This window comes from Baekduia sp., assembly GCF_035996765.1.
GTDB lineage: Bacteria > Actinomycetota > Thermoleophilia > Solirubrobacterales > Solirubrobacteraceae > Baekduia.
In genome coordinates this window covers 1-56,877 of record NZ_DASYJG010000036.1, presented here as the reverse complement: position 1 = coordinate 56,877, position 56,877 = coordinate 1, and the positions used below count along the sequence as shown (strand labels likewise).

The following is a 56,877-nucleotide window of genomic DNA, read 5'->3' as shown; positions in this document are numbered from 1 at the left end:
GACCGGCGCGTGGGAGTGGTCGGCGCAGATGATCACCGCGTGGGTGTCAAGGAAGCGCTCCAGCCCGCCCGCGGCCTCGGCAACGCGCACGATCTGGGCATCGGCCGCCGCGATCGACGTCGGCTGCGCGTGCGGCCCGTTCTTATGGGAGTAGGTGTCGTTGTCGGGCAGCGACAACAACAGGAAGTCATAGAGGTCGCGTGCGGCGAGCCAGGCGCCGACGCAGCCGGAGTGCTGGTCGCGGATGCCCGGAAGGCCCATCTGGCTGCGACAACCGGTCTCGCGGCTGGCGAAGATGTCGGCGTAGAAGAGCTCGCGCGGGCCCATCACCGGCTTGCGAAAGAGCGTGCCGGCAAGGCGCGTCAGCGCCGTCTCGCGCGAGATCGGGTGCTCGTGGCGCCCGCGGTAGACGAGGTAGGTGGTACCTGCGGTCCGCACGCCGACGTCGTCGAGCGACTCGTAGATCGTCTCGATGTCTGCGGCCATGTGCGAGCCGTTGAGGTTGTACACCGTGTCGGTCAGCTGCTTGGCGATGCCGAGCTTGCGCGCTGCCCGAAAGGACGAGCCGTACTCGACATAGCGCCGCTCGGCGCGCGACCACCAGTTCATCGCCGCGATGTGGTGGCGGTCCTGCAGGACGCCGGTCGCGATCGAGGTCGCACAGACCGGCGTGACCGACGGGAACGCGGCGCAGAGCTCGGGCACGAAGGCACCGCGCTCCAAGACCGCGGCGATCGCCGGCGCCTCCCCGCGCTCCACGGCGCGTTCCAACATGGAGGGCTTGCACCCGTCGATGACGGCCAGGAGCAGGCGCTTCATGCGATCAGCGCAGGATGCGCAGCCCGGCGTACTTCTGCTCGCCGCGGCGGCGGCCGGTGATCAGCAAGGCGATCAGGAAGCCGACCGCCACGAGCGCCAACGGCGGGAAGAGGATGCTCGCGCCCGCGACGACGAGGCCCGCCGCCTCACCGTAGAACGGCAGCGCCGCGGCGGCCTGGCTGTCGCCGGCGGAGGCGAAGCGGGCCCGGACGCGGCCGAAGATCGCACGGGAGACGCTGCTCGCGAGGTAGGCGACGGCCGCACCGATGAGCAGCCCGTACCACCACGTGGCGTGCCGATCGTCGATCGAGGCCGCGCAGAGCAGCGCGCCGAGGCCGATCCCGATGCCGCTCAGCGCAGCCTCGCCGGCAGGCTTCTCCAGGTAGGGGCGCACGAAGACCGTCGCGACCAGCGCGAAGGCCAATAAGAGCAGCCACCACGGTGATTCCAGGAACGCGAACGGCGTCCCGTCGAAGTCGAGGCCGACGTCGGCAGACGCCAGACCGCCCGCCAGAAGGGCAGGCAAGAACGGACGCAACCCTGCCGCAGAGGCGAGACCTAGCCCTTGGAGGATGTCGAGAGCGAGCTTCATCGGTACCGTGCCCGGGGACCATGACAGACCGCAGGTCCGAAGGTCCCGACGGCGAAGGGAAGCCGAGCATGCCTCGCTCCCGCCGCCCCCAGCGCGCCGCCGCGCACGAGCTCGAGCGGTATACGGGTCTGTTCGCTTCGCGCACGCGCGGGATGAAATCTTCGGCGATGCGCGACCTGATGGCGATCACCGAGCGCCCCGAGGTCATCTCGCTGGCGGGCGGCCTGCCTGACACATCGACCTTCCCGCCCGAGAACTTCGCGGCGATCATGTCGCGCGTCGCGGCGACCTCGACGGCGGCCGCGCTGCAGTACGGGCCGACCGAGGGCCTGGCGATCACCAAGGACGCGATCCGCCACGTCATGGCCGCCGAGGGCGCCGACGTCGACCCCGAGGACATCCTCGTCACGACCGGCGGCCAGCAGGTCATCGACCTGGTCTGCAAGACGCTGATCGATCCGGGCGACGTCATCGTCGCCGAGGCGCCGACCTACCCGGGCGCGATTCCGTCGTTCTGCTCCTACCAGGCCGACGTCGTGCAGATCGAGATGGATCGCGACGGCATGCCGATCGACGTGCTCGAGGAGACGCTCGACCGCCTCGAGGCCGAGGGCCGCCGCCCGAAGTTCATCTACACCATCCCGAACTTCCAGAACCCGGGCGGCGTGACGATGTCGCTGCCGCGGCGCAAGCGGCTGGTCGAGGTCGCGGCCGAGCGCGAGTTGTTGGTGTTGGAGGACAACCCCTATGGGTTGCTCCGCTACGAAGGTGAGCCGTTGCCCACGCTGCTGCAGCTCAGCGGCGGCGACTTCATCATTTACTTGGGGACCTTCTCCAAGATTCTGTCAGCGGGGTTGCGCCTCGGCTGGGCCGTCGCGCCCGCGCCGGTGCTGCAGAAGATGAACATGGGCAAGCAGGGCGCCGACCTGTGCACCTCGTCGTTGACCCAGCACTTCGTCAGCCAGTACTTCCGCGAGGGCCAGTGGGAGCCCTACCTGGAGTCCTTGAAGCGGCTGTACCGCGGCCGGCGCGACACGCTGCTCGGCGCGCTGGCCGAGCACTTCCCGGCCGAGGCGACCTGGACGCAGCCCGAGGGCGGCCTGTTCGTCTGGGCGACGCTGCCCGACGAGATCGACACCACCGACCTGCTCGCCCGCGCGCTGCAGCGCAACGTCGCGTTCGTGCCGGGGCGCGGTGCCTACCTCGACGGCCGCGGCGGCTCGTCGATGCGTCTGAACTTCTCCGGCGTCGGCGACGCCGACATCCGTGAGGGTGTCCGGCGCATCGGCGAGGTCGTCACTGAGCAGCTGGAGCTCTTCGGCGCGCTGACGGGGTCGCGACCCGCGCCGTCGGTGGCTGAGGCGCCCGCCGCAGCCGACCCGGAGCTTGCCGACGTGCTGCAGCTGCCGCGCCCGCAGGACCAACCGGGCGCCCGTCGCTCGGACCGCCGGCCATGAGCCGCGTCGCGGTATTGAAAGGCGGTCGCTCGCTGGAACGCGAGGTCTCGCTGCGCTCCGGCGCCCGGGTCGAGGATGCGCTCAAACGCCTCGGCCACGAGTCCCACGGCATCGACGTCGACCACGACCTCGTCCGCCGCCTGCGCGAACTGGCGCCCGACGTCTGCTTCCTGGCCCTGCACGGCCGCGACGGCGAGGACGGCACGGTCCAGGAGCTGCTGGAGATCCTCGGCCTGCCCTACACCGGCTCTGGCGTCTCGGCGTGCATCCGCTGCTCCGACAAGGTCCTGGCTAAGCACCACATGGTTGACGCGGGCATGCCGACGCCGGATTTCGTCGCGTTCACCGAGACGGCGTTCAAGCAGCTGGGCGCGGCCGAAGCCCTGGGCGAGATCGCCGAGCGGATCGGCTTCCCGATGGTCGTCAAGCCCGCCGACCAGGGCAGCGCCTTGGGGTTGCGCATCGCCCGCGACACTGCCGCGGTCCCGGGCGCGCTGGTCGCCGCGTTCTCCTACTCCAACAAGGTCCTGCTGGAGCGTCACATCGCAGGACGCGACCTCGCGGTCTCGGTGCTCGACGGCGTCGCACTGCCGATCGTCGAGGCCGTCCCCGAAGGCGGCGTCTACGACTTCGACGCGCGCTATGAGATCGGCCGCTCGACCTTCGTCTGCCCGGCCGACCTGCCCGCCGACGTGACAGCGGCCGCTCAGGAGCTCGCCGTCGCGGTCCACGAGCTGCTCGGCTGCCGCGACGTCTCGCGCGTCGACCTGCTCTGCGACGCCGACGGCGGCCTGCACGTGCTGGAGGCCAACGTCATCCCCGGCTTGACCGAGACGAGCCTGCTCCCCCAGGCCGCCGACGCCGCGGGCATCGCGTTCGATGACCTGATCGCGCAGCTGGTCGCCCGGGCCGTGGCCCGCAGCGTCCGCACGCGGACCTAGCTGTCGCCGGCGAAGTCCTCGGGACTTACTTGGTCGAGGAAGTCCTTGAAGCGGTCGACGACCTCTTCGGTGTCCTCGACCTCGTGTTCGAACTCGATCGCGGACTCCGCGATGACCTCTTCGGCGGCGAAGATCGGGGCGCCGGAGCGCACGGCGATGGCCAGCGCGTCCGAGGGCCGCGAGTCGATCTCGACGTCGCGGCCGGCGACCTGCAGCGTAATCGAGGCGAAGAACGTGTTGTCGCGCAGCTCGGTGACCGAGACCTGCGTGCACTTGACTTCGAGCTCACCCAGCATGTCGCAGAGGAGGTCATGGGTCATCGGTCGAGGCGTCGTCGCGCCCTGCAGCTTCATGAGGATCGCCGCAGCCTCTGGATGCCCGATCCAGATGGGCAGGAACTTATTGCTGTCGACCGTCTTCAACAGGACGATCGGCTGCTTGCCGACCATGTCAAAGCTGACGCCATAGATGACCATTTCCTGCACGAGAAGAGCTCCTCGGTGGTGTCTGGCCAGTATAGGCGCGGCCAGGCCAGCCCAGATCGCCGCGAGGCGCGCGGGCATCGGCCCGCCGGCGCGTTCTGTACCGCCCGACGCACGCAAGCCGCTTACTGCTGTTGACCAGTGGGAACGAGCGAGTTAGGCTGGGCCTGAGAGCTACCCGGAGGAGGGGAGCGATGGCTTGGCGGTTGAACTCGCACACGCGTGCCTCGCGGACGTTCCCGCGTTGGCCGTTTGCGGTCATCTGGTCAGTCGGCGCGCTGCTCGGGCTCGCCGCCTTGGGCGGTCTGGCCTACCTCGTCGGGCACGGACGACCGTTCGGCCTGCCGACCGTGCTGGAGAACCTTGCCGCGACAGCGATCAAGGCCGGCCCGGCGCTGGTGATCACGCTGCTCGCCGCCACCGCCATCACCTGGTGCATCCGACGCATCACCTTCGAATGGCTCGCCTGGCGCCCCGGGGCGATCCGCGTCAACCCCTTCTCCACGGGCACCACGCTCGAGGACACCGCGCCGAGTCGGGGCCCGGACGTCGATGCGCTGGGCCTCACGTTTCGCCGGCGGCTAGCCGAGCTTCGGCTCTCAGCGCCAACAAGCCTTCCGGGCGCCGTGCCTCAGACCGACTTCCTCGACGTCCTGGGCGGCAGCGGCATCGACGCCCGCAACGTGTTCGGGAGCCTGATCCACCTCCTGCGCGCCGCGGTGCCGACCCACGCTTACGAGATCGGCGGCGTGCTCCACGCCGGCAGCGGCACACAGCACTGCGGCGTCACCGTGCAGGTCACCTGCTTGCCCAATCGCGCCCGCCCACCGACCACCGTCTGGGCCACCACGTGGGACGAGGCGGTCCGGCGCGCTGCCGACGCGGCCACCTCGGCGCTGCTGCCGAGCACGCGGCTCTGTCGTGACCAATGGTCCTCGTGGCGACGGTTCACCATGCCGATCGGCCTGCTGCACGCCTACGAGCAGGGCGCGGCCTTCGAGCAGGCGCGCCGTTACGACGAGGCGCTGCACGCCTACTACGAGGCGCTGCGCCTCGATCCCATGAACCTGCAGATCCGTCTCCAGGCCGGCAAGCTCCAGGAGAAGCTCGGCCTCTACCTCGACGCCTACGCCACCTACATGGGCATCCTGACGGTGACGACGTCTGATGAGCGCATGCGCCCGTGGTGGCTGTACCGCCGCGCCGCGCAGCGCCAGCGCGACCACGCGATGCTCGTCGCCCGCTACCGGCGCATCGTGCTGCTGGGCAGCGCTGAGTTCGCCGAGCAGTGGCAACGGCGCGCGGCGGTGCCGGCCAAGCCGACCCGCCGCGACCAGAGCCGCACCGCGCTACGCCGAGGCCTCGACAAGGACCTGCGGCGCGAGCTCCTCGACGTCGACAAGCGCCATCGGCCCTCCACGCCGCGCGGCACGCCGGGCCCGAACGCGTGGTCGCGCTCGTTCGCACGCAGGCGGCGGCTGGGATGCCTGAAGGTTCCCGTGCTCCTCGAAGGCGGCCACGAAGCCGAGGCCCCTGAACGCACCCGCTACCTCGAGCTGCGCGAGCTGCTCGCCCTCGCCGCACTGGACGCTGCCGGCGCGGTGCAGCGCCGCGCCCGCTTTGATCGGCGCGCGTTGCTGGACGCGCCGTCGGTGAAGCTGACGCAGCTCGCGATCCAGGAGCGGCTGCGATGGGTCCGCCGCCAGCTGGGCTCGAAGACCACCGTGTGGCCACCGAAGGTCGCGCGACTCACCACCACGATCAGCCGCATCGAGGGTCTGACCCCCTTCCGCACCTGGCACGAGCACTACAACGCCGCCTGCGCGTTCGCCGTGCCGCTGCTGGACAGCACGCTCGAGGTCGACCAGCGCGACGAGCTCGCCGAGGCGGCCGTCGCCCGGCTTGAGCAGGCCACGACCTGCGCTGACAGCGCCTTCATCGCGACGCGGCGCGACTGGCTCGTCGGGGAGGATCCCGACTTCAACGGCCTGCGCACGCACCGGGCCTTCAAGCGCTTCGAGGCCATGTACTTCCCGGCCGCCACCCCGACCCCGCCACGTCCCAGCGGCGTCCAGCGACTGGAGAGCTCCCGTCACGTTCAGGCGCTCCTGCTGGAGACGGCCAGTCGCTGGCAGGCGGTCTGGCGTGCCCGCGGCCGCCAGCTCGACCGGCGCCCGGACGTCTTCGACGTGCTGTGCTGGTGGAAGGACGAGCACCGGGCCTGGCAGCTCGTGCGTGACGTCGCAATCGACTACCGCCACTGGGAGACCAGGCTCCGGCTCGTCGACGAGATGGCCGCCTGGAGCAGCCGCTACCGCTTCCCGCCGCTGGCCGTCCCGTCCCCGCGCTACGAGGAGCATCCCGTGCTCCTTCCCGTCGCTCACGCGCCTGCACTCAAGTCGCAGCAGCGCGCAGAGGCGCTGAATGCCGAATGCGGCCGCTCCATCGAGCGCGCCGACACACGGTTGGGCAACCTGGCCACCGTCCTGTCGGATGCTCCTCTGCGGACCGGCGCGCCGGTGGTGCTCGAGGACATCGAGCGCTGGCAGTCTCGCCTCCAGCAGATCGGCCTCACCGGAGAGGAGCCGCGGCGTTATTTCCTCGCGCAGCTCTGCGACTGCCACGCTGGACTGTGGCAACTCCTGCAGGCGTGGCTGGATGAAGGCGACGATCACGACCCCATCGCCCATGGCACCGCGCCCAGCCCTGCCCGAGACTTTCAGGACCAGGTCGAGTGGGCACATCGTCTCTGGTGCACCGCGTACAACTGGTGGCGACCCGGGGACGTTGTGCTCGCGCTGACCCGGCGCAACGGTCGACGCGGCAGCGTGCCGCCAACGCTCGTCCTACGCTGGCAGGCAATGGACTGGTGGCGCGACCGCGGAATGGTCGGTCCGCCGAGCGGCTGAGCACCCACACCCTGGAGGGCGCTCCGAAACGACGAAGGCCCGGAATACGGCCCTCCCACCAACCTTGTGATGGGCGATCCAGGATTCGAACCTGGGACCTCTTCCTTATCAGAGAAGCGCTCTAACCGACTGAGCTAATCGCCCGCTGCGGGGCGAAAGTGTAGCGCGGGCTCAGGCCCCGGCGCGGACTCGCGCCGCCAGCGCGAGGGCGTCGTCGAGCGAGTCCAGCGCCAGCTCGATCTTGTAGCCGGTGCCGCGTGGGCGGACCTTGACCTCGGTGCCCAGCGCGACGCCGATCGCATCGGCGATCTCCGCCGCGGCGGCCGCCTGGTCGGGGTGGATGGCCGTCTTGCCGGCACGAACGCCGGGGTCTCGGTCCGCGGCGGCGTTCGCCTCGCGTGCCCGCTCCTCGGTCACCCGCACCGACCAGCCGCCCTCGGCGGCCGTGGCGGCCAGGCGCTTGCGGTCAAGCTGGTCCTCGGCGAGCAGCAGCGCGCGGCCGTGGCCCTCGGTGAGCGTGCCGGCTTCGATCAGCCCCAGCGCCTCATCAGGCAGATCGAGGATGCGCAGCAGGTTGGAGATCGCCACCCGGCTGCGCCCGACGCGCTTGCCGACCGCCTCGCGCGTGAGCCCCAACTCCTCGACGAGGCCGGCGACCGCACGGGCCTCCTCGACGGGGTTGAGGTCCTCGCGAGCCATGTTCTCGACCAGCGCGACTTCGAGCGTCGTGGCGTCATCGCGGTCCTGGACCAGCGCCGGGACGTGCTCGAGGCCCGCAAGCTTGGCGGCGCGCCAGCGGCGCTCGCCGGCAACCAGTTCGAAGGTCCCGCCCGCGCGCGGGCGCACGAGGACCGGCTGGATGACGCCGCGTTCAGCGACCGACTCGGCCAGGGCCTGCAGCGACTCCTGGTCGAACTGCCGGCGCGGCTGGTCCTTCTTGGGCTTGATGAGATCGACGGCCAGGTCGCGCAGCTCCGCGGCGCCGTCGGCGCCGTCCTCGGCCGGCGCCGAGACCGAGAGGATTGCGGCCAGACCCCGGCCCATGCCGCGCTCAGCCACGGGCCGCGACCTCCTTGGCCAACTCGAAGTACGCGTCGGACCCCACGCAGTGCGGATCATGGTGGATCACCGGACGCCCGTAGCTGGGCGCCTCGCCGATACGGACGTTGCGCGGGATGACGGTGTCGAAGACCAGCTCGGGGAAGTGCTCGCGGACCTCGCGCTCGACATCGCGGGCCAAGCGCGTGCGCCCGTCGTGCATCGTCAGCAGCATGCCGGCGACGGTCAGGCGCGGGTTGAGCTCACGCTGGATCAGCGCGAGCGTGTCGAGCAAGCCGGCGAGGCCCTCCAGCGCGAAGTACTCGGTCTGGACCGGGACGATCACGCGGTCGGCGGCGACCAGCGCGTTGACCGTCAGCGGGCCGAGCGATGGCGGGCAGTCCAGCAGGATGAAGGCGAAGCGCTCGCGCAGCGGCTCCAGCGCCTCGCGCAGGCGCTGCTCGGAGCCGGCCTGGCGCGGCAGTTCGACGTTGGCGCCCGCGAGGTCCGGCGAGGAGGGCAGGACGAAGAGGCGCTCGATCGCGGTCGGCTGCAGCGCGTCGGCCGCGGTCGCCTCACCCGCGAGGACGTCGTAGACGTTGGGCAGCGAGTCCTTGGGGACACCGAGCCCCACCGTGGCGTTGGCCTGCGGGTCGATGTCGACCAGCAGCGTGTCGTAGCCGGCCTCGGCGATGCACGCCGCAACGTTGACGGCGGTGGTCGTTTTGCCGACGCCGCCCTTCTGGTTCGCGATCGCGTACACGGTGCCCATTCGGGGCTCACGGTAGCGGCGCAGGCGGTCGGACGGCGGCTTGGATTCGCCGCCGAACCAAGACTCTCAGGCTGCAGCAGAGCCTTGAAGTGGCCGTTTGCGGGCCATTCCCTCTCGGCGAGGGAACTCAGACGGCGTCTCTCGAACCTTCAGGTAGACGTAGAGGTGCCGTGCTTCTGCGCCGTGGATCGACGTCTCGACGGGAATCGGGTCACCTTCGGCCGGCTCAAGGCCGACGATCTCCGCAGCAACAACTCCATCAGCCTCGGCGGACGGATCCCGCCTGCCCTTCCAGGCGACCAGCGAGCCTCCCTCGACCAGCAGCGGCGCTGCGTACTCGACCACGACGTTGAGCGGGGCGAGCGCGCGGGCCGTCACGATCTCTTGGCTGCCGATCCCGTCCCACCACGCCTCGGCGCGCGCATTGACGACCTCGACGTTGCGTAGCCCTACGACATCGGCGGTGCGCCGCAGGAAGTTGCACTTCTTGCCGACGCTCTCGACCAAGGTGACGCGGGTCTCCGGCAACGCCGCTGCGAGCGCAAGGCCCGGGAAGCCGCCTCCGCTCCCCAGGTCGGCGATGGTGGACGCCTCGCGGAGGGCCGGAATGGCCAAGCCGGCCAGTGAATCGGCGACGTGGAGGTCGACCCCTCGTTCGGGATCGCGCACGGTCGTGATCGACGTCGGCTCGGCCTGGACGAGGTCCAGGATTGTGCGCAACTGCGCGGGCACACCAGCCGGAAGCTCCCAGAGCTCGGCCAACTCAGACAGTCGGTTCTCAACACAAAGCACGGCCCGCAGCCTAGAGGGCCGGCGCGACGGTCGGCACCGTTTCATGTGAAACGCCCGGGCCAAGCGTTCCACGTGAAACGCAAAACACAGGTGGGTGGGACCGGTTCAGCTAGGTCGGCCCCGGGCGTTTCATGTGAAACGGTCCTGGTGGAACGGCTGCTACGCCAACATCGGCGTGACGACGAGATGGCGCTCCGGCTCGTCGCCCTCGCTGTGGGTGTCCACGCCGCCGCGTTCGCGGAGGTACTCGTGGACGTGCTTGCGCTCGCTGGCCGTCATGGCGTCCAGCGCCACCGGGCGACTGAACTTCTCGCAGTCGATGGCCGCCTGGTCGGCCTGCTTCTCAAGCGCCTCGCGGCGGCGGGCGCGATAGCCCTCGGCATCGACGACGATGCGGCGCCGCTCGATCTCCGGGTCCGCCAGCAGGATCCGCTGCGCAAGATGCTGGACGGCATCGATCGTCTGACCGTGACGGCCGATGAAGATCCCGAGCTCCTCGCCGTGCAACGTGCCGACGAGCGCCTCGTCGTTGCCGTCGATCTCCACCGTCGCCTCGAGGCCAAGGCCCTGGACGATGTGCTCGAGGAAATCGCGGAAGATCTCTTCCTGACTGCGCTCAGCCATCGTCTATCGCCTCCGTCCCGAACGCTTGCGCTTGCGCTGCCGCGGGGGTGGCGGCGGCGCCTTGGTGACCCGCGACTCTTCCTTGGCGGCGCTGGATCCGTTGCCGCTGCTGGCGCCCCCGCCCGCAGCCGCATTGGCGAACCGGGCAAACAGCCCGCCTCCGCCGGCAGCGGCGGGCTCTGCCACCGCGCCGCCACCTCCGCCCTCGCTCGGTAACGGGGGTGGCTCTGGAGCGTTGCGCCCGATGATCCGGCGCAGGAACTGCTGCTGCCCGATCGTCCAGATGTTCGTCGTGATCCAGTACATGATCAGACCCGCGGGGAAGCGGAAGACGAACCCGACGAACAGGAACGGCAGGACCAGCATGATGATCTTCTGGTTCTGATCCGCGGTCGCGGTCATCATCAGCAGGCTGGAGACCAGCTGCGACCCGACGTACAGCACCAGCAGCGCGATCAGGACCCCGCCCGTCGCCTTGTCGGTGATGTCGTGGATGAACCAGAACTGCGACGCCTCGGTCGAGCCACACGGCTTCGGGACCTTGACCGCCGCCGTGTTGATGTCCGGGCAGATGTCGTAGCGCAAGTCCTTGCGCAGCATGTAGAAGAGCGACAGGAAGACCGGCAGCTGGGCAACGAGCGGCAGGCAGGAGGCGAAGGGATTGACCTTGTGCTCCTGGTAGAACTTCATCGTCTCCTGCTGGAGACGCTGCTTGTCGTCCTTGTACTTGGCCTGCAGCTCCTTGAGGTGCGGCGCGATCCGCTGCAGCGCCTGCATGGAGCGGAACTGCTTGACCGCCAGCGGCAGCAGCGCGGCCCGGACGACGATCGTCAGCAGGATGATCGACAGACCCCAGCTGGCGCCGACGCTGTCGTGGAAGAACTTGAGGATCGACTCGAAGACGTCGACCAGCGGCTGCAGGATGTTCGCGGTGATGGGGACCATAGGCTCAGGCGTGCGGTGATTCGGACCCGCCCACCCCGGGAGAGGAGGGCGGCAGACGGAAGAGGCGCTGCTCCTCGACCGGGTCGTAACCGCCGTGACTCCAAGGGTTGCAGCGCAGCAGCCGCCAGCCGGCCAGGACCAGGCCTCGGAGTATGCCGAAGCGGCCGATCGCCTGCGCGGCGTAGGCCGAGCAGGTCGGCTCGTACTTGCAGCGCCGCGGGAAGAGCGGCGAGATCACGCGCTGGTAGGCGATGATCGGCGCCACCGCCACGCGGCGCAACAAGGACGGCTCATCGCTCACGACGCGGGGGCGGCGGGCTTCTCGCCGGCCGACCGGCCGATCAGCTCGCCCAGCGCGGCGCGGACGCCCTCGAGGCCCTCGCGCTCGGCCAGCTCGCGCACCTCGGGACGTGCGACGACGACGGCATCGCTGTCGGGCGCCAGGCGCTGGCCCTCGATGGCGAACGCCTCACGCAACAGGCGCTTGACGCGGTTGCGATCGACGGCGCCGCCGACCTTGCGCGACACCGAGAGACCGAGCCGCGGCCCGGCGGAGAGCTCCTGCGGCGCCGCCGAGGCCGCGCCGCGCGGGAACACGTAGAGGACGAGGTGCCGGTTCCCGATGGACCGGCCCTGGCGGTAGACGCGCTCGAACTCGGCGCTGCGGGACAGCCGACCCTTCTTGGGTCGCTTAAGGCTGCCGCCGGCGCGCGAGGGCGCGTCCACGGTCAGACGGTCAGCCGCTTGCGGCCCTTGTCGCGGCGGCGCTTGAGCACGACGCGACCGGCCTTGGTGGCCATACGGTTGCGAAAGCCGTGCGCGCGGGCGCGCTTGCGTCGCTTGGGCTGATAGGTGCGCTTCATGAAGTTTCGTGCTCCGTCGGGGAGGTCGTACGACCGGCGGGCCAGTGTATCGGACACCCGGGCGCGCGCCTGTCCACACCATCCTCCCCACGTGCTAACACCGATCCACAGCCGCAGCGAACGGCACCGGATCGGGATTTTGACGGCATTTGCGACGTCCCACGCGCGGGCCCGCAGACGGCGCGCGACGGCCCGAAGTCACCTGCTACGTTTCGACCCCCGCCGGTGAGACTGCTCCCTCTGGAAGCTCCGCCGACGGCTCCTCGCCCAGCCTCGCCAGTCTGCTTCTCAAGGAGCTGCTCCTCCCTGCCGTGACGCCGGACCTCGCCCCCATCTGGACCCGCCTGCAGGCGGAGGTGCGACGCCGGGTGCCGGAGTCGGCGTATGACATCTGGCTCGCGCCGCTGCGCTGGGGCGGCATCGACGGCGATCGCATCGTGCTGCTCGCCCCCTCCGAGGTCCGAGCATGGGTCCAGCAGCGCTACGCGGCGATCCTCGAGGAGGCGGCCCGGACCACCCTCGGCGACGGCAGCGTCGCCCGCGTGGAGTTGCGCGACGACGACGGAACACCCACACCGGCGTCCGGCGTCCGGCCCACCGCGCAGGCCGTCTCGGTCGAAGACCCGCGCACCGCGCTCTTCGACGACACCGAGACCTCGCGTCTGAACCCGAAGTTCACGTTCGAGCAGTTCGTCATCGGCGACGCCAACCGCTTCGCCCACGCCGCGGCGCTGGCGGTCGCCGAGCTGCCCGGCCAGGCCTACAACCCGCTCTTCATCGTCGGCCCTCCCGGCGTCGGCAAGACCCACCTGTTGCACAGCATCGGCAACTACGTGCGCACCTACGGCGGCGGGCTGACCGTCCGCTACACCACGGTCGAGCGCTTTACCAACGAGTTCCTCGAGGCGCTGAAGGCCCGCGACGTTGACGCCTTCAAGCACCGCTACCGCCGCAACGACGTCCTGTTGATCGACGACGTGCAGTTCCTTGAGCGCAAGGTCAAGACCGAGGAAGAGTTCTTTCACACCTTCAACGCGCTGCATGAGACGGGCAGCCAGCTGGTGCTGACCTCCGACCGCCCGCCGCGCGACATGGCCAAGCTCGAGGACCGCCTGCGCCAGCGCTTTGAGTCCGGCCTGCTGGTCGACATCCGCGAGCCCGACATCGCCACCCGACTGACGGTGCTGCGCAAGCGCGCCCATCACGATGGGATCGACGTGGGCGACGACGGTGTCCTCGAGCTCATCGCCGAGCGCGTCACCGACAACCTGCGCAGCCTCGAGGCGGCGCTGATCCGCGTCGTCGCCTACGCGTCGCTGACCGACGCGCCGATCGACCACGCGCTGGCCGATGAGGTGCTCACCCAGCTCTACGGCCGGAGCTCGGCGGGTCGGGCCGCCGGCCCTCCCAGCGTGCAGCGCATCCAGGACGTCGTCGCCGAGGTCTTCGGCCTCACGCGCGACGAGCTCCTCTCGCCCACCCGCACCGCCCGTGTCGCCTGGCCGCGGCAGGTCGCCATGTACCTCGCACGCGAGCACACGCATGAGACGCTGCCGGCCATCGGCGCGCACTTCGGTGGCCGCGATCACTCCACCGTCCTGCACGCCTGTAAACGTGCCGCAAGTCGCATCGGGACCGACCCCGATGCCTACGATGCGGTCGCCACGATCACCGCACGCCTGACCGACGCTGGTGGCGGGACGACGGTTTGACCGGCGCTGTTGACAGACTCGGTGGGCTCTTGTGCGCGAACACCCCGCATCCTCCGGTCATCTCAGCGGCTGTCCACACATCAACAGCCCCTATGACTCCTGAATCTCTCTTGAGGTCTTCATCGTGAAGCTTTCGACCGCGAGCGCGGATCTGCTCGCTCAGCTGCAATCCGTCTCCCGCGTTGCCTCCACGCGCAGCGCCGTGCAAGCCCTCTCGGGTGTCCAACTCGCCGCCACCAGCACCGGCGTCGAGTTGCGCGCAACCGACATGGAGATCGCCCTCCGTGTGCCGCTTGCGGCAGAGGTGGCACGCGAGGGCACCGTGGTCCTCCCTGCCCGGCTGTTGCTCGACGTCGCTCGTTCGCTGCCCAAGGGCGCCGAACGCGTCGAGCTCGAGCTGCGGCCGGAGCAGCAAGACGTCGAGGTCATCGCCGGCTCGGCGAAGTTCCACCTGCGCACGCTGCGGGCCGAGGACTTCCCGCCGCTGCCGGGCGTTGGCGGCACCGATGCCGACGACACGGTCGTCGAGCTGCCCGCCCAGGCGTTCGTGGACACGATCGAGATGGTGTCCAAGTCGGCGTCGCGTGACGAGACGCGGCCGATCCTCACCGGCATCCTCGTGTCGGCGTCGGGGTCAGAGCTGCGGATGGTCGCCACCGACTCCTATCGCCTGAGCGTCAAGGAGACCGCGCTCGGCGTCGCGCTGGACCCGGGCTTCGAGGCCAACGTGCCGGCGCGGGCGCTGGACGAGCTGCGCTCGGTCGTGGGCACCACTGGCGCCGATCTGATCCGCATCGGCGTGCGCTCCAACCAGGTGGTCTTTGAGGTCGGCGGCGCCGTGCTGTCTTCGCGGCTGATCGACGGTCAGTTCCCCAACTACCGCCAGCTGATCCCTGACGGTTACGAGCACCAGCTGCGGATCAGCGGCGAGGAGCTCGGCGACGTCGTCAAGCGCATCAGCCTGATGGCGCAGAAGAACGCGCCGCTGCGGCTGAGCTTCAGCGAAGGCGAGCTGACCGTCTCGGCCCAGACGCCGGACGTCGGCGAGGCCTCGGAGCCGGTGCCGGTGCCGTTCGCCGGCGAGCCGTTTGAGATCGGCTTCAACCCGGAGTTCCTGCGCGACGGCCTGGACAGCGTCGGCTCAGACGACCTGATCCTCAAGCTCATCAGCCCCCTGCGGCCCGGCCTGATCGAGGGTGCCGACGAGAGCGGCTTCCTCTACCTGATCATGCCGATCCGCCTGAACGTCTAACCCGGGCCCTACCCGCCCCGCGCCATGCGCGTCGACCGACTTCGTCTCCGCGACTTCCGGACCTACGCGACGGTCGACGTCGCGGTCGGTCCGGGGCTGACGGTCCTGCACGGCCCCAACGGCGCCGGCAAGACGAACCTGCTCGAGGCGCTGTACTTCGGCTGCACGGCGCGCTCGTGCCGGACGGCCAACGAGCGCGACATGGTGCGCTTCGACGCTCCGGCCGCACGTGTCGAAGTTGACACGTCAGATCGGGATGGTGCGCACACGCTCAGCGTCGGGTTCCAGCCGGGTGAGCCGAAGCGGATCAAGGTCGACGGCGCGCCGGTGGAGCGGCTGACCGACAGCCCAGCGCGCCCGCTGGTCAGCGTCTTCCTGCCCGATCGGCTGGAGCTGGTCAAGGGCGCACCGTCGCTACGCCGGGCCCATCTCGATCAGCTCGTCGCCGCGCTGTGGCCGGCCCGGGCGGGCAACCGGGCGCAGTACTCGCGGGCGATGGCGCAGCGCAACGCGCTGCTGGCCCGGGTCCGCGCCGGTCGGGTCGGCGAGGCCTCGCTCGATGCCTGGGACGCGGAGCTGGCGCGGTGGGGCATCGCGCTGCGTGACGATCGCGCCGCCGCGGTGGCTCGCGTGGCCGAGAGCTTCCCGCAGCTGGCGACCGAGCTCGGCCTCGCCGGCGCTGCCGAGGTCCGCTACCGCCCGCGGACGAAGGCCGTCGAGCCGACCGAGCTTGCCGCGGAGCTGCTGGAGCGTCGCTCCTCCGATGTCGAGCGTGGCTTCACCCAGCATGGTCCGCACCGCGACGAGCTGCTGCTGCTGCGCGATGGCCGCGAGCTGAAGTCCTTCGGCTCCCAGGGCGAGCAGCGGCTGGCGCTGCTGGCGCTGTTGCTGGCCGAGCGGGCGGTGCTGACCGAAGAGCGTGGGGCTCCCCCGCTGATGTTGCTCGATGACGTCATGAGCGAGCTCGACGCCGATCGCCGCGGGATGCTCGTCGCGCGGTTGGATGATGGCGGCCAGGCCGTCGTGACGACCACCGACCTCGGCCACGTCCCGGGCGCCCAGGCGCCGGCGGTCGTGCGGTTGAAGGTCTCGCCGGGAACGGTCCTGCAGGATGCCGCGGCGGCGGCCGCGGCCGCGTGATGCGCCGGCGCGCGCCACGGCCACTGTCGTCGGCGATCGCCGGTCTCGCCGACCAGCTCGCGCCCAAGACGGTCCTCGGCGAGGTGCAGCGCGTGTGGCCCGACGTGGTCGGCGCAGCGGTGGTCAAGGAGGCCACGCCGACCACAGAGCGTGGTGGAACATTGACGATTTCCTGCCGTTCTTCGGTGTGGGCGCAAGAGCTCGATCTGATGGCGCCGGAGCTCGTCGCGCGACTCAACGCGCAGCTTGGTGAGGGGCGCATAACAGCGCTGCGTTGCGTGGCGTCTCCGCCGCGTGCGTGGGCCGGGCGAGAGCCGTAACACTTTTGTGCGCATTTGCAGGTATTTTGTGACGCTCTGAGCGGGCGTTCTACGGGGTTGCTGTGCTATCCTGTGGATAACTTCTTTTCACGCCCCGGTCGGGCTCGACCGAGCCCGGGACTGGGGCGTTCTGCGTCAGGAACGCAGCACTCTTATGGCGAACGAGAACGGCAAGCAGAAGAATGCGCGCCAGGGCTCGGCCGCCTACGACGCCCAGGACATCACCGTCCTCGAGGGCCTCGAGGCGGTCCGCAAGCGTCCGGGCATGTACATCGGGTCGACGGGTATCCGCGGCCTCCATCATCTGGTCTACGAAGCGGTGGACAACTCGGTCGACGAGGCGCTCGCCGGCTTCGGTGGGCTGGTCGAGGTCACGATCCACCCCGACAACAGCGTCACCGTGCGAGACGAAGGCCGCGGCATTCCGGTCGGCATCGTGGAGAAGGAGGGGCGCCCGGCCGTCGAGGTCGTGCTGACCGTCCTGCACGCCGGCGGCAAGTTCGGCGATGGTGGCGGCTACAAGGTGTCCGGCGGCCTGCACGGCGTCGGCATCTCGGTCGTCAACGCGCTGTCGGAGACCTTGCGTGTCGACGTAGCCGTCGAGGGCCACCTCCACCACCAGGAGTTCGACCGCGGCATTCCGCGCTACGACCTGGTCAAGGGCGACAAGATGGCCAAGGGGCAGAGCACCGGCACCTCGGTCACTTGGCTGCCCGACGCCGACATCTTCGAGACGATCGAGCACGACTTCAACGTGCTTGAGCAGCGTCTGCGCGAGACCGCCTACCTGACGCGCGGCCTGCGCATCACGTTGACCGACGAGCGCGCCGGCGGCCAGCGGGCCGAGTTTCACTTCGAGGGCGGCATCGAGGACTTCGTCACCTACCTCAACGAGAACAAGGACCCGCTCGGCAAGAAGGTCATCTTCTTCGAAGGCGAGTCCGACGAGGGCTACGTCGAAATCGCCATGCAGTGGAACGGCTCCTACCAGGAGTCGGTGTTCTCGTTTGCCAACAACATCAACACGCACGAGGGCGGCTCGCACCTCTCGGGCTTCCGCTCGGCATTGACGCGCACGGTCAACCGCTACGCGCGGGAGAAGGGCGAGCTCAAGGAGAAGGACGACAACCTTTCCGGCGAGGACGTGCGCGAGGGGCTCACCGCGGTCATCTCCGCCAAGCTCGCCGACCCGCAGTTCGAGGGCCAGACGAAGACCAAGCTCGGCAACCCGGGCATGGAAGGCTTCGTCGCCAACGTCGTCAACTCCAAGCTCGCGGAGTTCCTGGAGGAGAACCCGGGGGAGGCCCGGGCGATCATCCGCAAGGCCGTGCAGGCTGCGCAAGCCCGCTCCGCCGCCCGCAAGGCGCGCGACCTGACGCGTCGCAAGAGCGCGCTGGAGAACTCACCGCTGCCGGGCAAGCTCGCCGACTGCTCGGTCAAGGACCCGTCCTTGGCCGAGATCTTCATCGTCGAGGGCAACTCCGCGGGCGGTTCGGCCAAGCAGGGGCGCGATCGCCACACGCAGGCCGTCCTCCCGCTGCGCGGCAAGATCCTCAACGTGGAGAAGGCGCGCATCGACCGTGTGCTCAAGAACACCGAGGTCCAGGCGCTGATCACGGCGCTGGGCACCGGCATCCGCGACGAGTTCGACATCGAGAAGGCGCGCTACCACAAGGTGGTGTTGATGACCGATGCGGACGTCGACGGTGCGCACATCCGCACGCTGGTGCTGACGCTGCTCTTCCGCGAGATGCCGGAGCTGATCGAGGCGGGCTTCGTCTACATCGCCAAGCCGCCGCTCTACAAGGTCAAGCAGGGCAAGAGCGAGCGGTATCTGGAGAAGGACTCCCAGCTGGAGGAGCTGCTGCTCTCCGACAAGCTGGAGAAGATCCGCGTGCACGATCGCACCGGCGCCGAGTTCAAGCTGACCGAGGCGCGCTGGCAGCGCTACACCCGACTGCTCAAGCAGTTCGAGGGCTGGGGCAGCTCGCTGCGCGCCGAGCACGGCCACGAGGCGGTCCGCTTCCTCGGTGAGGCGGGCCTGCTCGACGACCAGTCGGCTGACCTCCCATCGGCGCTGGCCTCGCTGGAGAAGAACGACGAGTCGCGACCCCACGAGACGCACATCGTCGAGACCACCGACGAGGTGCTGGTCGTCAAGGCCGTCGAGCGCAAGAGCGGCCTGGCCCAGACGCACCGCCTGGCCCGCGCCCTGTTTGACTCCAACGACTACCGCCAGTTCGTGAAGGTCAACGCGCAGCTGGTCGAGCTGGCCGGCGCACCGCCGTTTAGCGTTGCGCTGGGCGAGCGCTCCGACGAGGCTTACTCGTTCGAGACGCTGCGCACCGCGGTGCTCGAGGTCGCGCGCCGCGGCGTCCAGGTGTCGCGCTTCAAGGGCCTGGGGGAGATGAACCCCGACCAGCTTCGCGAGACCACGATGGACCCGACGACCCGGACGCTGCAGCAGGTCGGCATCGACGACGCCGCGGAGGCCGACCGCCTCTTCACCATGTTGATGGGCGACGTGGTCGAGCCCCGGCGCGAGTTCATCGAGCAGAACGCTCGGGCCGTCGTGAACCTCGACGTCTGATGCGCCGGACAACGGCGGAGCGCAACCGCAAGATCGAAGGAGATGAGGCCTGATGGCCACAGACGTGATTAGCGGCGGCAACATCGAGCCGCGCGCGCTCGAAGACGAGATGCGCAACGCGTATCTCGACTACGCCATGTCGGTCATCGTCGGGCGGGCGCTGCCCGACGTCCGCGACGGCCTCAAGCCCGTCCATCGCCGCGTGCTGTTCGCCATGAACGAGGCCGGTCTCGGCCCGACGCGGCCCTACGTCAAGTCGGCGCGCATCGTCGGTGACGTCATGGGCAACTACCACCCGCACGGCGACGCGTCGATCTACGACACGCTCGTGCGGCTGGCGCAGGACTTCTCGATGCGCCACATGCTCGTCGACGGCCAGGGCAACTTCGGCTCGATCGACGACGACGACGCGGCGGCCATGCGCTACACGGAGGCGCGGCTGACGCGCATCGCCATGGAGATGGTCCGTGACATCGACATGGACACCGTGGACTTCGTCCCCAACTACGACGGGTCCAAGCAGGAGCCGACGGTCTTGCCGTCGCGCTTCCCGAACCTGCTCGTCAACGGCGGCACGGGCATCGCCGTCGGCATGGCCACCAACATCCCGCCGCACAACCTCGAAGAGGTCATCAGCGCGACGGTCGCCTTCCTGGACAACCCGGCGATCTCGCTCGACGAGCTGTTGACCCACATCCAGGGCCCCGACTTCCCGACCGCCGGCATCATCATGGGCCGCTCGGGCATCCGTGACGCCTACGAGACGGGCCGCGGCAAGATCAAGGTCCGCGCCAAGGCCCACATCGAGGAGATCCACCAGGGCAAGGAGGCGTTGATCGTCACCGAGTTGCCCTACGCGGTCAAGAAGGGTGGCGACAACGGGCTCATCACCAAGATCGCCGAGCTCGTGCGCGAGAAGAAGATCCCTGAGATCTCCGATCTGCGCGACGAGACCGACCGCCGCGGCATGCGCCTGGTCATCGAGCTCAAGCGCGCGGTCAACCCCAAGGTGGTGTTGAACAAGCTCTACAAGCACACGCCGATGCAGTCGACGTTCGGCGTCAACATGGTGGCCTTGGTCGATGGCGTGCCGCGCACGCTCTCGCTGATCGAGGTGCTGCACGCCTACGTCGCGCACCAGCGCGAGGTCGTCGTGCGCCGGGCGAAGTTCGAGCTCTCGCAGAAGGAGGCGCGCGCGCATGTCCTCGAAGGACTGCTCATCGCGCTGGAGAACCTCGACGCCGTCATCGAGGTCATCCGCCGCTCGCCCAACCGCGAGGCCGCCCGCGAGGAGCTGGTCACCGCGTTCTCGCTGTCGCAGATCCAGGCGTCGGCCATTCTCGACCTGCGCCTCTCGCAGCTGACCGCGCTGGAGAGCGACGCGATCAAGCAGGAGCACGCCGACGTCACCGAGCGCATCCGCGAGCTGCGCGAGTTGCTCGGCGACGAGGCCAACGTGCGGGCGCTCATCAAGGAGGAGCTGCTGGAGATCTCCGAGCGCTTCACCGAGCCGCGCCGCACCGAGATCGCGCCGTCGGAGGACGAGCTCGACATCGAGGATCTCATCGCCGACCAGCAGATGGTCATCACGATGACCAAGTCGGGGTACATCAAGCGGGTGCCGCTGACGACCTACCGCCAGCAGCGTCGCGGCGGCGTGGGCATCACGGGCATGGACCTCAAGGACGGGGACTACATCGAGCACCTCTTCGTCTGCTCGACCCACGACTTCCTGCTGTTCTTCACCAACCGGGGCAAGGTCTACCGGTCCAAGGTGTATGAGTTGCCGGAGGGCGCGCGTCAGTCCAAGGGTCGTGCGCTGGTCAACATCCTGCCGTTGCGCGAGAACGAGCGGGTGCAGTCGGTGCTCTCGACGCGGGACTTCTCGGAGTCGCCCTACCTGGTCTTCGCCACGCGCAAGGGCGTCATCAAGAAGACCAAGTTCCAGGCCTACAACACGCCGATCAAGGCCGACGGCATCATCGCCATCAAGATCCGCGACGAGGACGAGCTGATCGCCGTGCGCCGCGTCGACGAGGGCGACGAGATCATGATGGTCTCCAAGGCGGGCCTCGCGGTGCGCTTCGAGGAGGGGCAGGCGCGGGACATGGGCCGCGACACCGGCGGCGTGCGGGGGATGGACGTGGGCGAGAAGGGCGAGGTCATCGCCATGGACGTCGCACGCGACGACATGGACATGCTCGTGGTCACCGACTCCGGCTTCGGCAAGCGCACGAAGATCGACCAGTACCGCAAGACGTCGCGCGGCGCCAAGGGCGTCCTGACGATCAAGCTGACCGAGGCCAAGGGAGGCCTCGCCGGCGCGCTCGTCGTCCGGCCCCACCAGGAGCTGGTGTTCATCTCCCAGAACGGGATGATCCAGCGCACCGGCGTCAAGGGCATCTCGCAGCAGGGCCGCTCGGCGACGGGCGTCCGGCTGATGAGCCCGCGCGACGGCGATCAGGTCAGCGCGATCGCGCTGATCGCGGAGTCCGAGGACGAGAGCGGCGAGCCCACGCTCGACGTCGAGGGCGAGGAGCTCAACGTGGCGCCGGAGCCCGGCGACCCGCCGCTGGACGTCGAGGGCGAGGATGCCGGCGATGACCTGGCATCCGAGGACGCCGCCGTCGAAGGCCCCGAGGACGACGAGTCCGACGACGAGGAGTAAGCCATTCGGACCACCTCCCGTCCGTCCGTTGACCGCGCCTAGCAGGTACTGCGCAAAGTTGTCGGACGGTGGTGCTACATTGCGCCTACCAGAGAAAGGAGGTGGTCCGAATATCTAGTTCTAGTACTTGCGGGACCCTGGAGGTGGCCGGCCGCTAGATCGGTCGGGCTGGAGTAACGATCCAGCGAATCCACGCCGGGCCACCCCCGTTTCGCGATGCCGGAAGTCGTCCCTCCGGCCGCTCAGAAAGGTCGCGGAGCGGGTTAGTCCAGTCCAGTGGTGTTCAAAGGGCGTCGCGGTTGCTTGCCGCGGCGTCCTTTGGCGTTAAGGGGCGGGTCGCGACGCGCGACTCAGGCCGCTTCGGGCAGCCACTGTCGCCACGCCGCCGGGATGGTGGGAGTGGCGACGTGGATGAAGACGTGCGGCTGGGGCATCGACGGCGTGCGCCGCGGGTGCATGCCGGCCTTGTCGGGCAGGTGGTCGGCCTTGCGTCGGTTGCACGGCGCGCAGGAGGCGACGATGTTCTCCCACGTGGAGGAGCCGCCCTTGGAGCGGGGGATCACGTGGTCGACGGTGAGGTTGGAGCGCGAGCCGCAGTACTGGCAGGTCCAGTTGTCGCGCGCGAAGACGGCGCGACGGGTGATCTTGCGCCGGTGAGTGTCGCGCGGGATCACGATGTAGGTCATCAGCCGGATGACCACCGGGCGCGACATCGAGGCGCGCTCGGAGCGCAGCTCCCACGTCGCGTGGTCGACGACCTCGGCCTTGGCCTTGAGCAGCAGGACGACGGCGCGGCGCACGGTGCAGACGTTGATCGGCTCGTATGACGCGTTCAGCACGAGCACCCGGCCACCTTCACGTCCACGTCGCCGGTGCTCGCCGGGCAACGTGGACCGCATCGTGTGTGGTGGTGTAGCGAGCTTGCTCATGGCGGCGTGTTCCAGCCGGAACCGTAGCATCCGCGGCAACGGAAATCGCCGGGTTCGAACCTGGGATCAGGGTAGCGCGCCGCGTTCAGGCTGCCGACGGATAGGAGCCGAGGACGCGCACGACCTCGCAGTGGACGTGGAGGCGCTCGATCGCCTCGGCCACCTGCGGGTCGTCTTCGTGGCCCTGAAGGTCGGCCAGGAAGAGGTAGTGCCCGAGCTGGCGCTTGAGCGGTCGCGACTCGATCCGCGTCAGGTTGATGCCGCGGGAGGCGATCTCCGACAGGCAGTCCACGAGCCATCCGGGCGTCGCGTCGCCAGCGCCGTGGAAGACGATCGAGGTCTTGAAGCCCGGCGCGACCGTGTCACCGCCGGCGTGCGCGGTGCCGAAGGGGTCTGACCCCGCCGGCGCGACCCAGAGGAAGCGCGTCTCGTTGCCGTGCTCGTCCTCGATGCCCTCCGCAAGGATCCGGCAGCCGTAGAGCCCGGCCGCGGCGGCGGTCCCGATCGCGGCATGCGGCGCATCGGTCGCCTCGGCCACCGAGCGCACGGCCTCGACGGTCGACGTCGCGGCGACCGCCCGCCGTCCCGGCAACGCCTCAGCCAAATAGCGGCGACATTGGCCCAGCGGCTGCGGATGGGAGAAGACGGCGTCGATGTCGGCCAGCGCGACGCCCGCGCGCACGATCAGCGCGAGCGAGATCGGCAGCACCTCCTCGCCGACGATCCGCACGCTCGTGCCGGCCTCGTCGAGCGCGAGCGTGTCGAGCGTCGCGTTGACGCCGCCCTCCAGTGAGTTCTCGATTGGCACGAGCGCGGCGTCGACCGTGCCGGCGCCGGCAGCCAGGATCGTCTCGCGCTCGGTGGGCAAGGGAATCGCCTCGACCTCGCCCGCGGCATGCGACGAGGCCAGCAGCGCGGCATGGGTGAACGTGCCCGCGGGTCCGAAGTAGCCGAGCCTCATGGCAGCCGCGGCGGCTCGGGCGGCGGTTCACGGGCCAGCGCCACGCGCACCGCCTCGATCTCCTCCGGCGACAGCGGGTACTCCGGCTCGCCACCGACGACGTGCTTGACGTAGAGCCGCGCCTGGTCGCGGTGGTGGATGCTCGACATCACGATCCCGGACTGCTCGGCGTCGAGCAGCGCGATCGCCACCGACTGCTGGCCCGACATCTCGTTGTAGGCGTCGAAGCGCACGAGCCCGCGGAAGGCGATCGTGGTGTCAAGGCGTCCCTCGGCTGTGCCGAGGCGGCCGTCCAGTCGTGCGGCGACATCGCCGACGTAGGCGTGCAGCGAGCGGAACTCCTGCTCGAGGCGCGCGGCATGGGCGACCAGATCGTCGGTCGAACTGGCGCCGAGCAGGACGCGCTGGTCGGCGCGCAGGCGGCGGAGGCGCACCAGCGCCGTGGCGGCCACGACCAAGGCCGCCAGCGCGACGGCGCACGCGACGAGCGCCACGATCCCGGCGGTCGAGCTGTCCACGACGCCGACGCTACTAGGTGAACAGGATCGTGTAGGTCGTCGTGTTGTTGTCGGTCTTCTTCTCGCCCGGGACGGGCTTGATGGTGACCGTCATCGTCGTCGACGAGCCGCTGGGGGGGACCGACGTGAGCTGGATCGGCACCGCGGCCTGCGTCCCGGCCTTGGTCTGGTTGAGGCGCTTGGTCGACGAGATCGCCTTCGGGCCGCCGGTGATCTTGACCGAGATCGTGACGTTGGACTCGTCGTTCTCGCCCTGGTTGGCGTAGGTGACCTCGACCGCGAGGGGCGCCTTGGCCGGCACGCGGTTGATGCCTGACCCCGTCGGGCTCAGCGCGACGGCGCCGGCCTTGACTCCGATGATGCCGTGGCCGTGGGTTCCGGGCTTGACCTCGCCGGTCACCGACGAGGAGGCAGCGCCCGCGTCCGGGTTGATCTTGTTGCCGACCTTCGCCGCGTCGAGCCAGCCGATGTTCGGCAGGAACTTCGACGGCGAGACCGCCTGGTCGTGGAGGTCGTTGTCGTCAAGCGCGTCGACGATCAGCGGGGCGACGCGCTGGGAGTAGACGACGTCGGAGGCCAGGAAGAGCTGCATCTGCCCGGCGATGCCGCGGATCGCCGCGACCGCGGAGGGCTGGTTGCTGAGCGCCTTGGTGAGCAGGTCGCCGATGTTCTTGACGCCTTCGGCGCGGAAGTTCATGACCTGCTCGAGGTCGTGCTGGGCGGCGGTGACGTCGTCGGGCGCATTGAGGTCGCGGGCGCGCTTGGCGTCCTCCTCGGCGACGAGCCGCACCTGGTTGACCGCGACCGTCACGTCCTGGGACTGGCCGCCCTTGGAGAGCACGTCGAAGAGCTGCTTGGAGACCGTGCGGTCCGAGCTCTGGACGATCGACGTGACCTCGCGGTTGTAGTCCTTCAGCGCGTTCTTGTGGCGTGTGCTGGAACAGCTCTTGACGAAGAGCAGCAGCAGGAGCGCGCAGATGGCCAGGCCGCCGAAGAGCGCGAACTGGCGCCGGCGAGCGATGTCGGCCGGGGGCACGCCGCCGCCAGGCGGCCCACCGGCGGGCGCCGCGCGGCGGGGCCGGGCGGGACGGGTGACTCGCGTGGGTTCGTCGGGCTCGTCGTCGAAGAAGGACACGTACGTCCGCGCTCCTGGCGGGGGCGAATGGGCCAGTATTACCGGTGCGTCGGGCGGGAACGCCCGCTGCAACTTCGCCGTCGCGCGCAGGGCCCCTTCTTCCCGCGCGGAAGTCCGGAGGCGGTGGAGACCGCGGAGCATCTCACGGCCACGGCCACGACGGCCGGCTCGGAGGTCGTCCTGGACCGCTACCGGCTGGTGCGCCGGCTGGGCGGCGGCGGCTTCGGCGTGGTCTGGCTGGCTCACGACCTCAAGCTCGATCGGACCGTCGCGGTCAAGCGCATTCCGGCCCCGGACGCCGACACGGCCAGGCGCGCGCAGCGCGAGGGCGTGGCCGCGGCGCGGCTGCAGCACCCGGCGATCGTGGCGCTGCACGAGGCGGGATCCGATGAGGAGAACGTCTACCTCGTCTCCGAGTACGTCCGCGGAGGGACCTTCGCGCGGCTGTTGGAAGAAGGAGCGCTCTCGGATCGCGATGTGGTGGAGATCGGCGTGGCGCTCTGCGATGCGCTGGCCCACGCGCACAAGCGCGGGATCATCCACCGCGACGTCAAGCCGCTGAACATCTTGATTCCAGACGCGGTGGCCGATGGTGGGGCGCCGGCCAAGCTGACGGACTTCGGCGTCGCGCGGATCGCCGGTGACGACGCGCTGACGCGGACCGGAGACGTCGTCGGGACGCTGGCCTACATGGCGCCTGAACAGGCCGAAGGCGCCGATGTGGGGGAGGAGGCCGACCTGTACGCGCTTGGCCTGTGCCTCTATGAGGGGCTGTCGGGCGTCAACCCGGTGCGCGGGCGCGGTGCGGGCGCCACGGCGCGGCGCGTTGGCCAGCGCCTGCCGCCGCTGGGCCGGTTGCGGCGTGACCTGCCGCTCGATCTGTGTGCGGCGCTGGACGTCGCGGTCTGGCCGCATCCTGAGGAGCGCGGGACGCTGGCCGAGTTGCGCGGCGCGCTGATCGCCGCCCTGGACGCCGTCGACGATGAGCCCGGCACGATTGCGGGTGGCTCGCTGGAGCCACTCGCTGGGGTGGGCGGGTCCGGTCCGCCGCAGCACACGAAGCTCACCCAGCGCGCGCTGGCCGCCGTGTTGGCGGCGGGCCTGGCGGGGGTGGCGCTGCGCTGGGGGACGACGGGGCTGGACACGCTGGCGGAGAGCGGCGGCGCCGCTGGCGCGACGGGCTCCGCCGGAGGGACGGCTACGGCCGTTGCACCACCGGTCGCGCCGCTGGCGGGGGCGCTGGCGATCGGGCTCGCGACGCTGCTGCTCCCGCGCCTGGCGTGGCTCGCGTTCGCGGCGGCCGCGACGACGTGGCTGTTCGTCGAGCTTCCGGAGCGTGCGTGGCTCGTGCTCGCCGCCGCGTTGCCCGTGCCGTTCCTGTTGCGCCGCGCCGCGCCGGCGTCGTGGTCGCTGCCCGGTGTCGCGCCGCTGCTGGCGCTGGGCACGGTCGGCGGCGCCTTCCCGGCGCTGGCCGCGCGCGCGGGGAGCATGCCGCGGCGAGCTCTTGTCGGTGCGCTCGGCGCCTGGTGGCTGCTGCTGGCCGAGGCGGCGCTGCACCGACACCTGCTGCTCGGCGCCCCGGCCGACGCCGCGCACGGCGGGACCGACGCGCTCGCAGCGATCGTCACGTCACCCGCGATCGCGCTGCTGGGCGTCTGGGCGGCGGCCGCCGCCGTGCTGCCCTACCTGGTCCGTGGCCGCCTGCTTGTCGTCGACGTCGTGCTCGCCACAGCCTGGGCGGCGGGCCTCGCGGCGGCGACGCAGGCTGCGATCGGGGGCACGCCACGGGGCCTGATCGTCGGTGCGGTCGCCGCCGGCGCCGTTGCGGTGATCCCGCGTGCGTCACCTGACGCACGCGATTCTCGTTGAGCTTGTCTACTCTAGATCGGCCGCTCCGCATGACGCGTGGGCGGATTCCCCGGCGGGGAAGAAGTCGTCCCTCCACGGCATGAGCGTCCTCCGCAGCCTCGAAGAGAAGATCGCCGGCCTCGTCGAGGGGACGTTCGGTCGCGTCTTCCGGTCCGAAGTCCGACCGGTTGAGTTGGCGCGCAAGCTCGCCAAGGAGATGGACGAGCACCGCACGGTCTCGGTCTCCCGGACCTACGTGCCCAACGAGTACGTCGTCTGGCTCTCGCCGCAGGATCGCGAGCGCTACGAGGGCGTCGAGCAGTCGGTCATCGACGAGCTCGGGGCCTACCTGCTGGAGCACGCGCGCCGTGAGCGGCTTGCGCTCGTGAGCCGCCCGCAGATCGAGTTCCGCACCGACGAGCGGCTGGCGCTGGGGGAGTTCGGGATCCAGGCGCGGCTGGTGCAGCCGGCGGCGTCTGCAGTTCCGGACGCCCCTGAGGCGCGCCCCGCCGACATGGGCCACACGATGGTCTACTCGACCAGCGACCGTCATCAGTCCGCGCTCGAGCAGGTCGGCTCGGGTGCCGGCGTCGCGCGCCGCCGCGCGATCATCGTGGCCGGCGGCAAGCGGCTCGTCGTGCCCGCCGGCGGCGCGATCATCGGCCGCAGCCGCGACTCCGACATCGTGCTCGACGACTCCAACGTCTCCCGCCGCCACGCCGAGCTCTCGCCCAGCGGACAGAGCTGGCTGATCCAGGACCTTGGGTCGACCAACGGCGTGCGCGTCAACGGGCGCCAGGTCAACGGGCCGCATCCGCTGGAGAGCGGCGACCGCATCGAGCTCGGCACCGTCAGCGTCGGATTCGAGGTCGAGTAACCGTGGTCGACCCGCTCTCCGTCGCGTTGAAGTTCGGCTTTCTCGCGGTCCTCTACCTCTTCTTGTTGTGGATCTCGCGCAACGCGCTGAAGGACCTCAAGCGCACGTCGGTGACGACGGCCGCGCCGGGCTATATGCCACAGCAGCAGGCCGCGCCCGCCGATGCGACCGGGATCTACTCCGCGAGCCAGCAAGGCCAGATCCCCGAAGGCGATCTCGACCCGCGCCTGGTCGTCGAGCGCGCGCCCGGCCACGTGCCCGGGATGGAGTACGAGGTCGGCGAGGGCGCGGTCATGGGCCGCGGCGACCAGGCCGAGATCCGGCTCGAGGATCCGTTTGCCTCCTCGCGCCACGCGCGGCTGATCCGCCAGGGCGCGGTGATCGTGCTCGAGGACATGGGGTCGACCAACGGCACCTACCTCAACGAGGAGCTGCTCAGCGGTCCGCAGCCCCTGCACCCCGGCGACCGCGTGCGGATCGGCGACAGCGAGTTCACCTACATGGACCGCTGAGCATGCTGCGCGTCGCCGATCACGCCGCCCGCACCGACACGGGCCGCGCCCGCTCTGCCAACGAGGACAGCTACTGGGTCCACTCGCCGCTGTTCGTCCTCGCCGACGGCATGGGCGGCGCGCAGGCCGGCGAGGTCGCCTCCCAGACCGCGGTCTCCGTCTTCTCCACCCAGGGTGGGATGCCCGACGGGCCGGGCACCTACGAGGAGCGGCTGGCCGCGCTGGTCGCCCAGGCCAACGGTCAGGTCTATTCCCAGGCGCAGTCCGACGACCAGTTCGCCGGGATGGGGACGACGCTGACCGTCGCCTACGTCGGCGAGGACGACCTGGCGATCGCGCACGTCGGCGACAGCCGCTTCTACGTGCTGCGCGATGGCGAGCTGACGCAGCTGACCGACGACCACTCGCTGGTCGGCGAGCTCGTGCGCCGCGGGCAGATCAGCGCCGAGGAGGCCGAGGACCACCCGCAGCGCTCGATCATCACCCGTGCGCTGGGCATCGAGGGCGAGGTCGTCGTCGACCACTTCTCCTGGCCGGTGCGCGACGGCGACCTCTTCCTCCTCTGCTCCGACGGGCTGACCGGGATGGTCTCCGATGCGGGCGTCGCCGAGATCCTCGCGGGGGCGCCGAGCCTTGCGGTTGCCGCGCAGCGGCTCGTGACCGCCGCCAACGAGGCGGGTGGGCGCGACAACATCACGGTGATCCTGTTCCGGGTGGAGGACGTCACGCCGGGCGAGGGGGCGGTCGTCAACCAGCACACGTCGGTTGGTGACGCAGTGCCGGCGGCGCCGGTCGCCGCTGCGCCTATAGCGACGCAGACCACCGTCCGTCCCACCGAAATGCTCGTTGGCTCGTCCACGATCGAGCCGCGTGCTCCGCGCCCGCCACGCCACCCCCGCCACGAGGCCGGCCCGCCCAAGCGTCGTCGCTGGGTTGGCGTCGCCAAGGGCTTCGCGGTGCTCGCCGTCCTGCTCGCGCTGGTCCTCAGCGGTGGGATCCTCGCCAGCCAGAGCGTCTACTTCGTCGGCACCGACGACGACGGCTTCGTGACGCTCTACTCCGGGCTGCCGTACGAGCTGCCCGGCGTCAACCTCTTCCAGACGCAGTTCACCAGCGGCGTGCCGGCGCAGAGCCTGTCGCCGCGCGTCCAGCAGACGATCACCGACCACAAGCTGCGCTCCCACGACGACGCGGTCGACCTGATCCGCCAGCTCGAGCGCGGCGACCTCGCGGGGCAGTACGCCTCGTGAGTGCCCGAAACCGCGAGCTCTTCGCCCTCATCCCGGCCGCGCTGCTGGTGTCGGCCGGCTTTGCCGCCGTCTTCCTCTCGCGCGACGACCTGCTCGGCGGCCTGAGCGGCAGCAACCAGATCTCCAACGTCTCGCTGACCTACGGCGCGATCTTCCTTGGGCTCTGCGTCGTCGCGCACCTCTTCCTGCGCGTGACGCTCAAGCACGCCGACCCTTATCTCTTCCCGCTCGGCGCGCTGCTGGCGAGCTTCGGGCTGGTCGAGATCTACCGGATCGACGACGGGCTGGCGCGCCTGCAGGCGCAGTGGTTCGTCATCGGCCTCGGCCTCTTCGCCGCGACGATCCTGCTGCTGCGCGATTACCGCAAGCTCGAGCGCTACCGCTACCTGATCGCCATCGGCGGCATCTTGCTGCTGTTGCTCCCGCGCGCGTTCTCGCCGGTCAACGGCGCCTACCTGTCGATCCAGATCGGCTCGCTCAGCGTGCAGCCGGCGGAGTTCGCCAAGATCGCGATCGTCGTCTTCCTGGCCAGTTACCTGCGTGACACGCGCCAGCTGCTGGTCACCGCCGGGAGCCGCGTGCTTGGCGTCACCGTCCCGCCGCTCAAGCACTTCGGCCCGATGCTGGTCATCTGGGGCACGTCGATGTTGTTGTTGTTCTACATCCGCGACATCGGCTCGTCGGTGATGTTCTTCGGCGCGTTCTTGGCGATGATCTACGTCGCCACCGACCGGCTGTCGTTCGTGGTCGTCGGGGTTGTGACCTTCGCGCTGGGCGCCTACCTCGTCGCGGGTCACATCGGTCACATCGCCGATCGCATCGACGCATGGCAGAACCCGTTTGACCCCGTGTTGCTCAACCGCCTACAGGGCGGCAGCTACCAGCTGGCCCAGGGGCTCTGGGCCCAGGCCGACGGCGGCGTGCTGGGCCAGGGCTTCGGCCAGGCGGTGCTGCGCATCAGCGGGCAGTGCGCGACGGTGACGACGTCGACGGTCAACTGCTCGCTGCTGCCCGCGCCGCACACCGACTTCATCTACGCGGTGATCGTCAACGAGCTGGGCCTGGTCGGCGCCGCCGGGCTGTTGTGTGTGTACCTGCTCTTCGTCCAGCGCGGCTTCAAGATCGCGATGCTCGCGCGCGACTCGTTCTCCAAGCTATTGGCGACCGGGTTGACGTCGGTCTTCGCGCTGCAGGTGTTCGTCATCGTCGGCGGCGTCACCAAGCTGATCCCGCTGACGGGCGTCACGCTGCCGTTCGTCAGCTACGGCGGCTCGTCGGTGTTGGCGAACTTCGTGTTGTTGGCGTTGTTGTTGCTGATCTCCGACCGCGCGAGGCGTGACGCGCAGTTGCCGTCATGAACAAGCCGATCAGCCGCTTGTTCGTCGTTGCGCTGCTGATGTTCGGGGCGCTGCTGGTGTCGACGTCGTGGTGGACGGTGCTGCGCGCCGATGACCTCAACCACGACACCGCCAACCACCGCGAGATCATCCGCGCCCAGAAGATCCGGCGGGGGACGATCTTCGCCGCCGATGGCTCGGCGATCGCGCGCTCGACCCGTGACGACGAGGGCGTCTATCACCGCAGCTATCCGCAGGGCAAGCGCTTCGGCCACCCGGTGGGCTACTCCTACGCCTCGATCGGCCAGAGCGAGCTCGAGCGGTACCGCAACGACGAGCTGACCGGCGCCAAAAACGCGATCACCACCACCTTCGAGCAGCTCATCGGCAAGGCGCGCGAGGGCGATGACGTGCGCACGTCGCTCGTTCCGAAGGCCCAGCAGCTCGCGCTCAACGAGATCGCCGCGGTCGGCAGCAGCGGCGCGGCCGTCGCGCTGGACCCGCGCACCGGCGCGGTCAAGGTGATGGCCTCGACGCCGACCTACGACCCCAACACGATCGCCGACAAGGGCAAGCTCGACGCGGCCAACAAGGACAACAAGAACACGCCGCTGGTCAACCGCGCCGTGCAGTTCGGCGCCGCCCCGGGCTCGACGTTCAAAGTCGTCACCGCGACCGCCGCGATCGACAGCGGGCAGTTCTCACCGTCCTCCACGGTCGACGGCGACAGCGGCCAGAAGATCTCGGCCGTCCCGCTGGCCAACGACTTCAACAAGGACTTCGGGCAGATCACGCTCTCCGACGCGCTGGCCCAGTCGGTCAACACGGCGTTTGCCAACGTCGGCGAGAAGCTCGGCAAGGCGACCATGAAGGAGTACATGGAGCGCTTCGGCTTTGACGCCAAGCCGGAGCTGGACTATCCCAAGGACACCATGTCGGCCTCGGTCGTCGCACCCAACCCACCGGGCCACGCGGTCTCGCCGACCTCGCGCTTCGTTGACGTCGGGCGCATGGCCATGGGGCAGGGTGGCCTGCAGGCCACGCCGCTGCAGATGGCCCAGGTCGCCGCCGCGGTGGCCAACGGCGGCAAGCTCATGAAGCCCCATCTGACCACCCGCGTGGTCGACCGCGACGGGCGCACCGTCGACACGATCTCGCCCTCGCTGCAGTCCACGGTGATGAAGCCGTCCACCGCCGCCGCCGTGACCGACATGATGGTGGGCGTGGTGCAGCGTGGCACGGGCACGAAGGCCGCCATCCCGGGCATCCAGGTCGCGGGCAAAACCGGCACGGCCGAGACCGAGTTCGGCACCAAGATCAACGACGTGTGGTTCATCGGCTTCGCGCCCGCCGAGAACCCGCGCATCGCGGTCGCGGTCACCGTCAAGGCCGTCACCGGCTTCGGCGGCGACTTCGCCGCACCCATCGCCCGCGACATCATGCAAGAGCTCCTCAAGTGACTGACGTGCCTGACACTTCCACGATCATCGACGGCCGCTACCGCGTGCTGCACCGCGTCGGCTCCGGCGGGATGGCCGACGTCGTCTGCGCCGAGGACCTGCAGCTGGGCCGCAAGGTCGCGATCAAGCTCCTGCACCGGCGCTTCGCCCAGGACGCGGAGTTCGTCGAGCGCTTCCGCCGGGAGGCGTCGTCGGCGGCGGGGTTGCAGCACCCGCACGTCGTCGCGGTGTACGACCGCGGTGCGTGGGACGACACGTACTACATCGCCATGGAGTACCTGGAGGGGCGCACGCTGAAGAAGCTCGTCCAGGAGGAGGCGCCGCTGGCGCCGGCGCGCGCGATCGACCTGACGATCCAGATCCTGCGGGCCGCGCGCTTTGCCCACAAGCGCGGGATCATCCACCGCGACCTCAAGCCCCACAACGTCATCATCGATGGCGAAGGCCGGGCCAAGGTCACCGACTTCGGGATCGCCAAGGCGGGTGCGTCGGACATGACGCAGACCGGCTCGATCATGGGGACCGCGCAGTATCTGTCGCCCGAGCAGGCCCAGGGGCTCGCGGTCAGCGCGCCGTCGGACCTCTACTCGGTCGGGATCATCTTGTACGAGATGCTCACGGGCCGGGTGCCGTTCGAGGGCGAGAGCGCGGTGACGATCGCGCTCAAGCAGGTCAGCGAGGCGCCGGTGCCGCCGTCGCAGCGCAACCCGCAGGTGCCGCCGGCACTGGAGGCCGTGGTGCTGCGGGCGCTGGAGAAGGACCCGGCGCGGCGCTTTGCCGATGCCGACGAGTTCATCGCGGCGTTGGAGATTGCGAACCCCGCCCACCCAGGGATCTTGCCGCCGGCGACCGCCGCCACGAGCGTCCTGCAGGCGACAGGCCCGATGATCCCGATCCCGCCGCCGGGCGCCTACCAGGACGTCGCGCAGGTCGAGCAGCGCTACTACGGGCCGGCTGAGCCGCCGCCTGAGGAGCCTGAGGACGGCGACGGTCGCAGCCGCTGGTGGGTCGCGCTGCTGGTCGGCCTCATCGTCGCGGGCGCGATCGTCGCCGGGTTGCTGCTGACGGGTAAGGACAAGATCCAGGTGCCCAACGTCGTCGGCAGCCCGCAGGCCGAGTCCGAGATCCTGCTCAAGCGCAAGGGCCTCTCCACCGACGTGACGATGAAGGAGAGCCCGACCCAGCCCAAGGGCACGGTCATCGGCCAGGATCCGGGCGGCGGCTCACGTGTGCCGAAGGGCTCGGTCGTCGGCCTCACCGTCTCGGCCGGCCCCGGGACCGCGCGTGTCCCCGACCTCGCCGGCCAGCCGCGCAACGCGGCCAAGAAGCAGCTCGCCGACCTCGGCTTCAACGTGACCGAGGAGCGTACGACGAGCGACACGGTCACCGAGAACCGCGTGATCGGTACACGGCCGGACGTCGGCACCGAGCTCGACAAGGGCACCGGCGTCGTGCTCGTGGTCTCCTCGGGCAAGGAGCGCGTCGCGGTGCCCAAGGTGGTCGACCTGACCGAGGACGAGGCGCGCTCGACGCTGGAGGCGCTGGGCTTCACCGTCACCTCGCGCGATGAGGAGACCGACGCCAAGGATCCCGGCACGGTGCTCAAGCAGAGCCCGGCGACGGGCGCCAGGGTCGCCAAGGGCGGCACGGTGACGATCACCGTCGCCAAGGCGCCGGCGGAGGTCGACGTCCCCGACGTCACGGGTGACGGCCGGCTGGCGGCAACGGCGGCACTCAAGAAGGACGGCTTTGTCGTCACCCAGACGACACAAGCGACCGGCGACCGCTCGCAGGACCTCCACGTCATCAGCCAGGACCCGTCGGGTTCCAAGGCGAAGAAGGGCAGCACCGTGACGATCACCGTCGGCCAGTACGACCCGACGCTGGACCAGGGCACGGCGACGACGCCGAGCGCCACGACCCCGGAAAACACGGTGACCACGCCGTGAGGGTCGTCGTCCTGGGGGGCGGGCGCTCGTCGGAGCACGACGTTTCGCTGGTCAGCGCTGCGACGGTCGGCCAGGGGTTGCGCGACGCGGGCCATGAGGTCGTGGCCGTGGAGCTGGCGCGGGATGGCACGTGGTGGCATGAGGGCGAAGAGCTCGCGTTGCATCCGGGCCGGGGGCTGCTCGATGCCGATGTGGTCTTCCCGGTCTTGCACGGGCCGTTCGGGGAGGACGGGACGGTGCAGGGGTTGTTGGAGTTGTTGGACGTGCCCTATGTCGGCTCGGGTGTGATGGCGAGTGCCGTGTGCATGGACAAGGTGGTGTTCAAGGAGCTGATGGCGCAGGCGGGGTTGCCGCAGGTGGGGTATGCCCTAGTGGAGGCTGGTCGGGATCGGCCGTCGCTTGAGCACCTTGGGCTGCCGCTGTGGGTCAAGCCGGCGCGGCTGGGGTCATCGGTGGGCATCGTGCGGGTGGAGCGGTTCGAGGACCTCGACGCGGCGTTGGACGAGGCCTTCTCGCACGACGACCGCGTGATCGTCGAGGCGTCGGCTGTGGGATTGGAGATCGAGTCCTCCGTATTGGGCGACACCCACGACGCGCGCGTCAGCCAGCCGGGGGAGATCGTCCTGCTGCGCGAGGGCTGGTACGACTACGAGGCGAAGTACACCGAGGGCGGGATGCGGCTGGAGTTCCCGGCGCGGATCTCGGAGACGGCGCGGGAAGCGCTGCGCTCGATCGCCGCACGGGCGTTTGCGGCGGCGGGGTGCTCGGGGCTGGCGCGCGCCGACTTCTTCGTCGACGGCGAGACGGTGTTGTTGAACGAGTTAAACACCTTGCCGGGACAGACGCCGACGTCGGTCTACGGGGTGCTTTGGGAGCGGTCCGGTTTGCCGTATCCGGAGCTGGTGGACGAGCTGTGCCGGATTGCGGTGGCGCGGTTCGAGCGGGAGCGGGCGTTGCGGCACTAGCTCTTCGGGGCGGTGGGTTGGGGTGCGGTGTGTGGTTGGTTGGGCGGCGCTCCGTGACATCGCCACCGCGCTCGTGTGGTCTGCGGTGTTGGGTGAAAGTGTTGCGCTGCCTCGTGCGTCCGGTCGTGTGGGCACCGAACGGGCGCCGCGCGGATGTCGACATCACGGATCACCGCTTCGTCCCACCGCGCTCGCGCCGCCAACGAGCCGCTGCGCGACGTGCCGTTGATCCATGTCGTTTAGACCCCGCATATCGGGGTCTAAACGACACGGATCCCCAAGCGCGTTAGGTACGCCCGCCCGGGCGCCGGCGGACGACGAGCCAACGCTGCGCGGCGCCGAGCCCGCTCACTCCCCTCGGTGCCAACAGACCACGTCGCACACTCCGACCACGGTCGCGCTGAACGCCCGAACGCCTGCGCCCGGAGTTGTTGATGTTGTCGCGCGCCGGACAGCAACTCGCGAACATCGCAATGATCCTGCGCAATCGAGCACTTCCGTCCACTCACCCAGCTAGGCTCCCGCACACAACCAAATCAAGACCCCCGCGACCGCTTGCGACGGCCCGGGGGCATGACCCAAGGAGCAACAACTCCCATGAGTACCCCGCAGCGTACCCACGCCCGCGTGATCACGGTCGATCGCGAGACCGCCGACGTCCTCCGCCGTGAGACCAAGAAGGTCATGGACCTCGGCCATGAGTTGTTCGAGGACTTCCTCCTCTACGGGCCCGAGGCCCAGTACGTGCTGGCGATGCGCTTCTGCGCAGCAACAGCACTCATCACCGCCGTCGGCTGGGACCCCAACAAGGTCGACCCCGACATCGAGACGTTCGAGGTCCCGTTGACCGACGACCTCGTCGAACAGCTGCGCCACCGCCGCTACGACCTTGCGCGGTGCAACAACGACCGCCTCGACGGCCTACCTGTCAACGAGCCGATCGATCCCGACCTCCTCGCCGAGATCACCGTCGACCGCCTCGCCGCCCAGGCCCTCGATCGGCTCTTCGCCCGCGTACGCGCGGTGTAGCGAACAGCGCACACCCGGATCGCGGCGCCTGCTGCGATCCGGGGCCGCCGTGTCCTAGGAACCGGTCGCCTCGGCGGTCGCCCGAATGTCCTTCATCAACATCTGAAGATTCCGAGGATCACTCGGCGACGCTTCGAACCCATGGTGCTCGTAGAAGCGACGTGCCTTGTCCTCGATCGCGTGAACGAGCAGGACACGGATGCCCAAAGAACAATCGAAGCCTCGGGCGGCGACCGTTCGACCGGCCGGGCATCCCGAGGCTTTCAACGCAAAAGGTAGCATGCGGTCGGTGCCGAGTCGTTCGCGTTTAGATGCTATCCGCCACATCTCGGAGCCGCGACTACAGCGCTACCTCGCAACGACTGCGAATGACGAGGATGCGGCACTCGACCTTTACGAGTGGAATACGTCTGTTAGTGGAGCGTTCTTCGAGAGCATCTCAGCGTTGGAGATCGCATTGCGCAATGCGCTGCATGAGCGACTCTCGATGTGGTGCGCAAACGATGCTGGCTCGTGGTACGACGACCCCAAGGGGGTTTTCAACGAGCCGACCAAGAGGGCGATCGCATCGGCACGGGCGCGAGTCGCTTCCAAGGGAGCCAGAGAGACGCCCGGGCGCGTCGTTGCAGAGATCAGCTTCGGGTTCTGGCGGTACCTCCTGACCGGTGCTTATCAGGCGCCCCTGTGGGTTCCGTGTTTGCATCACGCGTTTCCAGGGGCTAAGCGGGTCGACATCGAGATGCAGGTCGCCGCTTTGCATGAGCTTCGCAATCGCATCGCCCACCACGAAGCCATTTATCACCGTGATCTTGAGCGAGACTACGACTACCTCGTGGAACTAGCAGAACATCTCCACTCTCGGCTCGGTTGGTGGATCGATTCGAGAAGCAGGGTCCCGCAGGTACTGCGGGAGCGCCCTACGGCGTAGTAGGTATCGCCGACCACCACGACGGGGTCAGTGAGACCGCCGGCGCCGGCGAAATCACTGTGGCGGGCGCGCCGGGAGGTGTTGCGGAGCTATGACGGCGGTGCGACGGACGTCGTCCGGCGTGCGCAGTCAGCGGCGCGGAGACGGCGGGCGAGGTGGGTCTTGTCGTCGAGCTCGGTGACGCGCTTGGGTGCGGCGGGTTTGGGGGTGCGATTCGGTGCATCCCTGCGAAGGTGCGGATTGCGGGGAGGGAGGCCATGCACCGGTTGTCGACGGTTATGGCCGCCGAGGTAAGGCGGCAGGTCATCAGCACAACGTGGGGATCACCCGGCCGGGTGATGGCCGGGTGGCTCAGTGCTTCGGGAGCGCGCGGGCGGCCTTGGCGATGCCGGACCACGGGTCGCCGCCGAGGTCGGAGAGGCGGTCGAGAACGGTGCGGAGGGTCCAGCCGTCGGGGCGGAGCGTGTCGTCTTCCAGCTCCTCCCAGCGCAGCGGTGTCGCGACGGGCGCGCCCGGACGAGGCCGCGGTGCGTAGGGCGGGACGACGGTCTGGGCGGGGCCGTTGCGAGCGACGTCCAAGTACAGGCGGTCGTCGCGCTTGTTCTTGCGGAACTCGGTCGTCAGCTCGTCGGGATGTTCGGCGGCGAGATCGGCGGCAAACGCGCGCGCCCACGCCTGGACGTCGAGCACGTCGCGCGTGCGCTTAAGCGGCACGACCACGTGGATGCCGCGTGAGCCGGTGACCATCGCGAAGGGCTCCAGTCCGCGATCGCACAGCGCCGCTCCGCAGGCAAGGGCCGCGCGGCGTACCGCCGCGAAGTCGTCCTCGGAGGGGTCGAGGTCGATCACCAGCCGGTCGGGGCGGTCGAGCCGATCGGCGCGCGAGGTGAACACGTGCGGCGTCACGCATCCCTGCTGAGCGAGCCATTGCAGCGTCTCGCGGTCGTTGGCCAGAACGTGGTGCACGACCCCGCCGCGCTTGGGCACCTCCGCCGTCTGCACCCACGACGGCGCGCCTTTGGGGATCTCCTTCTGGAAGAAGCCACCATCCCCGACCGCGCCCCGGAAGCGCTGCAGCGAGACCGGCCGGTCCTTCACGTGCGGCAGCATCAGAGGCGCGACCGCGCCGAAGTAGTCATACAGGTCGCGCTTGGTCAGCCCAACATCAGGCCACATCACCCTGTCGGGATGTGTCAGTTTGACCGTGCGCACGCCCGTCACTGGTACAGCACGATCTCCGCGATCGACGCCTGGCCCGATGGCGGTAGCTTGGTGATCCAGACCAGGTAGTAGCGGAACTTCTGGCCGGCCGTGTCGAGCTGCAGCGAGAACTTCTTCTTGTCGGCGGTAAAGCTCGTGCCGATGTCCTTCCAGCCCGACAGGTCGGTCGCTGACGGGTCGACGGCGTTCGACACGTAGATCTTGCCCGCCCAGCCCGTGGTCTGGGTGCGGATGTCGAGCTGCTTGCCGACGACCCCCGGCTTGGCGTCGACGTAGATCCCCACGCCGGGCTTGTTCTGCAGGCCGCCGGTGTAACGCTCGGTCGTCCACGAGGTGCCGGGATCGTCATCCAGAACGCGGCCGACGTCGGAGCGGTGCTCGGTGTGATCGTCGCCGTAGGGGTCGAAGTCGCGGGCGCGCAACTGGCCCAGCGAGACCGGCGCCAGCCCCGGCGCCGCCTTGACCACCGGGCGCTGGCGCGTGCCGTGCTGGGTGCGGTCGGCGAGCAACAAGACCGCCGCGACCACGGCGGCGGCGACGAGCACCAACGCCAGCACCAGCCGCAGCGGATGGGTTACCCGCGTCGGCAGCCGCCGCTGCGCGCTGGGTGGCAGCGTGCGCAGGACCGCCGTCGCCTCGCCGGTCGACTGCCCGCTGCGCTGGGTCTCGATCGCCAGGACCTCCTCGAGGTCGGCGATCAGCGAGCGGTCGTCCGGGTACCGATCAGCCGTGTCCTTGGCCGTCGCGCGATCCAAGACAGCGGCCAGCGCGCTGGAGACCTCGGGCCGGCGCAGCTGCACGTCGGGCAGCTGCTCGCGGACGTGCTTCATCGCGACGGCGACCTGGTTGTCGCCCTTGAACGGCACGTCGCCGGTGAGCATTTCAAACAGGACGATGCCCAGCGAGTACAGGTCGCTCTGGCCACCGACGGGCTGGCCCAGCGCCTGCTCGGGGGAGACGTAGTCGGTCGTGCCCAGCACGCGGCCGTCGGCGGTGAGCCCCTCCTGGTCGAGCGTGCGGGCAATGCCGAAGTCGGTGACCTTGGCCGAGCCCTCGTCGTCGACGAGCACGTTCTGGGGCTTGACGTCGCGGTGCACGATGCCGCCGGCGTGCGCGACGCCCAAGGCCCGGGCGATCTCGATCGCGTAGGCGATCGACTCCTGGATCGGCAGCCGACCGTGGCGCCGGATCCGATCCTTGAGCGTCTCGCCCTCGACGTATTCGAAGACGATGTAGGGCGTGTTGTCGTCCTCGCCCGCGTCGATGACGGTGACGATGTGCGGGTGGTTGAGCTGGGCGACCGCGCGCGCCTCGCGCCGGAAGCGCTCCAGCTGGTCGCTGTCTGAGGCGATCTCGCGGTGCATGAGCTTGATCGCGACCTGACGCTCCAGCACCGTGTCGAAGGCGCGATAGACGGTCGACATCCCGCCGGTGCCGATCTGGGCATCCAGCCGGTAGCGGCCGTTCAAGAGCGTGCCGACCTGCGAGCTCACGACTCCATTGTGACGAGGCCGCCGTCGTTAACGACAACGGACCGCCCAGAAGGGCGGCCCGCGGCCGGACAGAGGCTTCGCCGGGGACTTACCCGAGGAGCTTCAGGACGCTCTGCGGCTGCTGGTTGGCCTGGGCCAACATGGCCGTGCCGGCCTGCTGCAGCACCTGCATCTTGGTCAGGTTCACCATCTCCTCGGCCATGTCGACGTCGCGGATGCGCGACTCGGCCGCGGTCAGGTTCTCCTGGTAGGCGGCCGACACCGACAGCGTGTGGTCGAGGCGGTTCTGGACCGCGCCCATCTGACCACGGGCGGCCGAAACGGCCGTGATGGCCAGGTCGATCTCCGAGATGTCGGTGTTGTTGCCCGCCGACAGCGTCGAGTAGGACGTGCCGACTGCCGAGGACAGGTTCAGGAACGTGATCCCGATCTGCTCGCCGTCGTTGGCGCCGATCTGGAACGACACCGTGGCCGAGCCGTCGAGCAGGTGGATCCCGTTGAACTGGGCCTGGGCGCCGATGCGGTCGATCTCGGAGGCCAGCTGGTTGACCTCGTTCTGGATCGAGGTCCGTGCGGTGTTGTCCAGCGAGCCGTTCTTGTACTGGACGGCGAGCTCCCGGATGCGCTGAAGCATCGAGTGGACCTCGTCGAGGTTGCCTTCCGCGGTCTGCACCATCGAGGTGCCGTCCTGGATGTTCTTCTGGGCCTGGGCCAGGCCGCGGATCTGCGACCGCATGGACTCGGAGATCCCGAGGCCGGCGGCGTCGTCGGCTGCGCGGTTGATGCGGTAGCCGGATGAGAGCTTCTCCATCGAGGCGGAGATCTTCGCGGTGTTGGCCTGCAGGTTCCGCGTGGCGTTCATCGCCTCGATGTTGTGCGTGATGCGTAGGGACATCCTTGTTCGTCCTTTGCTGTCCTTGGAGGGAGTGGTGCTGAGAGGGAGCTAGCGGTGAAGAGTGCGCGCTAGGACTTCTTGGTCGGCGTCGGTACGTCGTCCGGGAGTTGGTCGACGTCTGACGCTGCGGCGGCACGGTTCTCCGCCTGGACTGCCGCCCAGATTTCCTCCCGGTAGACCGGGATGGACTTCGGGGCAGCGATGCCGATGCGCACGCTGGAGCCGCTGACCTCGATCACTTCGACCACGACGTCGTCGCCGACCATGATCTTCTCGCCGGGACGGCGGGTGATGATGAGCATGAGAGGGATTCCTCCTTGGATTCCGGGTCAGGGGTTCCGAGCGTACCGGTGCGGTTACGCGGCCTTCGTCGAAGGCTCCTCCTGGAGCCCGGCGAACAGCGGAGCGCGAACAGGGGCGTCGGGCGCCTGGTTGATCACCTGGTGCCCGGCGTTGCCCACGACGAGGATCGGCGCGCGCAGGTTGGCGCAGAAGTCCTCGAGTGCGGCGGCGGACCGGACCGTCACGTAGACCGAGGCGTCCTCCGGGGTGTGAACCCCGATGCGCTCGGCCTCGTCATCGGCCAGCTCGAGCTCGTAGCCCTCGAAGAACCGCCAGGGGCTCGTCACGGGAACCGCGAGCTCGGGATCGTCCATCGAATGCAGCCAGACGAAGGCGCTCTCGTCGCTACGAGCGAGAAGAGCGAATCGCCGGCCGCCGAGGCCGATCAGTCCGTTGGGAAAGTCGAGCACGGCCTCTTCGGGGATCTGAAGCTCCCCGAAGCGGCTCGACTGGAGCGTCACTGCCATGGTGGAGTCGCCTCCGTTGTTGGGGTTGTTCAGTCCGCTGCTCATGTGAGGAACTGGAGTAGGGACGGCTGGATGATCTGCGCGCCGACCTTCAGGGAGGCCTGATAGGCGGCAGACTGGGCGGAGTAGTCGGTGATGGCCTTGGCCATGTCGACGCCGGTGAGGTCGTCGATGTTCTGCTTGGCCGTGGCCTCGAGATCCTCGAGGCGGCTGGCGGCGGCGGTCGCGCGGTTGCTCATCGCGCCGATGGCCGAGACGGCCGAGCTGACGGCGGTCTGGTTGGCCTTGATCGCCTGCAGGTCGGTGCTCTGGATCGCCTGCAGGTCGGCGGTGGTGCCGCCGCGCAGGTGGGCCGAGAGCTGGGTGAGCGCGTCGAGCACGCGGCCGTCGCCCGAAGCGCTGCCGTTGCCGAGGATCGCGTCGGCGGTCATCGGTACGGCGGCGCCGCCACCGACCGGCACGAACGAGGGGTTGGTCTGCAGGACCACGCCGGCGCCGCCGTCGCGCAGCAGCGCACCGCCGTCACCCTGGTAGGTGTCGCCGGTCGCGTCGGCATATGGCGCGGCGTCGGACTTGGTGCCCGCGAAGATGTAGGAGTCGCCGACCTTGGTGTTCATGGAGTCCTTGGCGGACTTGATGAGCTGGTCGATCTCGTTGGCGATCGTGACCCGATCGTCCTGGCTGAGCGAGCCGTTGGCGGCCGACAGCGCGAGCTCGTTGGCGCGCGAGAGCACCGAGCGGACGCCCTCCAGGCTGCTCTCCGACGCGTTCAGCGCGGTCTGGGCGCTCGCGACGCTGCTCTGGCTGCCCGTGATCCCCGACAGCTCGGAGAGGCGCAGGCGCTCCTGGGCGGCGGCGGTCGGATCGTCGGAAGGCTGGTTGACGCGGCGGCCGGTGGAGATCTGCAGCTGCGTGTCGGCCATCGCGGCGTAGCGCGACTGCAGGTCCGCGATGACGCGGTCGCTGACCATGTTGTTGGTGATGCGCATGGCTACAGGCCCGCCCGCCCGGTCGAGTTGATGAGGGTGTTGAGCAGGTCGTCCATGGTCGTCAACGCCCGCGCCGCGGCCTGGTAGCCGCGCTGGAAGCGGATCATGTTGGCCATCTCCTCGTCCATCGAGACGCCCGAGACCGTCTGGCGTTGGGCCGTGATCGACGTCAGCACGCTGTTGGCGGTGGTGTTGGCGCTCGTCGCCGTCTGCACGTCGGAGCCGATCTGGCGCACGAGGCCGGAGTAGGTCGTGTCGACCGTGCCGCCGCGCAGGGCGCGGATCGCCAGCGCGACGCTGTTGTCCGAAGCGGCGCCGCCGGCCGCGCCGGCGCTGACCGTCGCCGAGGTCGCGATGACCGCGATGTCGGTGGCGCCGGTGCCGGTGAAGATCGGGGTGGAGGAGGCCGTGTTGACCGAGGTGATCAACGACTGGGCCATCGTCGCGAGCGTCGCGCGGTAGCCGTCGACCTTGGCGGCGACGTCCTGCAGGCCGCCGAGCTGGCCGCCGGGCGTGGCCGACAGCGTCGCGACGGTCGGCATCGTGGCCGTGGTCTGCGAGACCAGCGGGGTGGTGGCGCCGCCGAAGGAGACCTGGATCATGCCCGGGTAGGCGGGCTTGCCGGAGGCGTCGAGCGTCGGGTCGGGCGAGACCGACACCTGGCCGTACTGGGAGAGCTGGTCGAGCAGCAGATCGCGGCGGTCGAGCAGGTCGTTGGGCGCAGCACCCGAGGACTGGGCCATGTTGATCTGCTGGTTGAGCTGAGCCAGCTCGGTCGCGATCGGCTTGATCGGGCCGCTGTCTGAGAGCAGGTCGCCGACGGCGGCGGTGGCCTGCGTGCCGGCCGAGGCGATGTCGGCGTCGAGCGTCGTGAAGCGCTGGGCCAGCGTCTGGGCGGTGCCGACGACGGCCGCCTTGGCGTCCGTGCTGGTCGGGTTGGCGGCCAGCGTGTCCCACGAGCCCCAGAAGTTGTCGAGCAGCGTGCCGAGGTCGCTCGTGCTGCCGGAGGCGAGGTCGGACTGCACGACGCTGAGGCGCTTGGTGGTGACGTCGGACTGGCCCGAGGTCATGTTCTGCGCCCGGTACTGCAGGTCGAGGAAGTCGTCGCGCAGGCGGCGGTAAGAGAGGACGTCGACGCCGGTGCCGAGCTGGGCGCCGGTGCCGTCCTGCTTGGTGCCATCGACGCGCAGCGACGGGGAGGCGCTGAAGACGGCCTCCTGGCGGCTGTAGCCGGGGGTCTCGACGTTGGCGATGTTGTGCGAGACGACGTCCAACGCGGCCTGCTGGGCCTGGACGCCGCGCAGCGCGGTGTTGAGTCCGGTAAAGGCGGGGATCGTCATGGCCTAGGCCTCGAGATCCAGCGCGCGGCGGATCCGCACCGGCTGGGCCGCCGGGTCGAGGGTGGCGCGCATCGTGGCGCCCGGCTCGCTGGGCGGCCGGTAGCCAACGTCCTCGCCGTCGACGCCGAGCTGGCGGGTCAGGTGCGACAGGAAGGAGAGCTCCTGGCGCATGAGGGCGCGGTTGACGACGTGCTCGCGCTGGACCTCGGCGAGCAGGCCGCGCAGTTCGGCGCTGCGGCCCTTGGCGGCCAGCGCCTCGTGCGGGCCGAGCAGCTGGGCGAGCGCCTCGAGCGTGACCTCGTGGGGCGGGATGTTGAGGCCGCCGCCGGCCTGGGTGAGGATCCGGACGCGGTCGCGCTCCAGCGTGGAGCGGCGCTCCATCTCGGCCTGCATCTCGCCCAGGCGGGCGAGGACCGAGTCGACGTCGCGGTTGCGGATCGCGGCGCCCTGGCGCAGGACGGCGTCCAGCAGCCGGCGGGCAGAGGCGATCTGCGCGTCGAGGTGGCGCAGGACGTCTGAGCCGAAGACGGTGGGGGCGGCGGGCGCCAAGGCGCTGCTCACTGGCCCGACTCCTTGAGGCTCTGGGCGATCGTGCGGGCGAGGCCGAGGCCGCCGGCCGACATGATGGAGTCGGCCATGACGCCGGGCAGCATCTGCTTGTAGGAGTCGGTCGCGGCCGACGAGCCGTCGCCGGAGTCGTCGTCGGACGAGCTCTCTTGCGCCTTGCTCGTGTCGGCCATCGACTGCGTGAGCTGCTCGACGAGCTGACGCTCGAAGGCCAGCCCGGTCTTGTAGCGGTTCTGGTCGGCCGTCGTGCCCTTGCGGACGTCGGCCGGGAGAAGACTGTTGTCGATCGGCGGGAGCGCGCTCATCACTTCTTCACCTGGTTGGCGATCTCGAGGATCTGGTCCTGGGTGGTGATGGCCTTGCTCGCCAGCTGGAACGCCCGCTGGGCCTCGATCATGTCGGTCATCGCCGTGGCGGCGTTGACGTTGGAGGCTTCGAGCGTGCCCTGGCTCAAGGTGGTGGACTTGGCCGCGGCGCGGGCGGCGCCGCTGCCCTTGGTGGCCACGAAGGTGTTGTCCGGGCCGCCCTGCAATTGCGCGGGGGCGGGCACGTCGACCAGGGTGATCTGGCCGAGCTTGACGCCCTTCAGCGAGACCGCGCCGTCGGCGGCGATCTTCAGCTGGGCGGTGTCGGCGCCGGCGGGAAGCTTGATCGGCGGCTCGAGCAGCTGACCGGTGTGGAGCTTGAGGCGCCCGGTGGCGTCGGCTTCGAGGTTGCCGTCGCGGGTCAGCGCCTTGGTGCCGTCGGGGAGCTTGACCTGGAAGAAGCCCTGACCGTTGACCGCGACGTCGAGCGAGCGCTCGGTGTCCTGCAGTGCGCCCTGCTCGGCGCTGCGGCCGATCGAGGTTGCGGCAGACCCGGCGCCGATGGAGACGCCCTTTGCAGCGCCATAGCCCTGGGCGTCGTCGTACACGAGATCGCGGAAGGCGACGCGGGCGGACTTGTAGCCCGTCGTGTCGACGTTCGCGAGATCGCTGGAGACAGCGTCAAGACGCGTCTGCTGTGCCGCCATGCCGGCGGCCGCCGTGTACATGCCTTCAAGCACTTTGAACCGGGTTCTCCTGGGAAGGAGGGAAATCAGGAATCTCCGGCTTCCGCCAAGGGCGGTCCAGCCTTCGGAGTCCTCTGTCCCTCTCGGTGATCGGCAAGGGCCGAACTGACTTGAGAAGTGCATGGCCATCCGTCCGATCCAGGACGGTGGTCAGCGCGCCGGCGCGCTAACCGGGCAGGTTGCCGACCGTGCCGGCAGCCTGCTGCAGCGTGCCGTCGATCGTCTGGATGGCCTTCTGGCCCGCCTCGAAGGCGCGCAGTGAAGCCATCATGTCGACCATGGTGCGGCCGGCGTCGACGCCGGAGGCCTCGAGGGAGCCCGACTGGACCTCTCCCTTGGCGGTGCCCGCGGCCGTGCCGGTGAAGTAGGAGTCGCCCTGCTTGGTGACGCCGGTCAGCGCGAAGGCGCCGACCTTGGCGGCGTCGACGGTGCCATCGGCGTTGACCTTGACCGGCTTGTGGTCGGTGCCGAGCACCGAGTTGCCGAGCTGGTCGGTCAGCGTCCCGTTGGCGGCGGCCTTGAACGAGCCGTCACGGGTGTAGCGGACGCCCTTGGCGGTCTGGACGGCGAAGTAGCCCGGCCCGGCGATGCCGAGGTCGAGCGGCTCGCCGGTGTCCCGGAGCGCCTCGGGGGTGAGGTCGGTGACCTGCTTGGTGATCAGCGGGCCCTGACCCAGCTTGCCGACGGTCTCGCCGGTCTGGGTGTTCTGCAGCAGCAGATCGGAGAACGAGCGCTGCTGGGAGCGGTCGGCCTTGTAGCCGGGCGTCGCCGAGTTGGCGAGGTCGTTGGCGATCTGATCCTGACGGACCATCTCGGCGACCATGCCGGCGGCGGCGATGTAGAGACCGCGTTCCATGCCTTCTGGAGAGTCGGCGGCGCCCCGGTGGACTTGAGGCGGCCAGACGACATGCGAACCTGTCGGCCGACATGGATGCCGTCCCGGTCAATCTGGTCCTGCTGCGGGGCCTGCTGCCCGACCTGTCGCTCACGCCGGGGACGGTCCTCAGCGCGCGGGTGTTGGACGCGCGCACGCTGTCGCTCGCCGGCGTCCGGCTGGCGGCGCAGCTGCCGGAAAGCGTCGCGGCGGGACAGGTGTTGCGGCTGCGCGTGCAGGAGGCGAGCACCGACCGGATCCACCTGCAGATCGTCGAGACGGCGGGGCAATCGCAGGTCGCCGAGCAGGCCGCTGCGCCGCAGGTGCCGCCGTCGGCCTACCAGCTGGCGCTGCCGGGCGGGGCGCTGGCGCGCGTGTATGTCGAGGAGCGCGAAGCGGCCGAAGGCGGCAAGCGCGGGGCGGGTCCGGCACGGTCGGTGGTCGTCCGCTACGACTCGCCCACGCTCGGCCGGCTGGACATCCGCCTCGACGCGAGCTCGGCGGCTGTCCACGTCTCCGACGGCGACCCCGCGCTGCGCGTGCGCGCCGCCGCTGACCAGCTGCGCGACGCCTTGGCGCAGGCCAGCGGCGCACCCGTCCTCGTCACCGTCCACCCACGCGCGCAGACGCTGAATGTCCAAGCCTGAGCGCCCGCGGCGCGCTGCGGCGCTGCGCTACGACAAGGACCGGGTAGGCGCCCCGAAGGTCATCGCCGCCGGCGCTGGGCTGATCGCCGACCGCATCGTCGAGATCGCCCGCGAGCAGGGCGTGCCGGTCCGTGAGGACCCCGCGCTGGCCGAGGCGCTCGCACGCCTGGAGCTCGAGCAGGAGATCCCGACCGAGCTGTTCGTCGCCGTCGCCGAGGTCCTGGTCTGGGCCTACGGCCTCGAGCCAAAGCGCCGGCTCGACCGCTAGACCGGCAGCTCGCAGTTGGCGAGCAGCTCTTCCATCTCCTCGCGGGGGAGGGGGCGGGCGAAGTGGTAGCCCTGGCCGTACTCGCAGCGCAGCGCGGCGACCGCGGCGCGCTGCTCGGGGCGCTCGATGCCCTCGGCGATGGTGCGCAGGCCGAGGTTGTGCGCCAGGCCGACGATCGAGCGGATGATCGCCTGGCTCTCGGGGCGCTCGATCATCGTCGCGACGAAGGAGCGGTCGATCTTCAGCGTGTCGCCGGGGAAGTCGTGCAGGACGGTCAGCGACGAGTAGCCGGTCCCGAAGTCGTCGAGCTGGATCGAGATGCCCAGAGCCAGCAGCTCGTCGAGCACCGCGCTGACCAGCTCGGGGTTCTCGATCAGCGTGCTCTCGGTGATCTCCAGCACGAGGTTGGCGGCCGGGAGGTCGTGGTCGTGCAGCGCGGCGCGGACGTGCTCGACCAGGCCGCCGTCGGTGATCTGGCGAACCGAGACGTTGACGCTGACCGTCACGTCGGGGGCGACGACGGCGCGCTGGCGCCAGTCGCTGAGCGTCTCGCAAGCGCTGCGCAGGATCAGCACGCCGAGCGCGCCGATCAGGCCCGACTCCTCGGCGACCTCGATGAACTCCGACGGCGGGACGGCCTCCTCGTCGGCGGGCCAGCGGGCCAGCGCCTCGAGGCCGTGCAGCGCGCCGCTGCGCAGGTCGATGATCGGCTGGAAGAACGTGCGCAGCTGCTGGTGCTCAATCGCCTGGCGCAGCCGCGTCTCCAGCGAGACGCGGTCCACGACGCGCTGGTGCATGGACGCGTCGAAGAGCTCGCAGCGCCCGCCGCCGCGCGCCTTGGCGTCGTACATCGCGATGTCGGCGTTGCGGATCAGCTCGTCGGGGCTGACGCAGCCGTCGAGGTTGTGGGCGATGCCGATCGACGCGGAGACCGACAGGTCGCGGCGGTCGAAGCGGATCGGCTCGGCGATGACGGCGGCGACGCGTGCGGCGATCTCCAGCGCAGCGGCGGCAGTGACCTCGCCGTCGAGCAGGATCGCGAACTCATCGCCGCCCAGGCGCGCCAGCGTGTCGCCGGGGCGCAGGATCTGCCCGACACGGCGGGCGATCTCGATCAGCAGCCGGTCGCCGGCCGCGTGGCTGAGGCTGTCGTTGACCAGCTTGAAGCGGTCGATGTCGACGTAGAGCAGCCCGCACGCGTAGCTGGTGTCACGTTCCAGATGCCGGAGGCATTGCGTCAGCCGGTCCAGGAAGAGCGCGCGGTTGGGCAGCCCGGTGAGGCTGTCGTGCAGCGCGTCGTGGATCAGCCGCTCCTGGGCCACGCGCCGGTCGGTGATGTCTGACAGCGAGCCGGTGATGCGCCGCGGGCGCCCGTCGGCGTCACGCGTCGTCAGGCCGCGCGTGAGCACCCAGCGCCAGCTGCCGTCGGCGTGGCGGATGCGGTGCTCGTTCTCGAAGTGCATGCTCTCGCCGGCGAGGTGGAGGTTGATCTCGCGGCGGAGGCGACCGACGTCGTCCGGATGGACGAGGTCGAACCACGCGTCGGGCCGGTCGGAGGCAAACGCGTCGGCATAGCCGAGCAGCGCCTTCCAGCGCTCGGAGAAGTGCATGCTCTGGCCAGCGAGGTCCCAGTCCCAGATCCCGTCGTTGGTGGCCTGGACGGCGACCGCGTAGCGCTCCTCGCTGCGCCGCAGATCCACCATCACCTGGTGGTGGCGGACCGCGTAACGGATCGTGCGCTCCAGGCTCGGCGCGTCGATCGTGCCCTTGACCAAGTAGTCGGTGACGCCGAGCTCGGAGGCCTGGACGTCGACCTCGTAGTCGTCCTGGCCGGTGAGGACGATCACCGGCGCCGGCGGCTCGCTGTCCCACGCATCGCGCACGAGGTCCAGGCCGGTGCGGTCGCCGAGGCGGTAGTCGACGAGGTAGAGGTCGTGGCGCGCCTCGCGGATCGCCTGCAGCGCAGGCAGGTAGCTCTGCTCCCACTCGAGCTGGAACCAGGCCGTGCCCGGCACCTGCAGCATGCTGCGCGTGAGGACGAAGTCGTCTTCGTCGTCCTCGACCAGCAGGATCCGCAGCGACTCACTCCGCGGCATCGGCGTCTTCTTGGGGCAGCTCGACGAGGTCGAACCAGTAGCAGGCCAGGGTCTTCATCACGTCGGCGAGCTGCTCGAAGGTGACGGGCTTGCTGACGAACGAGTTCACGCCAAGGTCGTAGGTGCGAAAGATGTCCTCCTCGGCTTTCGAGGTCGTCAGGACGACGACCGGGATCCGGCGCAGCTCGGGGTCGCTCTTGATCTCGGCCAGCGCCTCGCGCCCATCCTTCTTGGGCATGTTGAGGTCCAGCAGGATCAGCCCGGGCCGGGGCGCCTCGGTCCCGCCGGCCGCGTAGACGCCGGTGCCGCGGAGGTACTGCATCAGGTCGTCGCCGTCGACGACGAAGCGCAGGTCGTTGACCAGCCGCGAGCGCCGCAGGGCGTCGGCGGTGAGGACGCGGTCGTCCTCGTCGTCGTCGGCCAGCAGGATCGTGATGGAGCGGTGTTCTCGCGGGGGGCTAGGCGAGTGCATGGGGGACCTCCTTGGGCTCGGACTCGGGGAACAGCGAAGTGGGCTCCCCGGCATCAGCCGGCTGGCGCAGCGGCAGGCGGACGGTGAACGTCGCGCCCTCGCCTTCGCGGCCGTCGGCGGTGATCGTGCCGTGGTGGCGCTCGACGATCTTGCGGCAGAGCGCGAGGCCGATCCCGGTGCCCGGGTAGGCGCTGGCGCCGTGCAGCCGCTCGAAGGCGCGGAAGATCCGCGTGGCGAACTGCGCGTCGAAGCCGAGGCCGTTGTCTGCGATCGTCAGCTCGGCGATGCCGTCGGCGACGGCAGCGTGCACGGTGATCTCCGGGGTGACGCTGACCCCGTCCCCGCCCACCCTCTGGAACTTCAGCGCGTTGCCGAGCAGGTTCTGCAGCAGCTGGCGCATCTGCGTCGGCTCGGCCTCGATCGTCGGCAGCGGGTCGATCGTGACCTGCGCGCCGCTCTCCTCGATCGCGACCTCGAGGTCGGCGAGCACGGAGCCGGCGGTCTCGCCGAGGTCGACCTCGGCGAACGGGCGGGCCTTGGTCGAGACGCGCGAGAACATCAACAAGTCGTCGATCAGCGCGCGCATCCGGCCGGCCGCGTCGCTCATCCTGCGCAGGAAGTCCTGGCCCTGCTCGCTGAGGCGATCGCTCTCGGTCGCGGTGATCTGCGCCGCGAAGGTCTGGACCTTGCGCAGCGGCTCTTGGAGGTCGTGAGAGGCGATCGAGGCGAACTGCTCGAGCTCGGCGTTGGAGCGCGAGAGCTCGGCGGCGTGGCGCAGCAGCGCGTTGGTGCTCTGGAGGTTGGCGTTGCTGTCGGCGAGGCGGTCGTTGGCGAGCATGACCCGCCGCAGCAGGGCCAGGAAGGCCAGCGCGGTGAGGCCGAGCGCGGCGTAGATGATCCACGGCAGCCACTTGCGCGAGCCCGAGTTCGCGCTGAACAGCGCGGCCTTCGAGGAGGTCATCACGACGCGCCAGCTGCTGCCGGGCACCGGAACGGCCACGAAGTAGCCGTCGCGTCCGTAGGAGCCGTCGCCGCCGTGCTTGACCGCCGTGGCCAGCCCCCGCTCGCCGACGGTGCGGCCCACCGGCTGTGCCGCGTTGCGCGCGCCGATCACCGCGGAGCGGCTGTCGAGGACGTACGCGGTGCCGCCCCGGGTCGGGACGCGTCGCAGGTAGCTGGAGAGGAACGGCCCGAAGAGCGCGGTCGGCGCGCCGCTGACGATGACCCGCCGGCCCGCGTCGGTGTTGAGCGAGACGGCGAGGTCGATGACTCCCGCGTTGACATCGCCCAGCGAGACGGGCGCGCCGGTGCGCGCCGCCATGACCGCGCGCGAGGAGAGGACCGCGCTGCGCTGCTGCGGCGTCAGCGAGCGCGAGGCCGAGATGATCTGCCCGCGCGCGTCCAGCAGGACCGAATATGCGAGGTGCCCCTGCTTGGTCGCCTGATCCAGAGCGGTCGGGCTCACCGATTTCGCGCCGTAGCGCTGCTCGGCCTGTGGCGCCGCAGCAGCCGAGGAGAGAATGGCCTGCGTCAGCGCTGAGATGACCTGCGCGCGGTCGCGAAAGCGCGAGATCGCACGGTCACGCAGCCCGCTCTGGCTGGCATTGAGCTGGACCGCGAACAGGCCCAGCACAACGACGACGACCAGCGCCGCCCCGCCGATGATTGCCTTCGCCCGGCGACCGCGTAGTCGCGACCACCGAGATCCCGCCGACGATGTCTGAGACATCCCGCCCCCCTTGTCGGGCAGTTACCTGCTGCCCGAGCCTATCGGCAAAAGGCGGGATGTACTTGACCAATTTTTATCGTCCTACGGCCCCCCGCAAGACGACATGCAGGGGAGCTGCTTACGCGACGGCCTGGAAGAGCGGCGCGAACGGCTCGCTCCCGAAAGCGTGTGCGCTACGCAACCGCCTGGAACAGAGGCGCGTCGTCGTCGAGCTGCGTGCGCAGCGTCTTCTTGAGCTGGCCGTGGATCTGGCAGACGCGGGACTCCGAGACGCCAAGGATCTCGCCGATCTCGGCCAACGTCATGTTCTTGACGTAGAGCAGGACGGCGACCTCGCGCTCACGCTGGGGCAGACGGGAGAAGGCCTCGCGGAACTTGTCCTTGGCCTGCTCCTTGGCCGCCTGGTGCAGCGGGTCGGCCGATGCGTCGGTCGAGGCGATCGTGTCGATGCGCTCGATCGTCGTCTCGTCATCGGAGAGGACGAGCGTGTTCAAGGAGGTGAGGTCGGACTGGGTGACCTCGTCGCGGCGCTTGCGCAGTTCGGCGACGGTGGTGCCCATTGACTCGGCGAGCTCGGGCTGCGTGGGGCGACGGCCGTGCAGCGTGGTGAACTCGTCCGCGGCGCGCTCGATGTCGCGCTCCCAGCGGCGGACCGAGCGCGGGGCCCAGTCCTGGCGGCGGAGCTCGTCGAGCACGGCGCCGTGGATGCGGGTCCAGGCGTACTGCTCGAGCGTGGCGCCCTTGGCCGGGTCGTAGCGCTCGATCGACTGGATCAGCGCCTCGAGGCCGCAGGAGATGAAGTCTTCGACCTCACAGCGGGCCGGCATCTCGCGGACCTTCTTGTAGACGATGTACTTGACCAGGGGGGCGAAGGTCAGCACGAGACGATCACGGACAGCGCGGTCGTTGGTGCGGCGGTACTCCTTCCAGAGGGCGAGGGTGTCCTCAGAGGAAAGGCGGCGCTTTGAGGTTTGGGCGGTGGCGAGGCTCACGACATTGCTCCTTGGTGCGGGGGGACGCTGAGAAATATCGGCCCACCCCCGAACCTTCCGCATCCCCGTATTCCGGTATCTGACCCTGGACATGCGGCTAGACGCCCCCTCCCCAGAACTGGTGAGGGAGCGGGTCAAACCTGCATCGAGCGTGCTCAAAGCTGTGCATGGTTGACCAAGGGGCTTGACGGGCGCGCGGGCGTACGCGTGAGGCGCCCGGCGCCGGACCGGTCAGATCGTGCAGCGCTCAACTCGCCACGACGGCGGTCGAACCATCGGGGTGGCGGCCCTCCCCGTCGACCCTTCCCTCCAAGGAGCTCAGCACCCCTCATGGCGCTTCGCCTCGTCGCGCCGGTCGACGGACCGGCCACCCAGACCTCCGCCGCCCCGGCCACCGGTGCGGCTGCCGTCGCGCAGGTCACCAACCGCGCGGCAGGCCTGCTGGACGCGCATGACCTCGACGGCTGGCGCGCGCTCGTCGCTGCTGCGGCCGAGCTCGTCGATCACCACGACCGCTACCTCGCGCGGCGCCTGCTGCTCGAGTCCGTCCTGCGCAATCGCGCGCAGACCGGCGCGCAGAACGCCGAGCGCTTGCTGGCCGGCGCGATCGCCGCGGTCGAGGGCCTGGAGGACACCCCGCGCGAGCCGGTCCTGTTGAATTTCGCCGGCGTCCTGCTCTACGAGCTGGGCGCGATCGTCGCCGCCGAGGCGCTCTTTCGCGCCGCCCAGCGCCTGGACCCCGACCTGGCCGACGTCGCCGCCAACCTGCGCGAGTGCAAGCGCCGCCGCCAGCAGGGCATCACCACGCCCCAGGGCCTGCCGCCGCAGGTGCTGCGCGCCTTGCGCGACCTCGGCCCGCGCGCCCAGCGGGCCGCCCAGAAGGCCGTGCCGGCCACCGGCCAGACCGTCAGCCTTTGCATGATCGTCAAGGACGAGGAGGCGATGCTGCCGCGCTGCCTGGCCGCCGCCGCGGAGTTCGTCGACGAGCTCATCGTCGTCGACACCGGCTCGACCGACCGGACGATCGCGATCGCCGAGTCCTTTGGCGCACGGGTTCTGCACCACGAGTGGGACGGCGACTTCTCCGCGGCCCGCAACGTGGGCCTCGACGCCGCGACTTCGGACTGGCTGTTCTACCTCGACGCCGACGAGGTCCTGGTCGAGGGCGACGGCCCGCGCCTGCGCGAGCTGCTCGGCCACACCTGGCGCGAGGCCATCTTCCTCACCGAGACCAACCACGTCGGCGAGCTCGAGGACGGCGCGGCCGTCCAGCACAACGCGCTGCGCCTCTTCCGCAACCGTCCCGAGTACCGCTTTGAGGGACGCGTCCACGAGCAGTTCGCCCACAAGCTGCCGACGCTCGGAGAGCGCATCGCCTACACGCAGGTGCGCATCGAGCACTTCGGCTACCTCGGCGCCGTGCGCGACGCCAAGGAGAAGTCGCGGCGCAACCTGGAGCTGCTGGAGCGTCAGATCGCCGAGGGCGTCGACACGCCGTTCCTGCACTTCAACCTCGGCTCCGAGCGCGCCGCCGCCGGTGACGTCGCCGGCTCGCTGGTCCACCTCTCTCGCGCCTGGGAGAAGGTCGCAGACGACCCCGAGCGGCTGGAGTACGGCTACTTCCCGTCACTCTGCGCGCGGCTGGTCAAGGCGCTGAACGCCAACGGCCGCCATCAGGACGCGATCGCCCAGGCCGACCAGATCCTGGCCGAGCTCGAGGGCTTCACCGACCTGGTCCTCGAACAGGCGATGGCCTATCGCGCTCTCGGTGATCGCGACGCCGCGATCGCGCACTTCGAGCGCTGCATCGCCATGGGTGACGCCCCGGCGCGCTTCAGCGCGACCGTCGGCGCTGGCACCTTCCACGCGCGCAACCTGCTGGCCGAGACCTTCATCGACGCCGGCCGCCTGGCCGACGCCGAGGCCCAGCTGCACCACGTGCTGGAGCACTTCCCGGCCTTCATCGGCGCCGTCGAGCCCTACGCCCGCGTGCTGCTGCGCAGCGGTGTGCCGGCCGCCGAGGTCGTGGCGCGCATCGACGCGCTCGTGCCCGAGCCCACGCCCGGCCAGCGCTTCTTGCTGGCGGTTCCGTTCTATGAGAGCGGCGCGGTCGATGAGGCCGCTACGCAGCTGCAGACGGTCCTGGCGGCCCAGCCTGGCGCCCACGCCGCCCGCGTCGCGCTAGCCGAGGCGCAGCTGTCGGCCGGGGACCTCGCTGCAGCCGCCGCGACCGCGCTCGCCATCCCGGCCGACGCGCCGCACGGGCCCGCGGCCGCCCAGACCGCGCTCTTTGCCCGCACCGCCGCGGGGGCCGAGTCAGCGCTGCTCGACGAGGCCTTCGCCTACGCCGCTGCCGCCGGCACCGATCCGGCGCAGTTGGCCGTCTTCGCCGCGTGGCGTGGTGGAGACGATGGAGTGGGTGGGGATCTTCTCATTCCGGCCGCCGCCGCCCCGCTGGTCGCCGTGATGCTCGAGGCGCTGGCGCGTTTGGAGGACTTCGACGGCTTTGAGCGCCTCGCCGGCGTCGTCGAGCTCCTCGACCTGCCGTGGCGCGAGCAGCGCGAGCTGCTGGCCGTCGTCTACTACCGCCGCGGCTTCCTGGAGTCGGCCGCCAACGAGTGGTTCGGCGTCGTGCAGCGCCTCGGCGCCCCCGATGAGCGCGCACTGCTGGGCATGGCGCTGCTGGCCGAGGCCCAGGGACTCCACGACGACGCCCGCACGCTGCGCGACGAGGCGGCAACGCTGTCATCAACCGCTGCTTGAGCCCTGATGTCCGCGGCCCACGCCTACACCTCCGCGTCCGATCCAACACTCGTTCGATCGTCCAGGCCCCTGCTCAAGGGCCTCCCTGGCCCACCGATGACCGGAGAGACAGCGGCAGTACACGGCTCACGGACGAGCCGGGTGGACTTCGAAAGGATCGGGATGGATATCGACGCGACACAGGGAACCGGGGGCCCGACAGGGGTGCACCCGGAGCCGGTCCGGGCCGACGAGGCCCCGGCGACCGGCGAGTTCGCGGAGGTGCTCGACCTGGCTGACGCGCGCAAGCGCCGCATGACCGGCCCCGATCGCATTCCCGACGAGGTCTGGGACGACATCACCCGGGCCGCGCAGCTCGCTGACGATCTCTCCGCTCACGGCCACAGCGTCCGCTTCGACACCCACCGGCTGACCAATCGCGTCGTCGCCTCGCTGGTCGACAACGACGGGCGCACCCTGCGCCCGGTCGACCTCGGCGAGATCTTCGGCAGCGACCCCGACCCGGCTTCGGCCGCCTAGGACTCCCATGGCAGGCATCCAGCTCAGCGGCCTCGTCTCCGGCATCGACACCCAATCGATCATCTCCCAGTTGATGACGATCGAGAAGGCGCCGCGGACCAAGATCACGCTCGACCAGGACGCGACGACCAAGCGCCAGAGCCTCCTGCAGGACCTCTCGACCAAGCTCACCACGCTGAAGTCGACCAACGACGACCTCAAGTCCGTCCTCAGCTGGCTCGACACCCAGACCATCGAGAGCGCCGACGCGTCGAAGGTCACCGTGTCGCGCACCGGCGGCGCGCCCCCCGGCGGCTATGACGTCGCCATCACCCAGCTCGCCTCGGCCGAGCGCCAGACCTTCGGCTTCGTCAGCCCGAGCGCCGACGGCACGCTGGACATCGCCAACGCCGACGGCTCGGCGCGGACCTCGATCGCGCTCAAGGCCGGCGCGAGCGTCGACGACGCCGTCTCGGCCATCAACGGCTCCAGCACCTCCAAGCTCTACGCGGTCAACGTCAACGGCAGCCTCGTGCTGAGCGCCAAGACGACCGGCGAC

At 69.8% G+C, this 56,877-nt stretch carries 54 protein-coding genes and 1 tRNA gene (1 of these 55 only partly in view); 24 read left to right on the top strand and 31 right to left on the bottom strand.

Features of this window, described 5'->3' with window-relative positions:
- Together VGO10_RS08465 and VGO10_RS08460 are read right to left on the bottom strand one after the other, a co-directional pair.
- Positions 1-819, bottom strand: partial view of an alkaline phosphatase family protein gene (locus VGO10_RS08465; RefSeq protein ID WP_327467161.1) — the 5' portion only. The gene continues 660 nt to the left of window position 1, outside the view; 819 of the gene's 1,479 nt are visible here — the first part of the coding sequence; the start codon lies at positions 817-819; its stop codon lies beyond the left edge, outside the window.
- Positions 820-823: 4 nt separating this feature from the next.
- A complete protein-coding gene (locus VGO10_RS08460; RefSeq protein WP_327467158.1) occupies positions 824-1,411 on the bottom strand; it encodes a DUF4126 family protein in 588 nt (195 codons plus the stop codon).
- Positions 1,412-1,479: 68 nt separating this feature from the next.
- On the opposite strand from VGO10_RS08460, the gene VGO10_RS08455 reads away from it, so the two are divergent.
- Both VGO10_RS08455 and VGO10_RS08450 read left to right on the top strand, forming a co-directional pair.
- A complete protein-coding gene (locus VGO10_RS08455; RefSeq protein ID WP_327467156.1) occupies positions 1,480-2,868 on the top strand; it encodes a PLP-dependent aminotransferase family protein in 1,389 nt (462 codons plus the stop codon).
- Positions 2,865-3,809 (top strand): D-alanine--D-alanine ligase, encoded by a 945-nt coding sequence (locus tag VGO10_RS08450; RefSeq protein WP_327467154.1) that lies wholly within the window; start codon positions 2,865-2,867, stop codon positions 3,807-3,809. The genes VGO10_RS08455 and VGO10_RS08450 overlap by 4 nt, the downstream gene beginning before the upstream one ends.
- On the opposite strand, the gene VGO10_RS08445 is transcribed toward VGO10_RS08450, so the two are convergent.
- Complete coding sequence (locus VGO10_RS08445) at positions 3,806-4,285, bottom strand: bifunctional nuclease family protein (protein WP_327467198.1); 480 nt, start codon at positions 4,283-4,285, stop codon at positions 3,806-3,808. The two genes, VGO10_RS08450 and VGO10_RS08445, sit on opposite strands and share 4 nt — an antisense overlap.
- Positions 4,286-4,485: 200 nt before the next feature.
- Between VGO10_RS08445 and VGO10_RS08440 the strand changes: the two genes are divergently transcribed.
- Entirely contained in the window at positions 4,486-7,200 is a 2,715-nt protein-coding gene (locus tag VGO10_RS08440; protein ID WP_327467152.1) for a tetratricopeptide repeat protein, read from the top strand.
- 70 nt (positions 7,201-7,270) lie between these two features.
- On the opposite strand, the gene VGO10_RS08435 is transcribed toward VGO10_RS08440, so the two are convergent.
- The 9 genes from VGO10_RS08435 to rpmH all read right to left on the bottom strand — a co-directional run bounded on the left by VGO10_RS08435 (position 7,271) and on the right by rpmH (position 12,234).
- A tRNA-Ile gene (locus VGO10_RS08435) sits at positions 7,271-7,344 on the bottom strand.
- Between the two features lie 27 nt (positions 7,345-7,371).
- Positions 7,372-8,259, bottom strand: a complete 888-nt coding sequence (locus tag VGO10_RS08430) for a ParB/RepB/Spo0J family partition protein (RefSeq protein ID WP_327467150.1) — start codon at positions 8,257-8,259, stop codon at positions 7,372-7,374.
- Complete coding sequence (locus VGO10_RS08425) at positions 8,252-9,010, bottom strand: ParA family protein (protein ID WP_327467148.1); 759 nt, start codon at positions 9,008-9,010, stop codon at positions 8,252-8,254. The genes VGO10_RS08430 and VGO10_RS08425 overlap by 8 nt, the downstream gene beginning before the upstream one ends.
- A gap of 66 nt (positions 9,011-9,076) precedes the next feature.
- Positions 9,077-9,802 (bottom strand): 16S rRNA (guanine(527)-N(7))-methyltransferase RsmG, encoded by a 726-nt coding sequence (gene rsmG / locus VGO10_RS08420; RefSeq protein WP_327467146.1) that lies wholly within the window; start codon positions 9,800-9,802, stop codon positions 9,077-9,079.
- 159 nt (positions 9,803-9,961) lie between these two features.
- The gene (locus VGO10_RS08415; RefSeq protein WP_327467144.1) at positions 9,962-10,426 is read right to left on the bottom strand and encodes a protein jag; all 465 of its coding nucleotides are present in this window, start codon (positions 10,424-10,426) and stop codon (positions 9,962-9,964) included.
- A 3-nt stretch (positions 10,427-10,429) separates the two neighbouring features.
- Positions 10,430-11,371, bottom strand: a complete 942-nt coding sequence (locus VGO10_RS08410) for a YidC/Oxa1 family membrane protein insertase (protein WP_327467142.1) — start codon at positions 11,369-11,371, stop codon at positions 10,430-10,432.
- A 4-nt stretch (positions 11,372-11,375) separates the two neighbouring features.
- On the bottom strand, positions 11,376-11,672 hold the full coding sequence (gene yidD, locus VGO10_RS08405; RefSeq protein ID WP_327467140.1) for a membrane protein insertion efficiency factor YidD: 297 nt from the start codon (positions 11,670-11,672) through the stop codon (positions 11,376-11,378).
- Positions 11,669-12,097, bottom strand: coding sequence for a ribonuclease P protein component (rnpA, locus tag VGO10_RS08400; protein ID WP_327467138.1), 429 nt, complete (start codon positions 12,095-12,097; stop codon positions 11,669-11,671). The genes yidD and rnpA overlap by 4 nt, the downstream gene beginning before the upstream one ends.
- Before the next feature lie 2 nt (positions 12,098-12,099).
- On the bottom strand, positions 12,100-12,234 hold the full coding sequence (gene rpmH, locus VGO10_RS08395; protein WP_327467136.1) for a 50S ribosomal protein L34: 135 nt from the start codon (positions 12,232-12,234) through the stop codon (positions 12,100-12,102).
- 311 nt (positions 12,235-12,545) lie between these two features.
- On the opposite strand from rpmH, the gene dnaA reads away from it, so the two are divergent.
- From dnaA to gyrA, 6 genes are all read left to right on the top strand, one after another.
- Entirely contained in the window at positions 12,546-13,946 is a 1,401-nt protein-coding gene (dnaA, locus tag VGO10_RS08390) for a chromosomal replication initiator protein DnaA (protein WP_327467134.1), read from the top strand.
- 124 nt (positions 13,947-14,070) lie between these two features.
- On the top strand, positions 14,071-15,198 hold the full coding sequence (dnaN, locus tag VGO10_RS08385) for a DNA polymerase III subunit beta (RefSeq protein WP_327467132.1): 1,128 nt from the start codon (positions 14,071-14,073) through the stop codon (positions 15,196-15,198).
- Positions 15,199-15,222: 24 nt separating this feature from the next.
- A complete protein-coding gene (recF, locus tag VGO10_RS08380) occupies positions 15,223-16,338 on the top strand; it encodes a DNA replication/repair protein RecF (protein WP_327467130.1) in 1,116 nt (371 codons plus the stop codon).
- On the top strand, positions 16,338-16,658 hold the full coding sequence (locus VGO10_RS08375) for a DUF721 domain-containing protein (RefSeq protein ID WP_327467128.1): 321 nt from the start codon (positions 16,338-16,340) through the stop codon (positions 16,656-16,658). The genes recF and VGO10_RS08375 overlap by 1 nt, the downstream gene beginning before the upstream one ends.
- A gap of 154 nt (positions 16,659-16,812) precedes the next feature.
- Positions 16,813-19,248: a DNA topoisomerase (ATP-hydrolyzing) subunit B gene (gene gyrB, locus VGO10_RS08370; protein WP_327467126.1), complete on the top strand. Its 2,436-nt coding sequence runs from the start codon at positions 16,813-16,815 to the stop codon at positions 19,246-19,248.
- 52 nt (positions 19,249-19,300) lie between these two features.
- Positions 19,301-21,916: a DNA gyrase subunit A gene (gene gyrA / locus VGO10_RS08365; RefSeq protein ID WP_327467124.1), complete on the top strand. Its 2,616-nt coding sequence runs from the start codon at positions 19,301-19,303 to the stop codon at positions 21,914-21,916.
- A 350-nt stretch (positions 21,917-22,266) separates the two neighbouring features.
- On the opposite strand, the gene VGO10_RS08360 is transcribed toward gyrA, so the two are convergent.
- From VGO10_RS08360 to VGO10_RS08345, 4 genes are all read right to left on the bottom strand, one after another.
- A complete protein-coding gene (locus VGO10_RS08360; protein ID WP_327467122.1) occupies positions 22,267-22,845 on the bottom strand; it encodes an HNH endonuclease in 579 nt (192 codons plus the stop codon).
- Positions 22,846-22,930: 85 nt separating this feature from the next.
- Entirely contained in the window at positions 22,931-23,806 is an 876-nt protein-coding gene (gene pheA / locus VGO10_RS08355) for a prephenate dehydratase (RefSeq protein ID WP_327467120.1), read from the bottom strand.
- Positions 23,803-24,324: a DUF4446 family protein gene (locus tag VGO10_RS08350; protein ID WP_327467118.1), complete on the bottom strand. Its 522-nt coding sequence runs from the start codon at positions 24,322-24,324 to the stop codon at positions 23,803-23,805. The genes pheA and VGO10_RS08350 overlap by 4 nt, the downstream gene beginning before the upstream one ends.
- Before the next feature lie 13 nt (positions 24,325-24,337).
- Positions 24,338-25,459 carry a hypothetical protein gene (locus VGO10_RS08345; RefSeq protein WP_327467116.1) on the bottom strand — a complete coding sequence of 374 codons (1,122 nt, stop codon included), beginning with the start codon at positions 25,457-25,459 and terminating at the stop codon, positions 24,338-24,340.
- Positions 25,460-25,582: 123 nt separating this feature from the next.
- On the opposite strand from VGO10_RS08345, the gene VGO10_RS08340 reads away from it, so the two are divergent.
- From VGO10_RS08340 to VGO10_RS08295, 10 genes are all read left to right on the top strand, one after another.
- A complete protein-coding gene (locus VGO10_RS08340; protein WP_327467114.1) occupies positions 25,583-27,328 on the top strand; it encodes a serine/threonine-protein kinase in 1,746 nt (581 codons plus the stop codon).
- Positions 27,329-27,407: 79 nt separating this feature from the next.
- A complete protein-coding gene (locus tag VGO10_RS08335) occupies positions 27,408-28,184 on the top strand; it encodes a DUF3662 and FHA domain-containing protein (RefSeq protein ID WP_327467112.1) in 777 nt (258 codons plus the stop codon).
- Positions 28,185-28,186: 2 nt separating this feature from the next.
- Positions 28,187-28,696 (top strand): FHA domain-containing protein, encoded by a 510-nt coding sequence (locus tag VGO10_RS08330; protein WP_327467110.1) that lies wholly within the window; start codon positions 28,187-28,189, stop codon positions 28,694-28,696.
- 2 nt (positions 28,697-28,698) lie between these two features.
- Positions 28,699-29,946 carry a Stp1/IreP family PP2C-type Ser/Thr phosphatase gene (locus tag VGO10_RS08325; RefSeq protein WP_327467108.1) on the top strand — a complete coding sequence of 416 codons (1,248 nt, stop codon included), beginning with the start codon at positions 28,699-28,701 and terminating at the stop codon, positions 29,944-29,946.
- Entirely contained in the window at positions 29,943-31,304 is a 1,362-nt protein-coding gene (locus VGO10_RS08320) for an FtsW/RodA/SpoVE family cell cycle protein (protein ID WP_327467106.1), read from the top strand. The genes VGO10_RS08325 and VGO10_RS08320 overlap by 4 nt, the downstream gene beginning before the upstream one ends.
- The gene (locus VGO10_RS08315; RefSeq protein ID WP_327467104.1) at positions 31,301-32,743 is read left to right on the top strand and encodes a penicillin-binding protein 2; all 1,443 of its coding nucleotides are present in this window, start codon (positions 31,301-31,303) and stop codon (positions 32,741-32,743) included. Before VGO10_RS08320 ends, VGO10_RS08315 begins: the two co-directional genes overlap by 4 nt.
- A 5-nt stretch (positions 32,744-32,748) precedes the next feature.
- Positions 32,749-34,692 (top strand): Stk1 family PASTA domain-containing Ser/Thr kinase, encoded by a 1,944-nt coding sequence (pknB, locus tag VGO10_RS08310; RefSeq protein WP_327467102.1) that lies wholly within the window; start codon positions 32,749-32,751, stop codon positions 34,690-34,692.
- Positions 34,689-35,657, top strand: a complete 969-nt coding sequence (locus tag VGO10_RS08305) for a D-alanine--D-alanine ligase family protein (protein WP_327467100.1) — start codon at positions 34,689-34,691, stop codon at positions 35,655-35,657. The genes pknB and VGO10_RS08305 overlap by 4 nt, the downstream gene beginning before the upstream one ends.
- 597 nt (positions 35,658-36,254) lie before the next feature.
- A complete protein-coding gene (locus VGO10_RS08300; protein WP_327467098.1) occupies positions 36,255-36,686 on the top strand; it encodes a hypothetical protein in 432 nt (143 codons plus the stop codon).
- A gap of 289 nt (positions 36,687-36,975) precedes the next feature.
- On the top strand, positions 36,976-37,614 hold the full coding sequence (locus VGO10_RS08295) for an Abi family protein (RefSeq protein ID WP_327467096.1): 639 nt from the start codon (positions 36,976-36,978) through the stop codon (positions 37,612-37,614).
- Positions 37,615-37,965: 351 nt separating this feature from the next.
- On the opposite strand, the gene ligD is transcribed toward VGO10_RS08295, so the two are convergent.
- The 11 genes from ligD to VGO10_RS08240 all read right to left on the bottom strand — a co-directional run bounded on the left by ligD (position 37,966) and on the right by VGO10_RS08240 (position 46,835).
- Positions 37,966-38,826, bottom strand: a complete 861-nt coding sequence (gene ligD, locus VGO10_RS08290; protein WP_327467094.1) for a non-homologous end-joining DNA ligase — start codon at positions 38,824-38,826, stop codon at positions 37,966-37,968.
- A gap of 5 nt (positions 38,827-38,831) precedes the next feature.
- Positions 38,832-40,328 carry a protein kinase domain-containing protein gene (locus tag VGO10_RS08285; RefSeq protein WP_327467092.1) on the bottom strand — a complete coding sequence of 499 codons (1,497 nt, stop codon included), beginning with the start codon at positions 40,326-40,328 and terminating at the stop codon, positions 38,832-38,834.
- Positions 40,329-40,416: 88 nt separating this feature from the next.
- Positions 40,417-41,223: a flagellin gene (locus tag VGO10_RS08280; RefSeq protein WP_327467090.1), complete on the bottom strand. Its 807-nt coding sequence runs from the start codon at positions 41,221-41,223 to the stop codon at positions 40,417-40,419.
- 68 nt (positions 41,224-41,291) lie between these two features.
- Positions 41,292-41,525 (bottom strand): carbon storage regulator CsrA, encoded by a 234-nt coding sequence (gene csrA / locus VGO10_RS08275; RefSeq protein ID WP_327467088.1) that lies wholly within the window; start codon positions 41,523-41,525, stop codon positions 41,292-41,294.
- A gap of 54 nt (positions 41,526-41,579) precedes the next feature.
- A complete protein-coding gene (gene fliW / locus VGO10_RS08270) occupies positions 41,580-42,077 on the bottom strand; it encodes a flagellar assembly protein FliW (protein ID WP_327467086.1) in 498 nt (165 codons plus the stop codon).
- On the bottom strand, positions 42,074-43,021 hold the full coding sequence (gene flgL / locus VGO10_RS08265; RefSeq protein WP_327467084.1) for a flagellar hook-associated protein FlgL: 948 nt from the start codon (positions 43,019-43,021) through the stop codon (positions 42,074-42,076). Before flgL ends, fliW begins: the two co-directional genes overlap by 4 nt.
- 2 nt (positions 43,022-43,023) lie before the next feature.
- Positions 43,024-44,361, bottom strand: a complete 1,338-nt coding sequence (gene flgK / locus VGO10_RS08260) for a flagellar hook-associated protein FlgK (protein ID WP_327467082.1) — start codon at positions 44,359-44,361, stop codon at positions 43,024-43,026.
- Between the two features lie 3 nt (positions 44,362-44,364).
- Complete coding sequence (gene flgN / locus VGO10_RS08255) at positions 44,365-44,922, bottom strand: flagellar export chaperone FlgN (RefSeq protein WP_327467080.1); 558 nt, start codon at positions 44,920-44,922, stop codon at positions 44,365-44,367.
- Positions 44,919-45,233 (bottom strand): hypothetical protein, encoded by a 315-nt coding sequence (locus VGO10_RS08250; RefSeq protein WP_327467078.1) that lies wholly within the window; start codon positions 45,231-45,233, stop codon positions 44,919-44,921. Before VGO10_RS08250 ends, flgN begins: the two co-directional genes overlap by 4 nt.
- On the bottom strand, positions 45,233-45,961 hold the full coding sequence (locus tag VGO10_RS08245) for a flagellar hook-basal body protein (protein WP_327467076.1): 729 nt from the start codon (positions 45,959-45,961) through the stop codon (positions 45,233-45,235). Before VGO10_RS08245 ends, VGO10_RS08250 begins: the two co-directional genes overlap by 1 nt.
- Before the next feature lie 184 nt (positions 45,962-46,145).
- A complete protein-coding gene (locus VGO10_RS08240; protein ID WP_327467074.1) occupies positions 46,146-46,835 on the bottom strand; it encodes a flagellar hook-basal body protein in 690 nt (229 codons plus the stop codon).
- 71 nt (positions 46,836-46,906) lie between these two features.
- On the opposite strand from VGO10_RS08240, the gene VGO10_RS08235 reads away from it, so the two are divergent.
- Positions 46,907-47,500, top strand: a complete 594-nt coding sequence (locus tag VGO10_RS08235) for a hypothetical protein (protein WP_327467072.1) — start codon at positions 46,907-46,909, stop codon at positions 47,498-47,500.
- Positions 47,487-47,768: an EscU/YscU/HrcU family type III secretion system export apparatus switch protein gene (locus VGO10_RS08230; RefSeq protein WP_327467070.1), complete on the top strand. Its 282-nt coding sequence runs from the start codon at positions 47,487-47,489 to the stop codon at positions 47,766-47,768. The genes VGO10_RS08235 and VGO10_RS08230 overlap by 14 nt, the downstream gene beginning before the upstream one ends.
- Here the strand turns inward: VGO10_RS08230 and VGO10_RS08225 are convergent.
- From VGO10_RS08225 to VGO10_RS08210, 4 genes are all read right to left on the bottom strand, one after another.
- A complete protein-coding gene (locus tag VGO10_RS08225) occupies positions 47,765-49,864 on the bottom strand; it encodes a putative bifunctional diguanylate cyclase/phosphodiesterase (RefSeq protein ID WP_327467068.1) in 2,100 nt (699 codons plus the stop codon). The genes VGO10_RS08230 and VGO10_RS08225 overlap by 4 nt on opposite strands.
- The gene (locus tag VGO10_RS08220) at positions 49,851-50,336 is read right to left on the bottom strand and encodes a response regulator (protein ID WP_327467066.1); all 486 of its coding nucleotides are present in this window, start codon (positions 50,334-50,336) and stop codon (positions 49,851-49,853) included. The genes VGO10_RS08225 and VGO10_RS08220 overlap by 14 nt, the downstream gene beginning before the upstream one ends.
- Positions 50,323-51,969 carry a sensor histidine kinase gene (locus VGO10_RS08215; protein ID WP_327467064.1) on the bottom strand — a complete coding sequence of 549 codons (1,647 nt, stop codon included), beginning with the start codon at positions 51,967-51,969 and terminating at the stop codon, positions 50,323-50,325. Before VGO10_RS08215 ends, VGO10_RS08220 begins: the two co-directional genes overlap by 14 nt.
- Positions 51,970-52,238: 269 nt before the next feature.
- Positions 52,239-53,057: a FliA/WhiG family RNA polymerase sigma factor gene (locus tag VGO10_RS08210; protein WP_327467061.1), complete on the bottom strand. Its 819-nt coding sequence runs from the start codon at positions 53,055-53,057 to the stop codon at positions 52,239-52,241.
- A 330-nt stretch (positions 53,058-53,387) separates the two neighbouring features.
- Here VGO10_RS08210 and VGO10_RS08205 point away from each other — a divergent pair, with 330 nt between their 5' ends.
- The 3 genes from VGO10_RS08205 to VGO10_RS08195 form a co-directional block, all read left to right on the top strand.
- Entirely contained in the window at positions 53,388-55,820 is a 2,433-nt protein-coding gene (locus tag VGO10_RS08205) for a glycosyltransferase family 2 protein (protein ID WP_327467059.1), read from the top strand.
- Positions 55,821-56,024: 204 nt separating this feature from the next.
- A complete protein-coding gene (locus tag VGO10_RS08200) occupies positions 56,025-56,339 on the top strand; it encodes a hypothetical protein (RefSeq protein WP_327467057.1) in 315 nt (104 codons plus the stop codon).
- A gap of 7 nt (positions 56,340-56,346) precedes the next feature.
- A partial coding sequence (locus VGO10_RS08195; protein WP_327467055.1) for a flagellar cap protein FliD N-terminal domain-containing protein occupies positions 56,347-56,877 on the top strand: 531 nt, incomplete at its 3' end.

Bases quoted from the DNA above. Each gene is read 5' to 3' on its own strand.
- VGO10_RS08205 (WP_327467059.1), top strand. From the start codon at position 53,388: ATGGCGCTTCGCCTCGTCGCGCCGGTCGACGGACCGGCCACCCAGACC.
- VGO10_RS08235 (WP_327467072.1), top strand. From the start codon at position 46,907: ATGGATGCCGTCCCGGTCAATCTGGTCCTGCTGCGGGGCCTGCTGCCC.
- VGO10_RS08335 (WP_327467112.1), top strand. From the start codon at position 27,408: ATGAGCGTCCTCCGCAGCCTCGAAGAGAAGATCGCCGGCCTCGTCGAG.
- VGO10_RS08410 (WP_327467142.1), bottom strand. From the start codon at position 11,371: ATGGTCCCCATCACCGCGAACATCCTGCAGCCGCTGGTCGACGTCTTC.
- VGO10_RS08415 (WP_327467144.1), bottom strand. From the start codon at position 10,426: ATGGCTGAGCGCAGTCAGGAAGAGATCTTCCGCGATTTCCTCGAGCAC.
- VGO10_RS08315 (WP_327467104.1), top strand. From the start codon at position 31,301: ATGAACAAGCCGATCAGCCGCTTGTTCGTCGTTGCGCTGCTGATGTTC.
- VGO10_RS08245 (WP_327467076.1), bottom strand. From the start codon at position 45,961: ATGTACACGGCGGCCGCCGGCATGGCGGCACAGCAGACGCGTCTTGAC.
- VGO10_RS08360 (WP_327467122.1), bottom strand. From the start codon at position 22,845: ATGAGCAAGCTCGCTACACCACCACACACGATGCGGTCCACGTTGCCC.
- VGO10_RS08445 (WP_327467198.1), bottom strand. From the start codon at position 4,285: ATGGTCATCTATGGCGTCAGCTTTGACATGGTCGGCAAGCAGCCGATC.
- VGO10_RS08460 (WP_327467158.1), bottom strand. From the start codon at position 1,411: ATGAAGCTCGCTCTCGACATCCTCCAAGGGCTAGGTCTCGCCTCTGCG.
- pheA (WP_327467120.1), bottom strand. From the start codon at position 23,806: ATGAGGCTCGGCTACTTCGGACCCGCGGGCACGTTCACCCATGCCGCG.
- VGO10_RS08375 (WP_327467128.1), top strand. From the start codon at position 16,338: ATGCGCCGGCGCGCGCCACGGCCACTGTCGTCGGCGATCGCCGGTCTC.
- VGO10_RS08325 (WP_327467108.1), top strand. From the start codon at position 28,699: ATGCTGCGCGTCGCCGATCACGCCGCCCGCACCGACACGGGCCGCGCC.
- VGO10_RS08300 (WP_327467098.1), top strand. From the start codon at position 36,255: ATGAGTACCCCGCAGCGTACCCACGCCCGCGTGATCACGGTCGATCGC.
- flgL (WP_327467084.1), bottom strand. From the start codon at position 43,021: ATGCGCATCACCAACAACATGGTCAGCGACCGCGTCATCGCGGACCTG.
- VGO10_RS08440 (WP_327467152.1), top strand. From the start codon at position 4,486: ATGGCTTGGCGGTTGAACTCGCACACGCGTGCCTCGCGGACGTTCCCG.
- VGO10_RS08230 (WP_327467070.1), top strand. From the start codon at position 47,487: ATGTCCAAGCCTGAGCGCCCGCGGCGCGCTGCGGCGCTGCGCTACGAC.
- VGO10_RS08220 (WP_327467066.1), bottom strand. From the start codon at position 50,336: ATGCACTCGCCTAGCCCCCCGCGAGAACACCGCTCCATCACGATCCTG.
- VGO10_RS08250 (WP_327467078.1), bottom strand. From the start codon at position 45,233: ATGAGCGCGCTCCCGCCGATCGACAACAGTCTTCTCCCGGCCGACGTC.
- VGO10_RS08455 (WP_327467156.1), top strand. From the start codon at position 1,480: ATGCCTCGCTCCCGCCGCCCCCAGCGCGCCGCCGCGCACGAGCTCGAG.
- recF (WP_327467130.1), top strand. From the start codon at position 15,223: ATGCGCGTCGACCGACTTCGTCTCCGCGACTTCCGGACCTACGCGACG.
- csrA (WP_327467088.1), bottom strand. From the start codon at position 41,525: ATGCTCATCATCACCCGCCGTCCCGGCGAGAAGATCATGGTCGGCGAC.
- VGO10_RS08425 (WP_327467148.1), bottom strand. From the start codon at position 9,010: ATGGGCACCGTGTACGCGATCGCGAACCAGAAGGGCGGCGTCGGCAAA.
- fliW (WP_327467086.1), bottom strand. From the start codon at position 42,077: ATGAGCAGCGGACTGAACAACCCCAACAACGGAGGCGACTCCACCATG.
- VGO10_RS08280 (WP_327467090.1), bottom strand. From the start codon at position 41,223: ATGTCCCTACGCATCACGCACAACATCGAGGCGATGAACGCCACGCGG.
- VGO10_RS08225 (WP_327467068.1), bottom strand. From the start codon at position 49,864: ATGCCGCGGAGTGAGTCGCTGCGGATCCTGCTGGTCGAGGACGACGAA.
- flgK (WP_327467082.1), bottom strand. From the start codon at position 44,361: ATGACGATCCCCGCCTTTACCGGACTCAACACCGCGCTGCGCGGCGTC.
- VGO10_RS08450 (WP_327467154.1), top strand. From the start codon at position 2,865: ATGAGCCGCGTCGCGGTATTGAAAGGCGGTCGCTCGCTGGAACGCGAG.
- VGO10_RS08240 (WP_327467074.1), bottom strand. From the start codon at position 46,835: ATGGAACGCGGTCTCTACATCGCCGCCGCCGGCATGGTCGCCGAGATG.
- rpmH (WP_327467136.1), bottom strand. From the start codon at position 12,234: ATGAAGCGCACCTATCAGCCCAAGCGACGCAAGCGCGCCCGCGCGCAC.
- gyrA (WP_327467124.1), top strand. From the start codon at position 19,301: ATGGCCACAGACGTGATTAGCGGCGGCAACATCGAGCCGCGCGCGCTC.
- gyrB (WP_327467126.1), top strand. From the start codon at position 16,813: ATGGCGAACGAGAACGGCAAGCAGAAGAATGCGCGCCAGGGCTCGGCC.